This is a genomic window from Gandjariella thermophila, assembly GCF_005405885.1.
Taxonomy (GTDB): Bacteria; Actinomycetota; Actinomycetes; order Mycobacteriales; family Pseudonocardiaceae; genus Gandjariella; species Gandjariella thermophila.
Genome location: NZ_BJFL01000003.1, coordinates 225,787 through 281,706 on the forward strand (window position 1 = coordinate 225,787; position 55,920 = coordinate 281,706).

Sequence of the window (55,920 nt, forward strand, 5' to 3'; positions counted from 1 at the left end):
GAGCCCGTACCCGGCCGACGAGGTCGACGTCGACTGCGGGCTGGTGGCCGTGGCCGGCGGGAGCACGCCGTCATTGGTGCTGCGCGCGGCCGGCGGCGCCTTGGAACCGTCCTTGACCGGACCGTCCGGCGGGTACTGCGGGAACGGCTCGGGCCGCGGGCTGATGTCGTAGCAGCGTGGCCCGCGCTTGTCGGCGTACTGCGGCTCGTCCTGGTTCGGCACGTACTTGCCGCGGTCCTTGGTGATCTCCAGGGTGACGTGCAGGCCGGGCTGGTTGGTGCCCTTGCCCCAGATCTGGTCCATCAGCGGCACCGACTGCGCCATCTGCTTGAGGAAGCAGGGGTACGCCGGGGCGTACTTGGCCAGCACGTTCAGCGTCGGCTGGCTGGTGTCCGCGAGCTGGATCAGGTTGTTCTTGTTGGCCCGCAGGAAGCCGGTCAGGTCCTGCGAGGTGGTGGTCAGGGTGCTGTACAGGTTGGCCAGGTTGTTCTGCTGCTCGACCAGCGTCTTGCTGGTGGTCGCCATGTCGGACAGCGCCCGCACCAGGTTGGGGGCGGCCTGGCTGTAGGTGTCGGTGAAGGTGGCCAGTTGCTTGAGGTCCGCCTCCAAGTTGGGCAGTTGCTGGTTGAACTGGCCCAGGTACTGGTTGAGCTGCACCATGGTCTGGCCGAGCGGTTGGCCGCGGTTGGCCAGCGCCTGGGACAGCGCGGTCAGCGTGGTGGACAGCTTCTGCGGCTGCACCGCCTGCAGCAGCGGCATCAGGTTGGACAGCACGCGCTCCAGCTCGATGGCCGCGCCGGAACGGTCCTGGCCGATGACGTCGCCCTTCTTGAGGTGCGCCGACGACGGGCTCTTCGGCGGCTCCAGGTCCACATACCGCTCGCCGAACAGCGTCTTGGGCAGCAGCTGGGCGGTGACGTTGGCCGGGATCATGTTCACCTTGTCCGGCTGCAGGGCCAACTCCACCACGGCCCCGTCGCCCTTCGAGGTGACCTTGCGAACCTCGCCGACGATCAGGCCGCGCACCTTGACGTCGGATGCCTCCTGAAGCTGGTTGCCGACGTGGTCGGTCTGCAGGGTGACCGGGACGACGCTGGTGAAGGCCTGCTTGTAGACCGCGACGGTCAGGCCGATCAGCGACACGATCACCACGATGAACAGCACGCCGAGCAGTCGGCGCCGCACCGTGGACAGGGTCGAGTGGGTGCTCATCCGGCGATCCTCACCGTGGTCGTGGTGCCCCAGATGGCCAGGCTGAGGAAGAAGTCCAGCAGGTTGACGGCGACCAGCGTGGTGCGCACCGCGTGCCCGACGGCCACACCGACTCCGGCCGGACCGCCCTTGGCGCGGTAGCCGTAGTAGCAGTGCACCAGGATCACCACCACGCTGAAGCCGAGCACCTTGGCGAACGAGTAGAGGACGTCCTCCGGGGGCAGGAACAGGTTGAAGTAGTGGTCGTAGGTGCCCGCCGACTGCCCGTAGAAGTCCACGGTGATGGTGCGGGCGGCGACGTAGGAGGTGAGCAGGCCGATCACGTACAGCGGGATGACCGCGACGAAACCGGCGATCATGCGGGTGGTCACCAGGAAGGGCAGGCTCGGCACCCCCATCACCTCGAGCGCGTCGATCTCCTCGGAGATCCGCATCGCGCCGAGCTGCGCGGTGAAGCCGGAACCGACCGTCGCGGACAGTGCCAGCCCGGCGACCAGCGGCGCGATCTCGCGGGTGTTGAAGTACGCCGAGACGAAGCCGGCGAACGCCGAGGTACCGATCTGGTTCAGCGCGGTGTAGCCCTGCAGGCCGACGACCGTGCCGGTGAACACGGTCAGGCCGATCATCACGCCGATGGTGCCGCCGATCACGGCGAGCGCACCGCTGCCGAAGCTCACCTCGGCGAGCAGGCGGAGGATCTCCTTCATGTAGCGGCGCAGCGCCCTGGGCGTCCAGGCCAGCGCCCGCAGGTAGAACGAGAGCTGGTCGCCGTAGGCGTCGAGAGTCTCCAGCGGCCGGTTCGCCACGCGCCGCACGCGGTCACTGACGGTGGTCATCGGTCACATCCCCTTCGGCGGCACGAGCTGCAGGTAGAGCGCGGTGAGGACGAAGTTCACCGCGAACAGCAGCAGGAAGGTGATGACCACGGACTGGTTCACCGCGTCGCCGACGCCCTTCGGCCCGCCCGCGGGGTTGAGCCCGCGGTAGGCGGCCACGATGGCCGCGATGAAGCCGAAGATGAGCGCCTTGAACTCGCTGATCCACAGGTCCGGGAGCTGGGCGAGGGCGGCGAAGCTGGCCAGGTAGGCGCCCGGCGTACCGCCCTGCATGATCACGTTGAAGAAGTAGCCGCCAAGCACGCCGACCACGCTGACCATGCCGTTCAGCAGCACCGCGACCAGCATCGCGGCGAGCACCCTCGGCACCACCAGGCGCTGGATCGGCGAAACGCCGAGCACCTCCATCGCCGCGATCTCCTCGCGGATGGTGCGGGCGCCGAGGTCGGCGCAGATGGCCGAGCCGCCGGCGCCGGCCACCATCAGCGCGGTGACGATCGGGCTGGCCTGCTGGATGACCGCCAGAACGGACGCGGCGCCGGTGAACGACTGGGCGCCGAGCTGCCGGGTCAGCGAGCCGAGCTGGAGCGCGATCACCGCGCCGAACGGGATGGAGACCAGCGCGGTCGGCAGGATCGTCACGCTCGCGATGAACCAGCACTGCTGGACGAACTCGCGGACCTGGAACGGCCGGCGGAACGACTGGGCGGCGACGTCCAGGCCGAGCGCGAAGAGCTTGCCGGTCTCTCGCAACCCACCGGCGCCCGGGAAGCTGGCCCTGGTGGTGGGAGTGCTCACGAACGCCCTCCCCGACGGAACCACTGACCGGGGTCCTGGGGACGCCGCTGGCTCTGGCCACCCTGGCCCTGGCCGGGCAGCTCACCGCTACGCGAGCCCCACTCGCCGCCCTCCGGAAGCTGGGCCACCGGCGGCGGTTGCGGTGGCTGCGGCCCGGGGCGGGGCGGCTGGCCGCCGCGCGGCGCCGGGCTCGGCGGCCGGCCGGGCGGTGGCCCCTGCGGCCGGGGCGGGGACCCGGCCTGGCCGCGGCCGACCCCGGCGCCGGCGAACACGCCGTACCGGGCCCGCTCCGCCTCGGTGAGGCTGGCGATGATGGCGTCCTGCGCGGCCGGCGGCAGGGTGTGCAGGATCTGCATGACCCGGTCCTTGCGGCGCTGCACCGCCTTGCGCTCCGGCAGCCCGGGCGACGGCTCGATCTGCGGCACGATGCCGGTGCCGCCACCGCCCTTGGGACCGCCCGGGTCCTGCAGGCCGCCGGCCTGCATCTCGGCCAGCTCGGCGGCGACCTGCGCGGAGTCCTTCTCCTCGCTCATCCCGATCGGGCCCTGGCGGCGGCCGTTGAGGAACTGCTCCACCACCGGCTCGGTGGAGGTCAGCAGCACCTCCCGCGGCCCGAACATGACGAGTTGGCGGCGGAACAGCATGCCGATGTTGTCCGGCACGGTACGCGCGGTGCCGATGTCGTGCGTGACGATCAGGAACGTGGCGTCGATCTGCGCGTTGAGATCGACGATGAGCTGGTTGAGGTACGCGGTACGAACCGGGTCGAGACCCGAGTCCGGCTCGTCGAACAGAATGATCTCCGGGTCCAGCACCAGCGCCCTGGCCAGGCCGGCCCGCTTGCGCATACCACCGGAGATCTCACCGGGCAGCTTCTTCTCGGCCCCGAGGAGGCCGACCATCTCCATCTTCTCCAGGACGATGCGCCGGATCTCCGCCTCGCTCTTCTTTGTGTGTTCGCGTAGCGGGAAGGCAATGTTGTCGTAAAGATCCATCGAGCCGAACAACGCACCGTCCTGGAACAACACGCCAAACCGACGGCGCACCTCGTAGAGCGTGTGCTCCGAACACCGGCAGATGTCCGTGCCGCTGATGACGATCTTCCCGCGCTCCGGCTTGAGCAGGCCGACCAGAGACTTCAGGAACACCGACTTGCCCGTACCCGACGGGCCGAGCAGCACGCTGATCTCGCCGGGGGGCAACGTTAGCGTGACGTCCTGCCAGATGGTCTGCCTGCCGAAGGACTTGGAGAGGTCCTCGACGACCACCTCGACGCCCATCAAACCCCTCCCAGGAACTCCACTGTGGACCGGAACGGGGAGCAGCACGTCTCGGCGCTGCACCGCACGACGACACGACACCGCCATTCACGCGGTGTCACTCAGGTGCAACGAGCGTGGTCCGCATGGGTTACTTCGATCGACGATTCAGCGGTCACGAATCGATAACCAAATCGTCGCCGTGATCTCGCACGCCGTGACCATCCCCTTAGCGGGAGTAACGAACGAACGGACGGATGAGTAGCGCGACGACACCAAAAAGTTCGGGGCGGGCACCCCATTGGGATGCCCGCCCCGAGAACAGACGGTCAGCGCGAGATCACTTGAGGGTGACCTTGGCGCCGGCGCCCTCCAGCTTCTCCTTGGCGGCGTCGGCCTGCTCCTTGGCGACCTTCTCCAGGATCGGCTTGGGCGCGCCCTCGACCAGCTCCTTGGCCTCCTTCAGGCCCAGGCCGGAGACGACCTCGCGGACCACCTTGATGACCTGGATCTTCTTGTCACCGGCGGACTCGAGGACGACGTCGAACTCGTCCTGCTCCTCGGCGGCCTCGGCCGGGGCGGCGCCGGCGGCCGGCGCGGCACCGGCCACGGCGACCGGAGCGGCCGCGGTCACGTCGAAGGTCTCCTCGAACTGCTTCACGAACTCCGACAGCTCCAGGAGGGTCATCTCCTTGAACGCGTCGAGCAGCTCCTCTGTGCTCAGCTTCGCCATGGTGGCGCTTCCTTCCTCACTATCAGCGCCCGGGCGGGTTGACCGCCAGGCGGGTGCACGGTTCTCGGGGGGGGGATCGATCAGCTCTCGGCGGACTCGCCGCTCCGCTTCTCCTGCAGGGCGGCGGCCAGGCGGGCGACCTGGGACGCCGGCGCCTGGAACAGGCCCGCGGCCTTGGACAGGTTGCCCTTCATCGCACCCGCCAGCTTGGCCAGCAGCACCTCGCGGGACTCGAGGTCGGCGATCCGGTTGACCTCGTCCTGGGAGATGGGGCGGCCCTCCATGTAGCCGCCCTTGATGACCAGGGCCCTGTTGTCCTTCGCGAAGTCACGCAGCGCCTTGGCCGCTTCCACCGGCTCGCCGGTGATGAACGCGATCGCCGTCGGGCCGGAGAACAGCTCCTCCAAGCCCTGCACGCCCGCGTCCTCCGCGGCCCGCTTGACCAGCGTGTTCTTCGCGATGCGGTAGGTCGTGCCAGCGCCGAGAGCGCGACGCAGCGTGATCAGCTGCGACATGGACAGCCCGCGGTACTCGGTGATGACGGCGGCCGAGCTGTTGCGGAACTTGTCCGCGATCTCGGCGACCGCGGCCACCTTGTCGGGCCTTGCCATGGTCGCCTCCTCTCTGGCTTCTCGCCCGGGACCGGTCGGCCGGTCACGGGCTTCGAGATGGAAGGCTGGTCGACCCCGGAAACGACGAACGCCCCGGCGCAGCAGGCACGGGGCGTGGAAAGGATGCGCGCGCACGCATGGCGCGCGGCACTGGCTGCCTCGTCCCTCCTGCGCGGGCCGCCCGCTTCGCGGGACCTTCGCCTGTGCCCGGTTTCCCGGGCAGCAGGGACCAGCGGTCTCTGGTGGAACCGGGTCCAGAGTACGGGACACCGGCCCGGCATTCCAAACCGGCGCCCGCGGCCACCTGGCCGCACGGCATGATGGGGCACCGGACGATCTCGCCGGGAGGGGACGCATGACGCAGCAGGACAGGGCCGCCCGCCGCCGTCCGGTCTGGCGCCGCTACGCCTGGCTTCCGCCGATCCTCGCCGCGGCGGTGCTGTGGCCGCTCGCCGGCTTCCCGGTGATCCCGGTGGCGGTGGCGGTCGCGGTGCTGCTGGTTGCCCGCATCCTGCTCGGCTTCCTGCCCGGCTTCCTCCGCCGGCGGCGCACCCTGGTGCTCTCCGCCGTGCTGCTCGCCCTGGACCTCTACCTGGTCACCCTGGTCTCGGTGTGGGCGTGGCTGATCGTCGCGGGCGTCGCGCTCATCGCCGGCGGCATCGCCGCCTACCCGCGGCTGCCGGTGGCGGTGCCGCTCGGGGCAGCCGGCCTGGCCGCGATCGTCACCGCGACGGTGGCCCTGTCCATCGAACATCACCAGGCGGCGGTGGCCGAGCAGCAGCAGTCCCGGCAGGAGCAGCAGGAGCACCAGGCCGCGCTGCTGCCGGCCAACCCGAGCGAGACGCTGACCGCCCTGGCCACCTACATCGCCAGGGGCAACGCGACCGCGGCGTGCCTGCTGTTCTCCGCGAACCCGCAGCAGGACGCCCGGCCGGAGTTCGTGCACGCCGTCGCCGGGGCCACCTCCTGCCCGGACGCGGTGGCCCGGCTCCACCAGCAGGTCACCGACCAGAACGAGTACCCGGAGATGCGGCCGCCCGCGGAGTCGACGGGCGGGTCGACGCCCGTGATCGACGGGTGCCAGGCGTCCTGGGACGACCCGACCTCCGGTGCGGCCGTCCCGGCCCCCGGCCCGAAGCTGGGCCGGCTCACCGTGCAGAAGCAGGGCGGTGGCGGGTACCAGATCGTCCACTACGAGCCCTGCGCCGCCGGCCAGTGAGCGTCCGGAACGGGCACACGAGAAACGCCGGAGAGCGCGGGTGCGCTCTCCGGCGTTCGGCGTGGTTCCAGTGTCAGGAAGCGGCCTCGTCAACCAGCAGGTTCCTGGTGCGGTTCGGGTCGACCGGGATGCCGGGGCCCATCGTGGTGCTGAAAGTGACCTTCTTCAGGTACCGGCCCTTCGCCGCCGACGGCTTGGCCCGCAGGATCTCGTCCAGCGCGGCGGCGTAGTTCTCCACCAGCTTCTCAGTGCCGAACGAGGTCTTGCCGATGATCAGGTGCAGGTTCGCCTGCTTGTCCACCCGGAAGCTGATCTTGCCGCCCTTGATGTCGGCGACGGCCTTGGTCACGTCCGGGGTGACGGTGCCGGTCTTCGGGTTGGGCATCAGACCGCGCGGGCCGAGGATCCGGGCGATCCGCCCGACCTTGGCCATCTGGTCCGGCGTGGCGATCGCGGCGTCGAACTCGAGCCAGCCACCCTGGATGCGCTCGATGAGGTCGTCCGAGCCGACCGCGTCCGCGCCGGCGGCCTCGGCCTCGCTGGCCTTCTCGCCGGTGGCGAACACGATGACGCGAACGGTCTTGCCGGTGCCGTGTGGCAGGTTCACGGTGCCGCGGACCATCTGGTCGGCCTTGCGGGGGTCGACGCCCAGCCGAATGGCCACCTCGACGGTGGCGTCCATCTTGGTGGGGCTGGTCTCCTTGGCGAGCGCGGCCGCCTCGAGCGGCGTGTACAGCCGCGTACGGTCGACCTGCTCGGCGGCCTTGCGGTAGGCCTTGCTGCGCTTCATGTTCTGAGTTCCTCGTGGATCAGTCGTGGTGGCGGGCCAGCGCCTGGCCCTCCCACTCGGGAGTACGTTCAGCCTTCGACGCGGATGCCCATCGAGCGGGCGGTGCCGGCGATGATCTTGGCGGCCTGGTCCACGTCGTTGGCGTTCAGGTCGGTCATCTTCTGCTCGGCGATCTCCCGGACCTGGGCCATGGTGACCTTGCCGACCTTGTTGCGGTGCGGCTCGCCGCTGCCCTTCTCCACACCGGCGGCCTTCAGCAGCAGCTTCGCCGCGGGCGGGGTCTTGAGCTTGAAGTCGAAGGACCGGTCCTCGTAGATGGAGATCTCGACCGGCACCACGTTGCCGCGCTGCTGCTCGGTGGCGGCGTTGTAGGCCTTGCAGAACTCCATGATGTTCACGCCGTGCTGGCCCAGCGCGGGGCCGACCGGCGGGGCCGGGTTGGCCTGCCCGGCCGCGATCTGCAGCTTGACGATCGCTGCGAGCTTCTTCCTCTTGGGTGGCATGTCCGTGCGTCCCGTTTTCCGTGTCGATGTCCGGGCCGGTACGGGCCCGAACGGTCCTTCCGCGCCGCGGCCCTGCCCGCCGCGGTACGGCTACCTCTCCGTGACGGAGGGTTAGATCTTGGAGACCTGGTTGAACGACAGCTCGACCGGCGTCTCCCGGCCGAAGATCGACACCAGGACCTTCAGCTTCTGCGCGTCCGCGTTGACCTCGCTGATCGTCGCGGGGAGCGTGGCGAACGGTCCATCCATGACCGTCACCGACTCGCCGACCTCGAAGTCCACCTCGACGGTCGGCTTGGCCGCCGCCGCGGCCGGCTTGCCCGGCTCCGGCTTAGCCTTCTTCTCCACCTCCGGGGCGAGGAACTTCAGCACCTCGTCCAGGCTCAGCGGGGACGGCTTGGACGTCGCCCCGACGAACCCGGTCACGCCCGGGGTGTTGCGCACCGCGCTCCACGAGGCGTCGTTGAGTTCCATCCGGACCAGGATGTAGCCGGGCAGCACCTTGCGCTGCACCTGCTTGCGCTGGCCGTTCTTGATCTCGGTGACTTCCTCGGTGGGCACCTCGACCTGGAAGATGTAGTCCTCCATGTCGAGGGTCTGGATCCGGGTCTCCAGGTTCGTCTTGACCTTGTTCTCGTAACCGGCGTAGGAGTGCACCACGTACCACTCGCCGGGCGCGTTGCGTAGCGCCTCGCGCAGCTCCGCCACCGGGTCGGGTTCGCCTTCCTCGGCGCCCCCCTCCTCGGTCGCGGGCTCTTCGGACGTCTCGCCGGCCGGCGTCTCGGCCGCCTGCTCCTGCGTGCCCTCCGGCTCCGTGTCTTCGGCTGCCCCGCCAACCGGCTCGACGTGCCCGGTGTCGGCCGCGTCCTGCGTGGCGGCCAGCACCTCGTCGTCGGAAAGGCCGGTCAGCTCACGACCGCCGTCGTGGGAGGTCACAGTTGGTCTCGCTTCCTCTCGTGCATCGCGTGTTCGAACCTCCGGTCGACGACCAGCACGGTCGGCTCAGCCGAACAGCCAGAACACGCCCTTGCCGAAGGCGAGGTCCAGCCCCGCCACCAGCGCCACCATGAAGGCCACGAAGACCAGCACGACCGTGGTGTAGGTCACCAGCTGCCTGCGCGTCGGCCAGATGACCTTGCGCAGCTCGGCGACCACCTCGCGGAGGAACCGGAGCAGCCGCCTGAACGGCCCCGGTCGCTTCTCCCTGCGGGCCCGCGACGGTGTCGGCCGGCCCTTCTTGGGCGTGGTGGTCGTCGCGGCAGCCGTCCTTGCCCGGGTCGTTCCGCCCGTGGCCGGCTCGGTGGCTCGGCCACCGCGTTCGGCGTCGGCGGCCGAACGCGCGGAGGCGCGGCGCTCCCGCCGAGCTGCGGCGGTGACCGGTCGGGGGGCGCTTCCGCGCGCTCCCGCCCGCTCCTGCTCGCGGTCCTCGCTCACGCGACCTCCTCGCTGGCGCTCGTCGGACAACGTGTCCGTGCCTGCGCGCTCCGTGGTGGGCTCGCACGCCGACCCACGTCATCCTCCGCTCACCGTCTGCATCGACGCAGGGGCGACAGGACTTGAACCTGCAACCTGCGGTTTTGGAGACCGCTGCTCTGCCAGTTGAGCTACGCCCCTCCGGGTGCTCCGAACTTTCGTTACACCCCGAGAAAGACGCCCTGCACCCTCCCCACCGGATTGTGGGGCTGACGCTCAGACGTTCCAAGTTTGGAAGTGTACGGCAACGGCGGCACCGACCTCCAACCGCACCGGCCAGGGCGCCGGCCGGGCCCCGATCGGCATGCCGGCGCAGCGGGCGAAGCGGCAGGTCGGGTGCGGTCGCCTGGGCCGGTCAGGCCAGCCGGACCACGGCGGCGGCGCGGCCGAGCACGGTCTGGCCCGCGCTCCGGGCGGTGATGTCTATCCGGAAGGTGCCGTCCTCGCGCTGCTCGGCGACCTTGCCGGTGAACTCCACCAGCGCGCCCTCGTCGTCGTCCGGCACCACGACGGGGCGGGTGAAGCGCACGCCGTACTCGACGACCGCGCCCGGGTCCCCGGCCCAGTCCGTGACCAGCCGGCCACCGAGGGCCATGGTCAGCATGCCGTGCGCGATCACGTCCGGCAGGCCGACCTGCCTGGCGAACCGCTCGTTCCAGTGGATCGGGTTGAAGTCCAGCGAGGCGCCGGCGTAGCGGACCAGGTCCGCGCGGGTGATCCGGACCGACAGCGGGGGCAGTTCGTCGCCCACGCTCACCTCGGCGGCGCCACGGCGGCCGGCGGCGGTGTCCGTGCTGCTCACTGGGAAGCTCCCTTCGCGGCGTCGGCGGTGCCCCGGGCGACCAGGGTGGCCCTGGCGGTGGTGACCGGCTCGCCGTTCTCGGTGCCCAACTCGGCGCGCACCGAGAGGAAGTCGTTGCCCGCCCTGCTCATCACGCTGTCCACGTGCGCGACCGCGACCAGCCGGTCGCCGGCGCGGATCGGGCGGTGGTGCACGAAGGACTGGTCGCCGTGCACCACGCGGCAGTAGTCCAGGCCGAGATCGGGGTCGCTGATGATCACGTCGTTGGCCTTCATGGAGATGATCACGGCGAAGGTGGGCGGGGCGATCACGTCCGGGTAGCCGGCGGCTCTGGCCGCCGCCACGTCCCGGTAGAGCGGGCTCGGGTCGCCGATCGCGTCGGCGAACTCGCGGATTTTCTCCCGGCTGACCTCGAAGGTCGACGACGGCGGGTACACGCGTCCGGTGAACGACTCGTCCAGTGCCACCAGCGCAGATTACCCAGCCGGCGCCGGCCGCGACGCGACCGGCGCCGGAGACACGCGAGGCCGCCCCGCCGAAGCGGGACGGCCTTCGTTGCTCTGGCGCCGGTCCCCTTGGCCGGCGCGTCGCGGGCTCGGTGACCTCAGCGGGTCTCGCGGTGCGCGCGGTGCGTGCCGCAGTTGGGGCAGAACTTCTTCAGCTCCAACCGGTCAGGGTCGTTGCGCCGGTTCTTCCTGGTGATGTAGTTCCGGTGCTTGCACTCCTCGCACGCCAGCGTGATCTTGGGACGAACGTCGGTGGCAGCCACGGGAGGTGCCTTTCTCTCGGCTTTCGGATCTCGTCGGATGGCGGGGTCGGGCCCTCCCCCGCAGGCTGGTAGCGGTGGCCGGACTCGAACCGGCGACACAGCGATTATGAGCCGCTTGCTCTACCGACTGAGCTACACCGCCCCACATGAGTTGGCCGCGATGCCCGCTGCGAGAGCACCGCGGCCAACTGTCGAGCCCCAATACGGAATCGAACCGTAGACCTTCTCCTTACCATGGAGACGCTCTGCCGACTGAGCTATTGGGGCGTTGCTCTGCTCTCGCGGAGCATCTAAGACTGTACACAACGCCCATGGCGGACCGGAAATCGGGGCTCCCCAACATCCAGGATCAGTGCACCAACGTGAGCACCGTCTCATCGCGGGCACCGCGGGCGCGCACCGTCCTGGCCGCCAGCCACGCCTCGAACCGCTCCTCGGACAGCGGCCGCGAGATCAGGTAGCCCTGGGCCACGTCGCAGCCCATGGCCACCAACTGATCGCGGGCGGCGTCCTCCTCCACTCCCTCGGCCACCACGCTCAGCCCCAGCGAGTGCCCCAGCTCGACGATCGACCGCACCACGGCCATGTCACCCAGGTCGGTGCCCATGCCGAGGACGAAGCTCTTGTCGATCTTGACCTCGTCCACCGGAAGCTGGCGCAGGTAGGCCAGCGACGAGTAGCCGGTGCCGAAATCATCCACGGCGAGCACCACGCCCAGGGCGTGCAGCCGCCGCAGCACCGGCAGCGCGCGGGCCGGGTCGGCCATCACGCCCGACTCGGTGAGTTCGAAGGTGAGCAGCTCGGCCGGCACGTCGAAGCGGCGCAGCGCGTCCGCGACCCGGTCCGGGAAGTCCTCGTCCGCGAGGTTGCGCACGGACAGGTTGACCGCGGCAGACATGCGCAGGCCGCGGTCCAGCCACTCGCGGACCCGGCCGAGCGCCTGCTCCAGCACGAAGGACGTGAGCGCGTCAACCAGCCCGGTGGCCTCGACGGCGGGCACGAACTCGTCCGGGTCCAACCGGCCGAACTCCGGGTGCCGCCAGCGGACCAGGGCCTCGGCGCCGAGGACCTGCCGGCTGGGCAGGGCCACCTTCGGCTGGTAGTGCACCCGCACCTGGCCGCTCTCCAGGGCCTGCCGGAACTGGGTGACCAGCTGGAAGCGACGCATGAAGATCTGGCCCATGCTGGGCGCGTATGCCCGCACGGCGTCACCGCCGGAGCGGGTGGCGCGCACCGCCACGTCCGCGCGCTGCAGCAGCGTGTCGATGTCCGGCGGCCCGTCGGCGGGCTCGACGTCCGCGGCCACGTAGCCGACCACCGCGCTGGCCTCCACGGTGAGCCGGTCCACCGGGTAGGGCACGGAGAGCCCCACCCGCAGCCGCTCGGCGATCTCGTGCGCCTGCTCCGGTGTCCTGTCGACCAGCAACGCGGCGAACGAGCCGCCTTCCAGCCGGGCCAGCGGCACGCCGGGGCCGAGCGCCTCGCGCAGCCGCCGGCCGGCGGCGACCACCATCCGGTCGCCCCAGGCGTGCCCGAGCGCGTCGCTGACCGTGGACAGCACGTCCAGGTCGACACGCAGTACCACGGCGTCCGGGTGGGTGCGCACCGGCTCGGCGGCCGCCTCGCGGAACCCCGGCCGGTTGAGCAGGCCGGTCAACGGGTCGTGGTACGCGTCGTGCCGCAGCCTGGCCAGCAGCCTGCGGTTGTCCACCGCGGTGGCCAGGTGGCTGGCCAGGGTGCGGAGCAGCTGGATGTCGGCCTTGCCGAAGCCACGCCAGCGGGAGAGCCGGTCGTGCGCCTCGACCGCGCCGAGCAGTTGGGTGGCCCCACGGAGGGGCACCACCAGCGCCTCGTGCGCGCCACGGCGCAGCAGCGCCTCGCGCACCTCGTCGGTGGCGTCCAGCGCCCGGAAGTACCGGACGTGGCTGCCGGGTAGCTGCAGCATCGGGTCCTCGCGCATGGTGCGCGGATCGTCGGAGGGCGCGGCCTCCGGCAGCGGCTCGCCGGCCACCAGCACGGTCACCCCGGCCTGCGGGTCGGGGCGCATGCGCAGCACCACCCGGTTGGCGTTGAGTTGTTCCCGGATCCGCTCGGCGATCAGCTGCCACTCGGTGCCGTCCGCTTCGGTCGCGTCCGGCCGGCCGCCGGGGCGGGACGTGTGGTGCTGGCCCGACCTGGCCACCGTCAGGCTGACGTCGCTGAGCGCCTCCAGGTCGCGCTGCTCGCGCATCAGCCCGGAGTAGGCCCGGTACATCGCGATCAGCCCGGTCATCAGCAGCACCACCAGCGCCCAGCCGCCGGACGTGGTGACCACGATCTCGTAGCAGACCAGCCCCACCGAGGCGTTGAGCAGCCCCACCACGCCCACCCGCAGCACCAGCCGCATCGCCCCACCGAGCCGCATCTCCCGGCCGAGCACGTGCAGCCCGAGGAGCGCGATCAGGGTGCTGACCAGCGGTACGGACAGGGCGCCGAGCAGCGCACCCAGCCACGGCGCCCACCCCCGGCCAGGACCGTGGTCGATGCCCTTGGCCAGCGCGTAGGCGGTGGACACCTCGATCAGGAAGATGCCCGCGTTGTACAGCGCCTTGTCGAGCACCTTGCGGCCGAGCATGGTGCCCACCCCGGCCACCACGTGCGCCACCAGCAGCACCGGGAACGGGGCGGCGAGCAGGCCAACGACAAGCGGGATCTCGGTGAACGAAATGGTCCACGCCACCCCGCCGCGCACGTCCACGTTGATCGCGAGCTGCTCGGCGAGCAGGAAGCCGATCGCCAGCAGCGGGCCGAGCCACAGCATCTCCTGGCTCAGCCGCGCGGGTAACAACCAGGCGACGATGCCGGCCTCGATGACACCGGCGACCAGCACCCCGACGGCCAGCGCGGTGAACCCGCGGCCGCTCGCAGCTACCTGCGCCGCACGCCGGGAGGAGCGCTGTGGGGCTGGGTCTTCCGCACGGCCACGGTCGGACATCCACCCTCCTCGTCGGGCTGCGCTGCGGCCCGCTGCCACCGGGCCGATCGTGGCCGACACGCGGCGGCTTGGCCAGAGGCCGGCTGGCCGTCCCCGTCCGGCGCCGGGGAGCGTCCCCGCGCTTCCGGACCGATCAGCGACCGACCGTCCTCCGCCGCGCTAATTTACCTCTATCGGGGGACATTCAGGCCGACCGTGGGCCACAGAACAACTCCCGGTAACAAGCATTTCCCGGCAAATCGGTCAATGAAGCCGATCGGCCCCAGGATCACCGACACGGCGCCGCCCGCGGCAACCTCCCGGCTACCAGTGGTGATCCTCACGCCGCCGAACCGCCGCCGAGGCGGTGACCATCCGCCCCCGGAGCGGCCCGGCATGTCGCAGTCCGGAACACGGGAGGTATCGAACGTGTGTTCGAGATGTGCTATGGTGGAGGAGAAGGCCGGCACGCCAGGGAGAGGAAGCTCTGGCGCGTCGGCCTTCTCGTCGCCGGCCTCGCTACCGCCGGCCGACTCGAGGCGAACGGGGGCGAGGAGTGCGAGAGATCGCGGTGTTCAGCGGCAGCGCGCACCCCGACCTGGCCGCCGAGATCTGCGCCCACCTCGGGGTGGCGCTGCAACCGGTACGGCTACAGCGGTTCGCCAATGACTGCCTCGAGGTGCAGCTCGCGGCGAACTGCCGGGAGCGGGACGTGTTCCTGATCCAGCCGCTGGTGCGGCCGGTGCAGGAGCACCTGGTCGAGTTGCTGCTCATGCTGGACGCCGCCCGGGGTGCCTCGGCCGCGCGCACCACCGTGGTGATGCCGCACTACGCGTACGCCCGCTCGGACAAGAAGGACGCGCCGCGGATCTCCATCGGCGGCCGGCTGGTGGCTGACCTGCTGGTCACCGCGGGCGCCAGCCGGGTGCTCGCGATGACCCTGCACTCGCCACAGGTGCACGGCTTCTTCAGCGTCCCGGTGGACCACCTGCACGCGCTGCGCGAGCTGGCCGGCCACTTCCGCCAGTACGACCTGTCCAACACCACGGTGGTGGCACCCGATCTCGGCTACGCCAAGCCGGCCGCGGCCTTCGCCCGGCTGCTCGGCGTTCCGGTGGCCGCCGGCGCCAAGCAGCGCTTTCCGGACGACCGGGTGGAGATCAGCTCCGTGATCGGCGACGTGGCCGACCGCGACGTGATCATCATTGACGACGAGATCGCCAGGGGCAGCACCGTGATCGAACTGCTGGCCCGGCTGCGCGAGTCCGGCGTCCGTTCCGCCCGGGTGGCCTGCACCCACGGGCTGTTCGCCGGCGGGGCGCTGCGGCGGATCAGCGACCAGCCGGAGGTGCTGGAGATCGTCTGCACCAACACGGTGCCCATTCCGCCCGAGGAGCGCGTGCCCGAACTGCACGTGCTGTCCATCGCCCCCGCGCTCGCCGAGGCGGTCCGGCGGATCCACTACGGCGAGTCGGTCAGCGCCCTCTTCGACACCGTGTGACCTGGCACCCGGAAGGCCACACAATGGCCCGGTGAGCTACCGGGAGCGCGCCATCGCCGTGCCCGGTGCCGTGCTGTGGGAACGGTTCGTCGGGCCGGCGCCCGCGCGGACCCGGATCCTGCCCGACGGTTGCCTGGATCTGCTGTGGGACGGCCGCCGGCTGTTCGTCGCGGGCCCGGACTCGGCGGCCCGCTGGCATGGCAGCCCGGCGGGCGCGCGCTATGTCGGGTTGCGGTTCTCCGGCGGGCTGGGACCGGCGCTGCTGGGCGTGCCGGCGGACGAGGTGCGCGACCAGAGTCCGGACCTCGACGCGCTCTGGCCGGCCGGCGCGGTCCGCGGGCTGACCGAGCGGGTCGCCGAGGATCCGGTCGGCGCACTGCGGGCGTGGGCCGTCGAGAGCCTCGAGTCCCGCCGCGGCCGGATGCCCGAAACGCGGTCGACCCGCCGCTGATCGACATAGGCTTCTGCCATGGAGTTTCGGGACGGTCGGTACCGCCTGCTTGCCGGGGAACCGGCCAGGGACGGCCACGGGGTGTGGGCCACCGTCGCGGGCGAGGCGGCCTCCGCGCCGTACAGCGGCGCGCAGCAGGAGGCGTACGAGCGCTCCGCGGCGACGGCCTTCCTGACCGCACCGTTCGTGCGGCTGATCGGCGAGCGCGGCCGGCGGCGGATCGTCGTCGGCCAGGTCTACGTCGCCGTGGGGGCCGGGGAAGAAACCGCGGTCAGCCTGGCGTTGCCAGCGGCCTGGTCGGAAATCGGTGGCTGGCACCAGGAGCCCGATCCGCCCGGTCATGCCGACGACGCTCTGCTCGCCACCCTCTCCGAACCCGCCCACCCCGTCCCCGAGGACGCCCGGTCCGCGGCCGCGACCATCGCGAAGGCCCTCGCCGAGGCGTCGCACAACGAGGTGTACCGGCTCCGCGGGCTCCGCTACGAGATGGAGCGGCAGATCGCCGATCTGCTCGCCCACCGGCGGAACACCGCACTCCGCCCGCTGCTCGCGGAACTCGTCGAGCTGTCGATTGCCATCGGACGGGCCCGCGACCAGGCACGCGAGGCCATCCGGGAAGGTCTGTGGGTCTGGCTATGGGACCCCGACACCTACCACCGCAACCGCACCGAGCCGCGCCCCTCGCCGGATGCCCCGACGTGGGCGTCGCAACACCGCGCAGCCGTGCGGCACTGCGAGGCTCTGGACGAGCAACTGGCCGAGGAGGCGGCGCGACTGCACGACCTTCTGAGCAGCATGTCCACCTTCGCCGTGGCGCAGGACGGCGAGGCGCAGCAACGGTTCAACCTGATCGCCGCCGTCGCCGCGGCGGGGCTCGGGCTTCCCGCGCTGATCCTCTCCCTGTATGGGGCGGACTCCGTGCTTCCCCTCGACTCGTTCGACCACGCCTGGCGGGCGCTGCTGCCCATCGCGGTCGCCACGCTGGTCGCCGCCGTGGTGGCGCTGCGCCGGATGCCGGGCCGGGCGGCGCGCCCACGCCACTACGCGCTGGCCGGCATGCTGGTCGCGGCCCTGGTCACGATGCTGCTCCTCGCCGGAGCGCTCGCCCCGGGGCGGTAGCCGCTCAGCGCAGGTTGATCAGGACCATGCCGGCGACCATGGGAAACCCGCCGCTCCAAACACTGCGCGCCGTAAGCGCATGACGTTGCGAAACGCTCTGGACTTCGCGGTCGAGAAGGACACCCGTAGCCACCCGGGGACGGCCGGACATCACCGGACACAACAAGATCGGCCCCTGGCCTGTTGTCCCAGGTCAGGGGCCGGCTCATACTGGTGGCAGGTGTTGGATTCGAACCAACGTAGGCAAAGCCGACGGTTTTACAGACCGCTCCCTTTGGCCGCTCGGGCAACCTGCCGGTAGCGCCCCTCAACGAGGCGCACCGAAAGGATACATAACCGCGTCACGGCGGCCGCAACGGGATACCCGGGTAGCATTCGTGGGTCTTCCGAACAGTGAAGGTGGAGGTGCGAGGCGTGGCGGACGCGTCGTTCGACGTCGTGAGCAAGGTCGACCGGCAAGAGGTGGACAACGCGGTCAACCAGGCGGCCAAGGAGCTGTCCACCCGCTTCGACTTCCGCGGCACCGGCGCCAAGGTGAGCTGGTCGGGTCAGGAGACCGTGACCATCGAGGCGGAGACCGAGGAGCGCTGCAAGGCGGCGATCGAGGTCTTCAAGGAGAAGCTGATCCGGCGCGGCATCTCGCTGAAGGCCCTGGAGGTCGGCGAGCCCGCGGCCTCCGGCAAGATCTACAAGGTCACCAGCCGCATCCTGCAGGGCATCGAGTCGGACAAGGCCAAGCAGATCGCCAAGACCATCCGAGACGAGGGCCCCAAGGGCGTGCAGGCCCAGGTGCAGGGCGACCAGCTCCGGGTCACCGGCAAGAAGAAGGACGACCTGCAACGGGTCATCGCCCTGCTGAAGGAGAAGGACTTCGGCATCGCCCTCCAGTACACCAACTACCGCTGACGCCACGCCACACGTTGCGCCGCGCGCACACGTCGCGATGTCAGCCGTGCGAGCCAGATCACCACGGGCGGTGATCCCCTCGGCACTCTGCCGCTCGCTGCGTCGGTTGCCGGATGCGCGGCGGCCGACCGGTGGCATGTCGCTCACCAGCGGCTTCACGGCCCGACCTCGGCCGGCGGCGCAGTCTGTACGCTGCCGGCGTTTACGTTCGACCACCGCATCAGGGGGAGCGGGATGAAGGGGATCGTCCTCGCCGGAGGCAGCGGCACGCGGCTGCACCCGATCACGCAGGCCGTGTCCAAGCAGCTACTGCCGGTGTACGACAAGCCGATGGTGTACTACCCGCTCTCGGTGCTCATGCTCGCCGGCATCCGGGAGATCCTGGTCATCTCCACCCCGAGCGACCTGCCGATCTTCCGCCGGCTGCTGGGCGACGGCTCGCACCTCGGGCTGCGCATCGACTATGCGGAACAGGCGCAGCCCAACGGCCTGGCCGAGGCGTTCCTCATCGGCGCCGACTTCATCGCGGACGACAACGTGGCCCTGGTGCTGGGCGACAACATCTTCTACGGCCAGGGCTTCTCCCGGCTGCTGCAGCAGCAGGTGGCCACGCTGGACGGGTGCGTGCTGTTCGGCTACCCGGTGAAGGACCCCCAGCGGTACGGGGTCGGCGAGGTGGATGACGAGGGCCGGCTACTGTCGATCGAGGAGAAGCCCCAGCACCCGCGGTCCAACCGGGCGATCACCGGGCTGTACTTCTACGACAACGAGGTGGTCCGGATCGCGCGCGGGTTGACGCCCTCACCGCGCGGCGAGTTGGAGATCACCGACGTGAACCTGGCCTACCTGCGGCAGGGTCGGGCCCGGCTGGTCGACCTCGGCCGCGGATTCGCCTGGCTGGACACCGGTACCCACGACTCGCTGCTGGAAGCGGCTCAGTTCGTGCAGGTGCTGGAGCACCGCCAGGGGGTGCGCATCGCCTGCCTCGAGGAGATCGCACTGCGAATGGGGTTCATCGACGCGGAGGCCTGCTACGCGCTCGGCGCGAAGCTCGAGAAGTCCGGGTACGGCCAGTACGTCATGGACGTCGCCCGGTCCGCCGGCGCCAGCGGCTGAGCGCGGCCGAGCGTGGCGGCCGGCTCACCAGGGCCGGCCGGCCAGCTGCTCGAGCCGCCTGATCCGGTCGGCGATCGGCGGGTGGGTGGAGAACAGCCGGGAGAGCTGCTCACCGGGCCGGAACGGGTTGGCGATCATCAGGTGCGCCTGGGAGACCAGCGCCGGTTCCGGGGCCAGCGGCGCGGCCCGGGTGCCCGCCTCCAGCTTGCGCAGCGCCGAGGCGAGCGCCAGCGGGTCGTTGGTCAGCCGGGCGCCGGACTCGTCGGCCTGGTACTCGCGGGACCGGCTGACCGCCATCTGGATGATGCCGGCGGCGATCGGGCCGACGATCGCGATCAGCAGCAGGGCGAGCGGGTTCGGCCGCTCGTCGTCGCCACCGCCGAAGAACAGCCCGGCGAACATCGCCAGGTTCGCCAGCATGGTGACCACGCTGGCCAGCGCGCCGGCCACGCAGGAGGTGAGGATGTCCCGGTTGTATACGTGGGACAGCTCGTGGCCCAGCACGGCGCGCAACTCGCGCTCGTTGAGCAGCTCCAGGATGCCGGTGGTGCAGCACACCGCGGCGTTGCGCGGGTTGCGGCCGGTGGCGAACGCGTTGGGCGCCTGGGTGGGGCTGACGTACAGCCGCGGCATGGGTTGCCGCGCCGAGGTGGCCAGCTCCTGCACGATCCGGTACATGGCCGGCTGCTCGGCCTGTGACACCGGCCGCGCGTGCATCGCGCGAAGCGCCAGCTTGTCCGAGTTGTAGTAGGTGTACACGTTGATCCCCAGCGCCACGGCCAGCCCGATGAACAGCGCGCCCCGCCCGAAGAAGGAGCTGATCACCAGGATCAGGGCGCTCATCGCGCCGAGCAGCAACGCGGTCTTCAGCCCGTTGTAGTGCCTGTGCACCGTAGTCAGCCTCCGGCTCGTCGCTCCCCATCGGGAAACGCTCCTGGCCGGCGCGAGGTTCCGGCGCCGCGCCCGGGTGGGCGACCCGGCCGGGCGCCGCCGCCCAGCTCGGGCGCGGGCTCCGCGGCCGGATCCAGTGGTGGCGGCGGCGGCACGTCGTCGACCCACTCGCCGAGCCGGCCCCGCTCGTGCACCAGTTCGGCCACGGCCCCGTTCCCCGAGGGACTACCCGTTCCGGGATAACCGAACTCGGGCGCCCAGTGCAACGCGTCGAACGGGCACACCTCGATGCAGATCCCGCAGTACAGGCACTGCCCGTAGTCGATCGCGAAGCGGTCCAGCACGTTGCGCTGCCTCGGTCGCCCGCCGCCGCTGTCGTCGGTCTCGGTGTGCGAGGTGATGTGGATGCACCAGTCGGGGCACTCGCGGGCGCACAGCATGCAGACCGTGCAGTTCGCCTCCAGAAGCGCGATGACGCCGCGTGACCGGGGCGGCGGGGCGGTCATGATGCCGCCTCCGCGGGAAAGATCACGTCGGCGGTCATGATTCCTCCCGGCGTGGGCCCCAGGACGGGTCGGGGACGCCCGGCGGGGTGAGCCGGCGGCGGCCGGGCGGCGCGGCGGAGTCCTCGCCCGGTTCCAGCCGGCCCGGCCAGGGCCGCACCACCCGGGAGGCCAGCACGAAGTCCTTGCGCAGCGGGTGGCCGGTGAACGAGGCCGGCAGCAGCAGCCGCTCCGGCCCGGGATGGCCGGCCAGCGCGATGCCGAGCATCTCCGCGGCCTCCCGCTCGTGCCACGCCGCCCCCGCCCACACCGAGGCCACGCTGGGCAGCGCCTCGTCCTCGGCCACTTCGGTGCGTAGCAGCAGCCCGAGGTGCCGGTCCGGGTTCACCACGTGCAGGGACACCGCGTGGCGCGCGCCGCTGGCACCCGGTCGGCCGGCGTCCTCCGCGCCCAGCCAGTCGAACAGCGCGCAGCCCAGCGCGTCCCGGGCGGCGAGCGCTGCGGTCCGCCACGCCGCCAGCGGCAGCTCCGTCCAGGACTGCCCGAAAGCCGTGCGGATCCGCGCCTCGGGCACCCGTTCGGCCAGCGCGGCGGCCAGTTCCGCGGACGCCGCGGTCATCCGCGCTCCTGCCCGGTCACCAGCCGGTGCAGCGCCACCAGGCCCTCCAGCAGGGCCTCCGGCCGCGGCGGGCAGCCGGGCACCGCGACGTGCACCGGCAGCACCTGGTCGACGCCCTTGGTGACGCTGTAGGAGTCCCAGTACGGCCCGCCGGTGTTGCTGCACGCGCCGACCGAGAGCACGTAGCGAGGCTCGGGCATCCGCTGGTAGGTGGCGATCACGGCGGGCAGCATGACGTCGGTCACCGTGCCCGAGACGACCAGCACGTGCGCCTCGTCCGGGCCGCCGGCCGGGGTCACGCCAAGCGCCTCCAGGTCGGGGCGCGGGTCCTGCAGGGCGGCCATCACCTCGACCCCGCAGCAGGCCAGGCCGAGGTCGAACACGGTGACCTGGTACGTGGTGCCCCAGTCGAGTCGCAGGGTCCGCCCGCCGATCGCGGATGCCGTCACGTCAGGCCAGGGTAATCCCCGCGATGCCGGTCAGCCGCGCAACTCCAGGGTGCAGCACTTCGGGCCGCCGCCGGACTTGCGCAGCTCGGAGATGTCGACCATGACCGGCTGGTAGCCGCGGTCGGCAAGCTGCCGGGCCAGCCCGGTGGCCTCGACGGGGAGCACCACGTTGCGGCCGTCGGAGACGCCGTTGAGGCCGAGGCAGGCGGCGTCCTCCGGGGAGGCCAGCACGGCGTCCGGGAACAGCCGCCGCAGCACCTCCCGGGAGCCGGGCGAAAACGCCTCCGGGTAGTAGGCGATCTCCTGCCGCCCCGGCCGGTCGTCCAGCACGAACAGCGCGGTGTCCAGGTGGTAGTAGCGCGGGTCGACCAGCCGCAGCGACACCACCGGCACGCCGAGCACCTCCTGCGCCTCGGCGTGCGCATCCGGATCGGTGCGGAACCCGCTGCCGGCCAGCAGCACCCGGCCGGTCCAGGCGAAGTCGCCCTCCCCCTCGTTGATCTTGGTCGGCATCACCACGTCGCGGAAGGAGTGCTCCAGAAACCAGCGGCGGTAGTGGTCGGCCTCGGCGGCCCGCTCGGCGGCACGGAACCGGGCGCCGAGCACCCGCCCGTCCACGACCGTGCCGGAGTTGGCCGCGAACACCATGTCCGGCAGGCCGGCCTGCGGCTCGATGACCTCCACGGTGTGGCCGAGCCGCTGGTAGGCCTCCTTCAGCGCGGTCCACTGGGCGACCGCGAGCGCCTGGTCCACCGGCCTGCTCGGGTCCATCCACGGGTTGATCGCGTACACCACCGCGAAGTGGCGCGGCGGGCACATCAGGTAGCGACGCCGGGTGGGCGTCCGGGGCGCAGCGGCCTGCTCGGCGGCGGGCCGGGCGATCGGCGCGTCGAGGGTGGACGACATGGATCGAAATGTAAAGGTGGACGAGACTGCCGATCAACGCCACTGCATTGCGTCTCTTGATGCAGAATGTTGCGCGTGGATGCCATCGACCACCAAATCATTTCGTGCCTGGTTGCCGACGCTCGAGCGAGTTACGCGGAGATCGGCAACACCGTCGGGTTGTCCGCGCCCGCGGTGAAGCGGCGGGTGGACAAGTTGCTGGACTCCGGGGTGCTGCGCGGGTTCACCGCGGTGGTCGACCCCGAGGCGCTCGGCTGGGGCACCGAGGCGTTCGTCGAGGTGCACTTCGGGGGCAACGTGACGCCGGCGGAGATCCGGTCCAGCCTCGAACCGCTTGCCGAGGTGGTCGCCGCCTACACGGTGTCCGGGGCGGCGGACGCGATCGTGCACCTGCGCGCGGCCAGCATCCACCACCTGGAGACCGCCCTGGAACGGCTGCGCGCGGTGGACATGGTGGACCGGACGGTGTCCACCGTGGTGCTGTCCACGCTGCTGGAGCGCCCGCCGGCGCCGGGCGGGGAGGGCTGACCCGCCGGCACGGCACCGGGCCGGTGGTCCGGCCCGCGCGGGCGGACACCCGGACGCGTGACGCCCGGCGCGGTGCGTGAAAGGCATCGGTGAGCGGCTTTCAGCAGCGCCGTGGCCTCGGCCACGTCGGGTGACGTCCGGGTGACGAAGGCGTCCGGCAACGCTTAGTGTGCGGCGGCATGGGTTCTGGGGCAGGGGTCGTTGTCGATCAGCGGGAGTCCGTCGCCGTGGTCACGGTGACCGACCCGGAACGCCGCAACGCGCTCTCCACGGAGCTGTCCGCACAGCTCGCCGAGGCGGTGACCGCGTGCGAGCGGAACGGCCGGGTGCACGCCGTGGTGATCACCGGTGCGCCACCGGCCTTCTGCGCCGGCGCCGACCTGAGCGCGCTCGGGGAGGCCGGGGAGGAGGGGCTGCGCCGGATCTACGCCGGGTTCCTCGCGGTGGCCGACTGCCGGCTGCCCACCGTTGCCGCGGTGGGCGGCGCCGCCGTCGGCGCGGGGCTCAACCTGGCGCTGGCCTGTGACGTGCGGCTGGCCGGGCCACGGGCCCGGTTCGACGCCCGGTTCCTGCGGCTAGGCCTGCACCCCGGCGGCGGGATGAGCTGGATGCTGCAGCGCCTGGTCGGCCCGCAGGCGGCGGCCGCCATGACGCTGTTCGGGGATGTGCTGGACGCCGCGGAGGCGCAGCGCGTTGGCCTGGTGCACCGGGTCGTCGACGGCGAGCACGAGGACGTGGTGGAGGCCGCGGTGCGGTTCGCGGGAGCCGCCGCGGCCGCCCCGCGCGAACTCGTGGTGGCCACCAAGCGGACCATGCGGACCACCGCCACCCTGGACGAGCACACCGCCGCGGTGGAAACGGAACTGGTGCCCCAGCTGGCCTCCATGGAGTCTCCAGCGTTCGCGGAGAGGCTGGCCGCCATGAGGAAACGAATCAGCGGAGGCTGAGCCGCCGGATTATCCATGCTCCACCCAGACACGTCGCGGTGACACCGCCGACCGCTGGTGTGATGTGCGCCGCCTTTGACGGCTGGGGAATTACCGGGTGCCTACCGTGGTACGGATGGCACGGTGCGACGCCCGTTTGGCCAGTGCATACCCCCGTCCGTCCCAGATCGCTGGACACCGGCAGGCCGCCTGGCAGCCAGTTGACCACGCCGGACTACTCTCGTCTGGGTACGCGTTCGCATGCACTGGGGGGCAACGCGCCGCCTGCCGGGTGCACGAGCAGCCACCGGGCGGCACGGGCCCGGTTCAACGTTCGAAGAGAGGTATCGGCGCCGATGAGCGTGACTGCGGGCAGCGACACGCCGGCACGAGAGACCGACGTCCACAAGCTTGATCGAGTCGTGATCCGGTTCGCCGGGGACTCGGGCGACGGAATGCAGCTCACCGGCGACCGGTTCACCTCGGAGGCCGCCGCGTTCGGCAACGACCTGGCCACCCTGCCGAACTTCCCGGCGGAGATCCGCGCCCCGCAGGGCACCCTGCCCGGCGTGTCCAGCTTCCAGCTGCACTTCGCCGACTACGACATCCTCACCCCGGGCGACCGCCCGGACGTGCTGGTCGCCATGAACCCCGCGGCGCTGAAGTCGAACATCGGCGACCTGCCGCACGGCGGCATCCTGATCGTCAACACCGACGAGTTCACCAAGCGGAACCTGGCCAAGGTCGGGTACGAGGCCAACCCGCTGGAGGACGGCTCGCTGGCGCCGTACCAGGTGCACCAGGTGGCGATGGCCACGCTGACCAAGGGCGCGCTGGAGGAGACCGGGCTGTCGAAGAAGGACGCGGAGCGGGCGAAGAACATGTTCGCCCTGGGCCTGCTGTCCTGGATGTACCACCGGCCCACCGAGGGCACCGAGCGGTTCCTTCGGGAGAAGTTCGGCAAGAAGCCGGACATCGCCGAGGCCAACATCCTGGCCTTCCGCGCCGGCTGGAACTACGGCGAGACCACCGAGTCGTTCGCGGTCACCTACGAGGTGGCCCCGGCCAAGCTGCCGCCGGGCACCTATCGGCAGATCACCGGTAACACCGCGCTGGCGTACGGGATCGTGGCCGCCGGGCAGCGGGCGCAGCTGCCGGTGTTGGTCGGTACCTACCCGATCACCCCGGCCTCGGACATCCTGCACGAGCTGGCCAAGCACAAGAACTTCGGCGTGACCACGTTCCAGGCCGAGGACGAGATCGCCGGCATCGGCGCGGCGCTGGGCGCCTCGTTCGGCGGCGCGCTCGGCGTCACCTCCACCTCCGGGCCCGGCGTGGCCCTGAAGTCGGAGACGATCGGCCTGGCGGTGATGACCGAGCTGCCGCTGATCGTGATCGACGTGCAGCGCGGCGGCCCGTCCACCGGCCTGCCCACCAAGACCGAGCAGGCCGACCTGCTGCAGGCGATGTTCGGCCGCAACGGCGAGGCGCCGGTGCCGATCGTGGCGCCGTGCTCCCCGGGCGACGCCTTCGACATCGCGCTGGAGGCCGTGCGGATCGCGCTGACCTATCGCACGCCGGTGCTGCTGCTCTCCGACGGTTCGATCGCCAACGGCTCGGAGCCGTGGCTGATCCCGGACGTGGCGACGCTGCCCGACCTCAAGCCGACCTTCGCCAGCGAGCCGAACGCGCCGGACGGCTCCGGCGAGTTCTGGCCGTACCTGCGCGACCCGGAGACGCTCGCCCGGCCGTGGGCGGTGCCCGGCACGCCCGGCCTGCAGCACCGCATCGGCGGGCTGGAGAAGGCCGAGGGCAAGGGCAACATCTCCTACGACCCGGACAACCACGACCGGATGGTGCGGCTGCGCCAGGCCAAGATCGACGGCATCAGGGTGCCGGACGTCGTGGTGGACGACCCGACTGCCGACGCGCGGGTGCTGGTGGTCGGCTGGGGCTCGACGTTCGGCGCGATCGGCGCCGCCTGCCGGCGGGTGCGGGCACAGGGTATGAGGATCGCCCACGCGCACCTGCGCCACCTCAACCCGTTCCCGCGCAACCTGGGCTCCGTGCTGCGCTCCTACGACCGGGTGCTTGTTCCGGAGCTGAACCTCGGCCAGTTGGCCATGCTGCTGCGGTCGAAGTATCTGGTCGACGCGGTGTCCTACACCAAGGTCGCCGGGCTGCCATTCAAGGCCGAGGAACTCCAGAGCGTGTTCACCGACTTCCTGAAGGGGGCCGACGCGCAGTGAGGCCCACCCACCCGCGCCACGGCGTGACCTGGGCACGCCGTGGTGTGATCGATACCTTTGTCACGGAGGGCGATTCATGACGGCCGTGGACCTGGGCCTGCCGACCCTCGGGGGGCTGGACGGCGTCCCCACCACCGAGGAGAGGCAGACCGCCAAGGACTACACCTCGGACCAGGAAGTCCGCTGGTGCCCCGGGTGCGGCGACTACGCGGTGCTGGCCGCGGTCCGCTCGTTCCTGCCCGCGCTGGGACTGCGCCGGGAGAACATCGTGTTCATCTCCGGTATCGGCTGCTCGTCCCGCTTCCCGTACTACATGAACACCTACGGGATGCACTCCATCCACGGCCGCGCCCCGGCCATCGCCACCGGCCTGGCCACCACCCGTCCCGACCTGTCGGTGTGGGTGGTTACCGGCGACGGCGACGCGCTGTCCATCGGCGGCAACCACCTGATGCACGCGCTGCGGCGCAACGTCAACCTGAAGATCCTGCTGTTCAACAACCGGATCTACGGGCTGACCAAGGGCCAGTACTCGCCCACCTCGGAGACCGGCAAGATCACCAAGTCCACCCCGATGGGGTCGCTGGACTTCCCGTTCAACCCGGTTTCGCTGGCCCTGGGTGCGGAGGCCACCTTCGTCGCCCGCGCGCTGGACTCGGACCGCAAGCAGCTCACCGAGGTGCTGCGGGCCGCGGCCGAGCACCGGGGCACCGCGCTGGTGGAGATCTACCAGAACTGCCCGATCTTCAACGACGGTGCGTTCGACGTGCTCAAGGAGCCGGGTGAGCGGGAACGCCGGATCATCCCGCTGCGCCACGGTGAGCCGGTCCGCTTTGGCCCGGACGGCGAGTACGGCGTGGTCCGCGACGGCGACACCGGCGGGCTGCGGGTGGCCAAGGTCGCCGAGGTCGGCGAGGACGCGGTGATCGTGCACGACGCCAACGCCGAGGACCCCTCGCTGGCCTTCGCACTGTCCCGGCTGGGTGCCCAGGACCTGGACCCCACGGTCACCGGCGTGTTCCGGTCCGTCTCCCGGCCCACCTACGACGACCTGGCCCGCGCGCAGGTGCAGCAGGCCGTCGAGGCCAGGCCGGGCGACCTGCAGGCGCTGCTGCGCGGCAGCGATACCTGGACCGTCGCCGGCTGAGCCGGCGTGCCCCTCCGCATTCAGCGGGCTGAACGGGAGTTCGGGGCGTTCACGAGCCCCCGTTTGGCCCGCTGAATGCGTCTGTGCGGGCGTCTTATGCCGGCGGGGTGACGGCGACGAAGCCGGCGCGCTGGGCGTCGGTGGCGGTGCGGAACCAGACCTGCGCCCGGGTGCGCTCGAAGTCCGGTGAGTCGGCGGTCAGGTAGCGGCGTCCGGCCAGGAACGCCTTCACCCGGAACTCCGGCGACGGCGGCGAGCCGTCCGGTTGCGGCAGCGCCGAACCCGGTCCGAACGGTGCCCGCCCGGCCGGTGGCGATGATCCCTCGGCGGTCTGGCTCGGGCCGGGCGCCGGGCGGGCCCGGCGGCGCGCCTGCTCCGGATCGACCACCGGCTCGAACAGCGAGCGAGGCCGCTCCGCCTCCGCGGACGGCGGTTCGGCGGCGCCGGCCGGCGGGCGGGAGGTGGGCGCTTCCTCGTCCTCGGCGACGTCCTCGACGTCGTCGTGCTCGGCGTTGGACTCCGGCCAGCCGTGGCCGTCGGTCACCTCGGGCGGGGCGAGGACCTGGTCGCCCGGGTCGAACGCGCCGCTGATCCGGGACGGGGGTGCCTCCATCTCGGTGGTCCGGGGCGGGCGCCCGGCGGCGGCCACGTTCGGCTCCGGCGGGGCGGTGGGCCGCTGGGTGCGCCGATCCGGCTCGGCGGTCCGCACCGGCACACCGGTCGGCGCGCCGGGCGTGTCCTCCACCGGCAGTTCGGGTTCCTCGTCCGCACCGGCGCCCGGCCGGCCCAACTGGGCGGTGGTCTCGGTCGGGCGCGTGTCGTGCGGCGGCAGCACCCCGCCGAACACCCGCGGCGGCTGGTCCGGCTCGGGCGCCGGCCGGCCGGGCCGCTGCGCCGGGGCGCCGGCGGCGGGCGGCGGCACCCGCGTCGGCGGTGCCTGTCCGGGCAGTGCCTGCGTGGATGCGGCCTGCGCCGGGTGCCCCGCGGCAGCCGGTGGCTGGCCCGGCCCGGGGAACCCGGCCGCCGGTGCCCGGCCGGCGGCCGCCCGGCCGGCGGCCGCCCGGGTGGCCGGGCCGCTCGACGCGGCGGGCTGACCGCCCGCGTCCCACCGTGTCGGCTGCTCACCGCGCGGCCCGGGCACGCCGGGTGGCGGCACGGCCGGCGCCGGGGCACCACCCCGCGCCGCGGCGGACGAGCGGGCCTCCTCGAGTTGCCACTCCAGGTCCTGGACCTGCCTGCGCAGCGGCCGGGCCAGCCAGAGCCAGCTGAGCACGGCCCCGATGGCGAAGGCCAGCACGCTCCACAGCCAGACCTGCCCGAAAACCGCCATTACCGGACGTCCCTCCTCGAGTGCTCGTCCCGGGGCGCACCGCGATCGCACCGCCGGGCTTCGGCGTGCGCCGCCGGCCGGAACGCCCCGGCAGGTCGGGCCGGCGCCGGATACCGGCCGAAGTGTCCCGGCCTGCCCAGTTTCACCCCGCACGGCGCGAGGCGCACCAGGTCGGAAGGCCCGGGCCGGCCCCGGTCGGCCGGCCCGGTGGCGACGTACCGCGACCCCGGCCGGGCCAGGCCCGACCGGCGCGCGATCCGCCCGCTCCGGCCAACGAGGATGCCGTTCAGCGGGTGCGGTCCACCACGTAGTCGGTCAGCGACTCCAGCGCCTCCCGCGCCGGGCAGGACGGCAGCCTGGCGAGCTCGGCCCGCGCCCGGTCGGCGTACTCGCCCAGCGCCTGCCGGGCCCTGCGCATCCCGCTCGACTCGCGCAGCCTCCCCAGCGCCTCGGCGACCAGGGCGTCGTCGGTCAGCGGCCCACCGAGCAGTTCCCGCAGCCGGTTCTCCGCCGGGGCATCGCCGGCCAGCACGTACAGCATCGGCAGGGTGCGCACGCCCTCGCGGAGGTCGGTGCCCGGCGTCTTGCCGGACTCCGTCGCCGGCGAGGCGATGTCGATCACGTCGTCGGAGATCTGGAACGCGGTGCCGATCAGCTCGCCGAACGCGCGCAGCGCGGTCACGTGCTCGGCCGCCGCCCGGGAGTACATCCCGCCGAAGCGCCCGGCGGTGGCGATCAGCGAGCCGGTCTTCTCGGCGACCACGGTGAGGTAGTGCTCCACCGGGTCGTCGCCCTCCTCGGGGCCGATGGTCTCCCGCATCTGCCCGGTGACCAGTTCGGTGAAGGTCTCGGCGATGATCCGGGTGGCGTCCGTGCCCAGGTCGGCGACCAGCCGGGAGGCGTGGGAGAACAGGAAATCGCCGGTGAGGATGGCGATGGTGTTGTCCCAGCGGGCGTTGGCGCTGGCCGCCCCGCGCCGCATGGTCGCCTCGTCCATCACGTCGTCGTGGTAGAGCGTGGCGAGATGCACCAGTTCCACCGCGGCCGCGGACCGGACCACGTCGTCCCCGATGCCGTCCCCGAACTGGGCGGCGAGCAGGGTGAACAGCGGGCGGAACCGCTTGCCCCCGGCCTGGACCAGGTGCAGCGAGGTCTCGGTGAGGAAGCGCAGGCTGCTGCGCACCACACTGCGCAGCAGTTCCTCCACCCGGACCAAACCGTCCTGCACGGCCTCGGCCAGCTGTGGGTCGGCGAGTTCCAGGCTGGGGCCCGGATGTGTGCTGGTATGTGTTGGTTCGTTCGTCGTCACGTTCTCTCCGGCTCGCGGCTGGTCAGAGCGCGAAGCCGCCCGATCCCGCCCAGTCGAGCGCGAACGCGGGCCACACGCCCAGCAGGAGCGTAACGAGAACGCCGAGGGTGATCGCTGCGGCGGTGAACACACCGGGGACGGTGACCGTCGGACCGTCCGCGGCCGGCTCGCTGAAGTACATCAGCACGATCACCCGGAGATAGAAGAACGCCGCCACGGCGCTCATCACCAGCGCGATCACCACCAGGGGCGCCATCCCGTCCGCCAGCGCGGCCGAGAACACCACGAACTTGCCGACGAATCCGCTGGTCAGCGGGATGCCGGCGAGGGAGAGCAGGAGGAAGGTGAACACCCCAGCGAGCAGCGGGGAACGCTTGGCCAGGCCCGCCCACTGGGACAGGTGGGTGGCCTCCCCCTCGCCGGTGCGCACCAGCCCGACCACGGCGAACGCGGCCAGTGTGGTGAACCCGTAGGCGAGCAGGTAGAACATCGTGCCGGACAGCCCCTGCTCGGTCAGCGCGATCGCGCCGATCAGCAGGAACCCGGCGTGCGCCACCGACGAGTAGGCGATCATCCGCTTGACGTCGCGCTGGGTGAGGCCAAGCACCGCGCCGATCACCATGGAGATGATCGCCACGGCCCACAGCACGCCGCGCCACTCCCAACTCGTCGCCTTGAACGCGACGGTCAGCACGCGGAGCAGGCCGCCGAACGCGGCCACCTTGGTGCAGGCCGCCATGAACGCGGTGACCGGGGTCGGCGCGCCCTGGTAGACGTCCGGGGTCCAGGTGTGGAACGGCCCGACGGAACCCTTGAACAGCAGGCCGACGGCGAGCAGCCCCAGGCCGGCGAACAGCAGCGTGTCCGACCGGTTGGTGCCGCCCGCGGCGGCGGCGATGTCGGCCAGCTTGACCGAGCCCGCGTACCCGTACAGCAGCGCCAGCCCGTAGAGGAAGAAAGCCGAGGCGAACGCGCCGAGCAGGAAGTACTTGACCGCCGACTCCTGGGAGAGCAACCGGCGCCGCCGGGCCAGCCCGCACAGCAGGTACAGCGGCAGGCTGAGCACCTCCAGCGCGACGAACATGGTCAGCAGGTCGTTGGCGGCGCAGAAGACCATCATCCCGCCGAGGGCGAACAGCGCGAGCGGGAACACCTCGGTGTGCATGTTCGCGCCAGCCGCCTGGGCGCGGTCCTGTTGGGTGCCGGGCCGGATCGCGGCCTGGGCGACGAAGTAGCCGCCGGGCTCCACCGAGCGGTCCGCGATGAGCAGCACCGCGCCCAGGCCGAGCACCAGCAGGGTGCCCCAGAGGAACAGCGCCGGGCGGTCGATGGAGAGCGTGCCGGCGAAGGTCTTCACGCCCTGCGCGGGCGCGTCACCGAGGTAGGCGTAGAGCGCGACGCCGGCCGCGAGCAGCGCGGCCACGGTCAGCGCGACCTGCCACAGCCACCGCCGCGGCCGGGGCAGGAACGCCTCGAACAGCACGCCGACGCAGGCAGCGCCGAGCACCACCAGCACCGGCAGCACCGCGCGGTAGTCCATCTGCGGCACCTGGGCCAGGCCGGCCGCGAGGACGGACACCGCCGGGTCAGCCGCGGTTGGAAGCACCATCGTCGACACTCACTTGCCTCCCTGCGAGGTGACCGGGTCGGAGAAGCCAGCCTCGGTCATCGTCGCCCCGACCGACGGGGTGATCACGTCCAGCAGCGGCTTCGGGAAGAACCCGAGCCCGATGACCAGCAGCACCAGCGGCGCCAGCACCGCGATCTCGCGGCGGGACAGGTCCCCGACCATCCGGCGGGCGGAGCGGGTACCCGTCTCCGAGTCGGGGTCCACCGCGGCACCCGGCCCGCCGGCCAGGCCCACCAGCGCGTCGCCGCGCGCCGGGCCCTGCATCACCCGCTGGTACAGCCACAGCACGTACATCGCGGCCAGCACCATGCCGATCGTGGCCAGGACGGTGAACACCGGCTCCCGCGGGAACGAGCCCAGCAGCACCAGGAACTCGCTGACGAACGAGTTGGTGCCCGGCAGCGACAGCGTGGACAGGCCGGCCAGCAGCAGCATCCCGGCCAGCAGCGGGGTCAGCTTGGCCATCCCGCCGTAGTCGTCGATGACCGTGGACCCGCCTCGGGCGATCACCATGCCGAGCACCAGCAGCAGCATCCCGGTGGCCACGCTGTGGTTGACCATGTAGGACACCGCGCCGACCTGGGCCTGCGAGCTGAACGCGAAGATGCCCAGCGCGATGAACCCGAAGTGGGCGATGGACACGTACGCGATGAACCGTTTCATGTCCCGCTGCCCGGTGGCCAGCACCGAGCCGTAGAGCACCCCGGCCACCGCGAGCACCAGCAGCAGCGGGGCCAGTTCCCGGCTGGCTGCCGGGAACATCGGCAGGCAGTAGCGCAGGAACCCGAACGTGCCGACCTTGTCCAGCACGCCGACCAGGATCACGCCCACACCGATCGGGGCCTCCGCGGTGGCGTCCGGCAGCCACGTGTGCAGCGGCACCAGCGGCGCCTTGATCGCGAACGCGGCGAAGAACCCGAGGAACAGCCACACCTGCAGCGACGGTGGGGCGTTCCGGGTGATCTGCGCCAGGGTCGCCCAGTCGAAGGTGCCATGCCCGGTCTGCGCCGCCGCGTAGGCGTACGCGCCGATCGCCGAGGCCAGCATGAGCAGCCCGCCGAGGAAGGAGTAGAGGAAGAACTTCACCGCCGCGTACTGCCGCCGGGCGCCGCCGTAGCCCCCGATCAGGAAGTACATCGGGATCAGCATGATCTCGAACAGCACGTAGAACAGGAAGACGTCGGTCGCGGCGAACACGCCGACCATCAACGACTCCTGCACCAGGATCAGCGCCAGGAACCCGCCGGCGCTACGCCCCGCCGGCAGCTTCTCCGCCCAGCCCGCGCCGATGACCACCGGCACCAGCAGGCCGATCACCGCGATCATCACCAGCGCGATGCCGTCCACGCCGAAGGACAGATGCACGCCGACCGTGGCGATCCAGTCCGCCGAACTGACCATCTGCAGCCGCGCCCCGGTCGGCCGGTAGCCGACGCACAGCGCGAGGGTCAGCACGAACTCGACCAGGGACACGCCCAGCGCGGTGAGCTTGGCCACCCGGTCGTTGGACCGCAGGAAGGTCACCGCGAGGCTGCCGGCCAGCGGCAGCAGCAGCACCAGGAGCAGCAGGCCGGCGCCCGCACCCGCCGAGGTGGTCATCCCGTTCATCCGTACCTCACCGCGAGCAGCGCAGCGATCACGAGGATCGAACCTCCCAGCATGCTGAGCGCGTAGGAGCGCACGAAACCGGTCTGCAGCCGGCGCATCCGGCCGGAGCTACCGCCGAGCAGCGCCGCGGTGCCGTTCACCATCCCGTCGACGCCCTTGTTGTCCACGTACACCAGCGCGCGGGCCAGCCACACGCCCGGCCGGGCGACCAGCGCCTCGTTGATCGCGTTGGCGTACAGGTCCTTGCGGGCCGCGGTGACCACCGCGGACACCCGGGCCGGCCGGACCACCGGCACCGGCCGGCGGCCGACCAGCAGCCAGGCCAGTGCCACGCCGACCACCATGAAGACGATGCTGAGCACGCTGACCCCGGCGGCGTTCAGCGGGCCCTGCTCGCTGACCTCCAGCGTGCCCAGCGAGGGGGCCAGCCAGCGGGCCAGCCGCTCGCCGACCGCGAAGAACGCGCCGGCGGCGACCGAGCCGACCGCGAGGATGATCATGGGTACGGTCATCACCGGCCCGGACTCATGCGGGTGGTAGGCGCGGCCGTCCTCGGTGGTGAGGTTCTCCCACCGCTTCTCGCCGAAGAAGGTGAGCAGGAACAGCCGGGTCATGTAGAACGCGGTCAGCCCGACACCGACCAGCGCCAGCCCGCCGAACACCCAGCCGTGCCAGCCGGGCTGGCCGAACGCGGCCTCCACGATCGCGTCCTTGGACCAGTACCCGGACAACCCGGGGAACCCGATGATCGCCAGGTAGGCCAGGCCGAACGTGGCCGTGGTGATCGGCATGTACCGGGCCAGGCCGCCCATCCGGCGCATGTCGACCTCGTCGTGCATGCCGTGCATGACGGATCCGGCGCCGAGGAACAGGCCGGCCTTGAAGAAGCCGTGGGTGAGCAGGTGCATGATGCCCAGCGCGTAACCGAACGGGCCGAGGCCGACGGCCAGGATCATGTAGCCGATCTGGCTGACCGTCGAGTACGCGAGCACCTTCTTGATGTCGTCGTAGGCGCAGCCGATGATGCACCCGATCATCAGAGTGACCACGCCGATGACCATCACCAGTAGCCGGCCGTCCGCGCTGAGGTTGTAGATCGGGTTGGCCCTGGCGATCAGGTACACCCCGGCGGTCACCATGGTCGCCGCGTGGATCAGCGCGGACACCGGGGTGGGGCCCTCCATCGCGTCCGGCAACCACGCCTGCAGCGGGAACTGGCCGGACTTGCCGCATGCGCCGAGCAGCAACAGCAGCGTGATCGCCAGCAGCGCGCCGCTGGGCAGCTCGCCGGCCCGGGCGAAGACCTCCGTGTACTGGGTGGTGCCCAGGTAGCGGAACATCAGGAAGATGGCCAGCGCTAGGCCGACGTCGCCGACCCGGTTCATCAGGAACGCCTTCTTCGCCGCGGTCGCCGCGGACGGACGGTTCTGGTACCAGCCGATCAGCAGGTACGAGGCCAGGCCGACGCCCTCCCAGCCGAGGTAGAGCGTCACGAACCCGTTGCCGAGCACCAGCAGCAGCATGGAGGCGACGAAGAGGTTCAGGTAGCCGAAGAACCGCCGCCGGTCCCGGTCGGTGTCCATGTACCCGATCGAGTAGACGTGGATCAGCGCACCAACGCCCGTGATCAGCAGCACGAAGGTCAGCGAGAGCGGGTCGATCCGCAGCCCGAAGTCGACCTGCAACGCGTTGACCGGCAGCCAGGAGTACAGGTGGAGATCCTGGACGCGGCTCTCCGGCGGTAGGCCGGTGGTGGAGAGGAACAGCGCCAGGCCATAGCAGAACGCGGCGATCACCGTGGCGCAGCCGAGCAGGTGCCCCCATGCGTCCGTGCGCCGGCCGCCGACCAGCAGCACCAGCGCGCCGAGCGAGGGCAGGGCGAGCAGCACCCAGGCGTAGCCGGCGATTCCGGTGGCAGCCGGCACGGAGGCGGTGGCCGCCGAGCTGAGCATGTATCCCGTCACCACTCGAGCCCCTAGTACTTCAGCAGGTTGGAGTCGTCGACCGAGGCCGAGCGACGCGTGCGGAAGATGGACATGATGATCGCCAGGCCGACGACCACCTCGCAGGCGGCGACCACCATCACGAAGAACGCCATCACCTGCCCGTCCAGCGACCCGTTGATCCGGGCGAAGGTGACCAGCGACAGGTTCACCGCGTTGAGCATCAGCTCGACGCACATGAACACCACGATGGCGTTGCGGCGCACCAGCACGCCCACCGCGCCCATGGTGAACAGCAGCGCGGACAGCAGCAGGTAGTACGTGGGCGTCACGACGAACCCTCCTCACTCTCCGCGGCCTTGCGCGCCCCCGCGACCGGGTCGGCGGGACTCCGCCCCGCCACCCCGGTCGCGGGCCTGACGGCCGGGCGCGCGCCGTGATCGCTCCGGGTGCCGCGGCTTGCGCCGGTCATGGAGCCTCCTCGCCGCCGGGCGCCGAGCCGCTGGTTCCCGTGCTGGCCGGGAGGCCGGGACGGGCGGAGCCGTTGCGGTGCCCGGTGCCGTTGGCGCCGCCGAGCGCGTGCGCGTCCGGCGCGGGCACGTTGCCGGAGACCTCGGCGATGTCCTCGGAAAGCCGCTTGGTCGAGGTGGCCTCGATGATCTCGGACAGTGACTCCGGGGCCACCGAGCCGTCCGGCAGCAGCGCGGGCGTGGCCACCGAGTCGGCGGTGGCGAACACGCCGGGGCCGGGCAGCGGGGACGGCCGGGCGTACTCGCCGCGGAACCGGGCGATGACCAGCTCGCGCTGGGTCTTCTTGCCGCCCGGGGCGTGCCGGTCGGTGTAGGCCAGCACCATCGCGCCGATCGCCGCGGTGATCAGTAGCGCCGAGGTCAGCTCGAACGGGAACAGGTAGTCGGTGAAGATCGACTGGCCGAGGTTGGCGACGTTGCCGCCGTTCGCGTTCGGCCCGGCCAGCCCGATCGGGGTGACCAGGGAGAGCGCCCTGGCCAGCGCGCTGACCAGCAGCACGGCGAAGCCGATACCGAGCACCGTGGCGGCCAGCCGCTGCCCGCGCAGCACCTCGACCACCGAGTCCGAGCTGTCCCTGCCGACCAGCATCAGCACGAACAGGAACAGCATCATGATCGCGCCGGTGTACACGATGATCTGCACGAAGCCCAGGAAGGGCGCCTGCTGGATCATGTAGAGCACGCCGAGGCTGAGCATGGTCACCGCGAGCCACAGCGCCGAGTGCACCGCGTTGCGGGCGAACAGCATGCCGAGCCCGCCGAGCACCGCGAGCGGGCCGAGGATCCAGAAAGCCACCGCCTCCCCGGTGGACACGGCCCCGGCCGCGTTCGCCGCGTCGGCCGCGAGTACCAGCCCGGTGGTCACCGCCGTGCCTCCTTCGTTCCGCGGCTCCGCACGCGGGTCATCGCCGCGCCTCCTCGCGCCCGGTCTCCACGGTCTCGCCGGCCGGCACGCCGCGTTCGCGGGCCAGTTCCGGGCCGCGCGCGTAGTAGTCCTGCTCGTCGTCGCCCAGCCGCATCGGGTGCGGCGGCGCCTCCATGCCGGGCAGCAGCGGGGCGAGCAGTTGCTCCTTGGTCCAGATCAGCCGCTGCCGGTCGTCGTCGGCCAGCTCGTACTCGTTGATCATGGTGAGTGAGCGGGTCGGGCACGCCTCCACGCACAGGCCGCACCCGATGCAACGCAGGTAGTTGATCTGGTAGTCCTTGCCGTACCGCTCGCCAGGGGAGTAGCGCTCCTCCTCGGTGTTGTCGCCGCCTTCCACGAAGATGGCGTCCGCCGGGCAGGCCCACGCACACAGCTCGCAGCCAACGCACTTCTCCAGCCCGTCGGGATGCCGGTTGAGCTGATGCCTTCCGTGGTAGCGCGGGGCCGTGGGACGGAAGTCCTCCGGGTACTGCTCGGTCACCACCTTCTTGAACATCGTGGAGAAGGTGACGCCGAAGCCCTTGACGGGATCAAACACTCCCATCGCTGGCCTCCTTGCTGGACGCGGTGGATGCGCTGGAGTCCTCGCCGGCGGTGACCCCGGCCGGTTGCCGCTGCGTGCCAGGCACACCGGTGCGGCGCCGGCGCGGCGGCGTCTGGGGAACCTTGAGGTCGATCGGGGGCACCGGGTAGCCGCCGCCGGTCAGCTCGATGCGGCCATCCTCCGGCTCCGGCCGGGTGGGCAGCAGGAAGGTCACCGCGAGGATCAGCGCGACCACCACGCCGACCGCGATGAGCACCTGCTGCGGGCTGACGTTGGGCGAGTTCTTGAACGCACGGATGCCGACGATCAGCACGATCCACACCAGGCTGATCGGCACCAGCACCTTCCAGCCCAGCCGCATGAACTGGTCGTAGCGATACCGGGGCAGCGTGCCGCGCAGCCAGATGTAGACGAACAGGAAGATCAGCATCTTGACGACGAACCACAGCAGCGGCCACCAACCGGTGTTGAGCACGCCGCCGCCGACCGCGGACAGCGGCCACGGGGCGCGCCACCCGCCGAGGAACATCGTGGTGGCCAGCGCCGAGACGGTCACCATGTTGATGTACTCGGACAGGAAGAACAGCGCGAACTTCAGCGAGCTGTACTCCGTGTGGAAGCCGCCGACCAGTTCGGACTCCGCCTCCGGCAGGTCGAATGGGGCCCGGTTGGTCTCGCCGACCATGGAGATCGTGTACACGGCGAAGCTGGGGAACAGCAGCCAGACGAACCAGCCGGACTGCTGCGCGGTGACGATGTCCGAAGTGGACAGCGAGTGCGAGTACAGCACCACCGCCACGATGGACATGCCCATGGCGATCTCGTAGGAGATCACCTGCGCGGCCGAGCGCAGCGCGCCGAGCAGCGGGTACGGCGATCCGGACGACCAGCCGGACAGCACGATCCCGTACACGCCCAGCGAGGAGCAGGCCAGCACCACCAGCACGCCCACCGGCAGGTCGGCCAGTTGCAGCGCGGTGTGGTGCCCGAAGATGGACACCTCGCCGCCCAGCGGGATCACCGAGAACGCGGTGAACGCCGGGATCGTGGAGATCACCGGGGCCAGGAAGTACACCCACCGGTCGGCCAGGACGGGGCGGATGTCCTCCTTGAACGCCAGCTTCAAGCCGTCGGCCAGGGACTGCAGCAGGCCGAACGGGCCGACCCGGTTCGGGCCGGGGCGGTGCTGCATCCTGGCCACCACCCGGCGCTCCCACCAGATCATGAACAGGGTCATCACCACGAGGAACGCGAAGATCGCGATGACCTTGACGATGGTGAGCCACACCGGGTCGTTGGCCAGCAGCTGCGCGGTGCTCATCGGGCCACCTCCGACTCCGTGGTCGCGCGGCGGAGGGTGACCACCGCGCCGTGACCGGCGCCGAGGCTGCGGCGCACCGTGGACGGCCCCGAGTTGCCCGGCAGCCACACCACGCCGTCCGGCAGGTCGGCGATCGCCACCGGCAGGGTGATGCTGCCGTGGTCGGTGGCCACCGTGACCGGGTCGCCGTCGGCCACGCCGAGCCGGCCCGCGGTGGCCGGGGACAGCCGGGCGAGCACGGCCCGCTGGGTGCCGGCCAGGTGCGGCTCGGGATGCTGCAGCGCGCCGTTGTCCAGCAGGTGCCGCCAGGTGGCCAGCAATGCCTGCCCGGCGCCGGGTTGCGGCGGGGACGGCGCCGGCACCGGCTCCGGCCGGACGTCCCGGCGGGCGCCCCGGCCCAGCCGGGCGTACTCGCCCGCGGCGGCGGCCGGGGTCTGGGTGAACAGGTCGGCGTCCATCTCCACGGCGAGCGCGTCCAGCACCCGGCAGTCGGACACCGCGCCGGTGCCCTCCAGGACGGTGCGGAACCCCCGCCGGCGGCCCTCCCAATTGAGGTAGCTGCCGGCCTTCTCCACCGCCGGGGCGACCGGAAGCACCACGTCGGCGTGCGCGGTGACCGCGCTGTGCCGCAGCTCCAGGCTGACCACGAAGCGGGCCTCGGCCAGCGCCCGCCCGGCCAGCTCCGGGTCGGGCAGGTCGTCCGGGTCGACGCCGCCGAGGACCAGCGCGTCGAGCTGGCCGGCCGCGGCGGCGCGCAGCATGCCGTTGGTGTCCCGCCCGCGCACCGCGGACAGCGTGCCCGGTTCCAGCCCCCAGGCCCGCTCCACCTCGGCGCGGGCGGCGGCGTCGCTCACCGCGCGGCCGCCGGGCAGCAGGGTGGGCGCGGCACCGGCGTCCAGCGCACCACGCTCACCCGCCCGGCGCGGCACCCAGGCCACCCGGGCACCAGTGCGCTCGGCCAGCCGGAGCACCGCGGAGTACAGGCCGGGCACCTCGGCGGCCCGCTCGCCGACCAGGATCACCCCGCCGCCGGCGAGCGCGGCGTCCAGCTCGGCGGCGTGCTCGTCGAGCGCGGCCGGCTCGGCACCCGGGACGCAGGCAAGCAGCGTGCCGACCGTCTTGCGCACCGCCGGGGTGGTCCACTGGCCGAGGTGGAAGACCTTGAGGCCGTTCTTGCGCACCGCCTTGCGCAGCCGGAGGAAGACGATCGGCGACTCCTCCTCCGGTTCGAACGCCACACACAGCACGGCCGGCGCGGACTCCAGGTCGGTGTAGCTGACCCCGCCATCCTCTGGCGACCGGCCGACCACCGCCGCGGCGAGGAAGTCCAGCTCCTCGGCGGAGTGCGGCCGGGCGCGGAAGTCGACGTCGTTGGTGGCCAGCGCGACCCGGGCGAACTTGGCGTAGGCGTAGGCGTCCTCGACGGTGAGCCGGCCGCCGGTGAGCACCCCGGCGCCCTTGCCGGCCCGGGCGGCGGAGAGGCCGTCCGCAGCCAGCCGCAGCGCCTCGGTCCAGGACGCCTCGCGCAGCTCACCGGAGCCCCTGTCGCGCACCAGCGGCCGGCGGATGCGGTCGTCCGCGGTGGCGTAGGTGAACGCGAACCGGCCCTTGTCGCAGTTCCACTCCTCGTTGACCTCGGGGTCCTCGCCGGCCAGCCGGCGCATCACCCGGCCGCGCCGCCAGTCGGTGCGCTGGGCGCAGCCGGAGGCACAGTGCTCGCACACGCCCGGGGTGGACACCAGGTCGAACGGCCGGGAGCGGAACCGGTATGCGGCGCTGGTCAGCGCGCCGACCGGGCAGATCTGGATGGTGTTGCCGGAGAAGTAGCTCTGCTGGGCGTGCTCCGGATGGCCCTCGATCTCCGCGGTGGCCGCGGTGCCGATCTGCTGCTCGGCGCCGCGTTCCAGCAGGTCGAGGAAGTCGTCGCCGGCGATCTGCGAGGAGAACCGGGTGCATCGCTGGCAGAGCACGCAGCGCTCCCGGTCCAGCAGGATCTGGCTGGACACCGCGATCGGCTTGGGGAAGGTCCGCTTGGTCTCGGTGAACCGGGAGTCCGCGCGGCCGTGCTTGAGCGCCTGGTTCTGCAGCGGGCACTCGCCGCCCTTGTCGCAGATCGGGCAGTCCAGCGGGTGGTTGATCAGCAGCATCTCCATCATGCCCTGCTGGGCCTTGTCGGCCACCGGCGACGTGTGCTGCGTGCGGACCACCATGCCGTCGGCCACGGTGAGCGTGCAGGACGCCTGCGGCTTGGGCATCGGCCGGCCGCCCAGTTCCACCTCGACCAGGCACTGCCGGCAGGCGCCGGCCGGGTCGAGCAGCGGGTGGTCGCAGAACCGCGGGATGACGATGCCCATCCGCTCCGCAGTGCGGATCACCAACTCACCCTTGGGCGCGACCACCTCGATGCCGTCGATGGTCAGCTTGACGTGACCCTCCGGCACCGCGATCTCGGTGGTTGGCTCGGTGGTTGCCGTCATCCTTGCGCTCCTGCCAGTGCGGGTGCCGGGACGCCGCCCGAGTTCTTCTCGCACAGTTCGAGGAACTCGTGCCGGAAGTACTTGATGGCGCTGGTGATCGGGCTGGTCGCGCCGTCACCGAGGGCGCAGAACGAGCGGCCGAGGATGTTGTCGCAGACGTCCAGCATGGTCTCGACGTCCTCCGGGGTGCCCTCGCCGCGCAGCATCCGGTGCAGGATCTGCTCCAGCCAGTAGGTGCCCTCCCGGCACGGCGTGCACTTGCCGCACGATTCGTGCTTGTAGAACTCGGTCCACTTCATCACCGCCCACGGCACGGACACCGTCTCGTTGAAGATCATCAAGGCGGTGGTGCCGAGCATCGAGCCCTCGGCGGCGGCGCCCTCGAAGTCCAGCGGCACGTCCAGGTGGTCGGCGGTGAACAGCGGGGTGGACGAGCCGCCCGGCGTCCAGAACTTCAGCGGGATGCCGTCCTTCATGCCGCCGGCCATGTCCAGCAGCTCGCGCAGGGTGATGCCGAGCGGCGCCTCGTACTGGCCGGGCTTCTCCACGTGCCCGGACAGCGAGTAGATCTTCGGGCCGGGCGACTTCTCGGTGCCCATCGAGCGGAACCAGTCCGATCCGCCGTTGACGATGTAGGGCACGGTGGCGATGGTCTCGACGTTGTTGACCACGGTTGGCGCCGCGTACAGCCCGGCGGTGGCCGGGAACGGCGGCTTGAGTCGCGGCTGTCCGCGCCGGCCCTCCAGCGAGTCCAGCAGCGCGGTCTCCTCGCCACAGATGTAGGCGCCCGCCCCGGCGTGTACCACGACCTCCAGGTCGAAGCCCGAGCCGAGGATGTTGCGGCCCAGGTAGCCGGCCCGGTACGCCTCCCGCACCGCCGCGTGCAGCCGGCGGATGCAGTGGATCACCTCGCCGCGCACGTAGATCGCGGCGTAGTTGGCCCGGATCGCGTACGCGGTGATGACGATGCCCTCGATCAGCGAGTGCGGGTCGGCCATCATCAGCGGCACGTCCTTGCAGGTGCCCGGCTCGCCCTCGTCCGCATTGATCACCAGGTAGTGCGGCTTGCTGTCGTTCTGCGGGATGAAGCCCCACTTCATGCCGGCTGGGAAGCCGGCGCCGCCGCGGCCGCGCAGCCCGGAGTCCTTGATGAGCTGGATGAGCTGGTCCGGGTGGGCGGCGAGCGCCTTGCGCAGCGCGGTGTAACCCTCCAGCTGCTCGTAGGTGGCCAGCGTCCAGGAGTTCGGCGACAACCAGCGCTTGGTCAGCACCGGGGTCAGGTGCCGCTGCTCGGTCACATTCGCCCCCTCACTCACTTCTTCTCCGGCACCGGTGGTAGCGGCGCGTCGTCCGGCATGGCCGGGGCGGTCCAGCCGCGCTCCGCGGCGAGCTGGGCGCCGCGCAGCGTCTCCTCGGCCGCGGAGGGGCCGGCCACGTCCGCATCGCGGCCCTCGAAGAACCCGGCGAGCTGCAGCTCCGCGGTCCTGAAGTTGGTCAGCGGGGCACCCCGGGTCGGGTTGGGCCGCTCGCCGCGGCGCAGCGCCCGGACCAGTTCCACCGCGGAATCCGGCGTCTGCCTGTCGAAGAACTCGTAGTTCACCTGGAGAACCGGGGCGAGGTCGCAGGCAGCCAGGCACTCGGCGTGCTCCAGGGTCACCGACCCGGGACTGCCGGCCTCGCCGGCGGTCTCCTCGTGGCCGACGCCGAGTTCCTCCTTCAGTGCCGCGTAGATGTCGTCCCCGCCGAGCGCCGCGCACAGCGTGTTGGTGCACACGCTGACCAGGTGCTCGCCACACGGCCGGCGCTTGTACATGGTGTAGAAGGTGACCACCGCGCTGACCTCGGCGATGCCCAGGTCGAGCTGCTCGGCGCAGAACTGGATGCCGGCCTGGCTGACGTGGCCCTCCACCGACTGCACCAGGTGCAGCAGCGGCAGCAGCGCGGACCGCGACTGCGGGTACCGGGCGATGATCTCCTTCGCCTTCGCCCGCACGTCCTCGCCGAACACCTGCCCGGAGGACCCGTTGGACCGCGGGGTCCCGAGGTCCGCCCTGGCCGCCGCGTCGGCGGGAAAGCGTGCCTCGTCGGTGCCCTTCGCCGCCTCGGCGGGAAAACGTGCCTCGTCGGTGCCCTTCGCCGCCTCGGCGGGAAAACGTGCCTCGTCGGTCATCGGTCACACCCCCCCATCACCGGGTCGATGGAGGCGACCGCGGCGATCACGTCGGCCACCATGCCTCCCTCGCACATCGCGGGCAGCGCCTGCAGGTTCACGAAACTGGGGTCGCGCAGGTGCACCCGCAGCGGCCGGGTGCCGCCGTCGGAGACCAGGTGCGCGCCCAGCTCGCCGCGCGGCGCCTCGACCGGCACGTACGCCTGCCCCGGCGGCACGTCGAAGCCCTCGGTGACCAGCTTGAAGTGATGGATGAGGGACTCCATCGACTGGCTCATGATCTTGCGGACGTGCTCCAGCGAGTTGCCCAGCCCGTCCGGGCCGATGGTCAGCTTGGCCGGCCAGGCGATCTTGGGGTTGTCCACCATGACCGGCCCCGGCTCCAGCTTGTCCAGCGTCTGCCGGATGATCTTCAACGACTGGTGGATCTCCTCCAGCCGGATCAGGTACCGGGCGTAGCAGTCCGCCGCGGTTTCGGTCGGCACCTCGAAGTCGTACTCCTCGTAGCCGAGGTATGGCTCGACCTTGCGCAGGTCCCAGGCCAGCCCGGCGGAACGCAGGATGGGGCCGGTGACGCCGAGCGCGAGGCAGGCGTCCAGCGGCAGGTAGCCGACGTTCTGCAGGCGCTTCTTCCAGATCGGCTGGCCGGTGAGCAGCTTGTCGTAGTCCGGCAGCCGCCTGTCCATCACCGTGATGAACTCGCGGATCTTCTGGTCGTAGTCCTCGGGCAGGTCCTGGGCGATCCCGCCGGGCCGGATGAAGGCGTGGTTCATCCGCAGGCCGGTCAGGTACTCAAGCAGGTGCAGGACCTCCTCGCGCTCCCGGAACCCGGCGGTCATCCCGGTCAGCGCGCCCAGTTCCATGCCGCCGGTGGCCAGCGCGACCAGGTGCGAGCCGATCCGGTTGATCTCCATCAGCATGACCCGGATGACCTCGGCGCGCCGCGGCGGCGTGATGCCGAGCAGCTTCTCCACGGCCATGCAGTAGGCGGTCTCGTTGAAGAGGGGCGAGAGGTAGTCCGCCCGGGTGACGAAGGTGACGCCCTGGGTCCAGGTGCGGTACTCGCAGTTCTTCTCGATCCCGGTGTGCAGGTACCCGATCACGGAGCGGGCCTGGGTGACGGTCTCACCCTCCAGTTCCAGCACGATCCGGAGCACGCCGTGCGTGGACGGGTGCTGCGGACCGAGGTTCATCACGATCCGCTCGTCGTGCCTGGCGTCCTCGAGAACCTCGTCCCAGTCGCCGCCGGTGAGCGTGTAGACCCGGCCCTCGGTGGTCTCCCGGGCGCTGGCGTACGGGTCGGTGTCGTAGTCGGTGCTCACGAGTACGCCCTCCGCTCGTCGGGCGGCGGGATCTCGGCGCCCTTGTACTCCACCGGAATCCCGCCCAGCGGGTAGTCCTTGCGCTGCGGGTGGCCGTCCCAGTCGTCCGGCATGAGGATCCGGGTCAGCGCGGGGTGACCGTCGTAGACGATGCCGAACATGTCGTAGGCCTCGCGCTCGTGCCAGTCGGCCGTCGGGTAGACGTCGACGATGCTCGGCACGTGCGGGGAGTCGACGTCCACCGCGCACTCCAGCCGCAGCCGGCGCCGGTACGTCATCGATGTCAGGTGGTAGACGGAGTGCAACCGCTGCGGCACCTCGGGACCGTAGTCCACCCCGGAGACCGAGCTGCACAGCTCGAAGCGCAGCGCCGGGTCGTCCCGGAGGATGCGGCAGATCTGCGGGAGGAACCCGGGCTCGACGTAGAAGGTCAGCTCGCCGCGGTCCACGGTGACCTGCTGGATCGCCTCGGCCGGCAGGCCGGCGTCCGGCATCGCGGCCAGCAGCGCGTCGGCCACCTCGTCGAACCAGCCGCCGTAGGGCCGCTCGGCCGGCGGCGGCGAGTAGGCGGGCAGCCGCAGGCCGCCGTAGCCGGAGGTGTCGCCGCTGCCGCGGACGCCGAACATGCCCTTCCGCGCCCGGCCGGCGACCAGCGGCGTCTTGTGCTCGGCCGGCTCGGCCCCGTTGCGCCGCGGCTCCAGGCCCTTCTTCCCGCGCTCCGCGCTGGAGTGCTCCTCGCCCGGGGCTGGCGTGGTGGCCTTCTCCGGCTGGTCACTACCGCTTGCCATGGTGCTCACTTCTTCTTCGCGTAGCGGACCGAGGACGGGATCAGTTCGGTGCGCTTGCCACTCGCGGCGCGCAGCGCGGCCCGGGTCGGCCCCAGCGGCTCGTCCATGATCTTGGCGTGCAGCTTGAGGATCGCGTCCATGAGCATTTCCGGGCGCGGCGGGCAGCCCGGCAGGTACATGTCTACCGGGACGATATGGTCGACGCCCTGGACGACGGCGTAGTTGTTGAACATGCCGCCGGAGGAGGCGCACACGCCCATCGCCAGCACCCAGCGCGGCTCGGGCATCTGGTCGTAGATCTGCCGGAGGACGGGCGCCATCTTGTTGGTCACCCGGCCGGCCACGATCATCAGGTCGGCCTGCCGGGGCGAGGCGCGGAACACCTCCATGCCGAACCGGGCGAGGTCGTAGCGCGGCCCTCCGGTGGTCATCATCTCGATCGCGCAGCAGGCGAGCCCGAAGGTGGCCGGCCACAGCGACGACTTCCTGGTCCAGTTGACCAGCTTCTCCACCGTGGTCAACAGGATGCCGTTGGGAAGTTTCTCCTCCAGACCCATGACACGCCCCTGGTTCTTGTCAGTTCCAGTCCAGGCCGCCGCGCCGCCAGACGTAGGCGTACGCGAACCCGACCGTGGCGATGAACAGCGCGATCTCCACCAGGCCGAACAGGCCGAGGGCGTCCGCGGAGACCGCGAACGGGTAGAGGAAGACCATCTCGATGTCGAACAGGATGAACAGCATCGCCGTCAGGTAGTAGGCGACCGGCATTCGGCCGCCCCCGACGACGGGCTGCGGCGACGGCTCGATGCCGCACTCGTAGGCATCCAGCTTCGCCTTGTTGTAGCGACGGGGGCCGACGTACGGCGCGATCGTCACCGAGAACAGGGCGAACAACGCGGCAAGCACGAACAGCAACAGGATGGGGACGTAGCTCTGGAGCACCGGTCCGCCGTCCTTTCCTCGTCCTCGCGACCAAGTGGCCGCCACTCGTCCCGAACCCTAGACGTGACGAACCCCTCGCCGTCACTGAGGCGTACCTAACACCCGTACGCCCGTACGGCGAGACGCAGGTCACGCGCCATGCGGACCAGCTTGTGAACTGCTTCACAAACTAGCGCGTGACAAGTGTATGCCCGTGGAGCGATGTTGTGGACCTCGGGTCCCCCCAAATGCCGCTGGCCAGCCACCGTCAGCGGCCGGCTACCAGCACCTTTAGGCCATCCGAGTGACACCGGCAGATCATCTTCGCGGCCCGCGGTGACCGCTCCTTAGCCGGAGAACAAGCCGCCAACCCGCCGTCAACTCGGGCATCCATCCCATTTCGGTCGGGGTGTCGCGCGCCAGCGACCTTCGAACCGGGCCGCGACCGTCGCGGGGTCCGCGATGCTGCCCGGCATGAAGCCTCGTTCCGGCCGCCGGCGGGCGCCGTGGGTCAGGGTGGCGCGGCTCGGCCTCGCGCACTGGTTCTTCGGGAACGCGTACGAGGCCGTGGTGGACGTGCCGCGCCTGCTCGCGGACGCCCAGCCGCGCCGCGCACCGCGACTTCTCGCCGCCGGCAGCCCGGTCCGCTACTACGCACCCGTCGCACCGGTGACCCTCGCGGCGACCGCGGCCACCCTGGCAGACGGCTGGCGCTTCGGTGACCGCCGCCGGGTCGCCACCGCGGGGGCCGCCGTTGTCTCGGCCGTGGGGCTGACCGGCTACCTGGTGCTGACCACCAACCGGCGGCTGCTGCAGAGCCCCGAGCCGCTGGCCGAGGCAGAGCGCCGCGTCCTGGTCGCCCGCTGGCACCGGGTCAACCTGGTCCGCCTGGCGGCCCTCACCGTCGCCGCGGCGGCCCTCCGCCAAGCGACGACACCCGGCCGCGCGACGTAGTGGCTCGGACATCGCTGTCCCCGAAGTTTCGAGGTCAGGCGCTGTGATCGTGGTCCGCCAGCACCTCGTTGATCACATGACGTTGGCTGGCGTGTTCCGCATCGCTGCCGACGGCGTCGGCCAGGCAGATGAGCGCCTTCCAGAGTGCCCAGCCACGGGCGCGTGCCCAGGTACCGGGGTCCTGGCCAACCGCGTCGCGGAAGGCTTCCCGGCTGGCGCCCGCGAACATCGTCCAGGTGATGACCAGATCGCAGGCCGGATCGCCGACACCCGACGTGCCGAAGTCGATGACGGCGGCCAACCTTCCGTCCTTGACTAGCAGGTTGCCAGCGGACATGTCGCCGTGGAACCAGACTGGCGGACCGTGCCAGGCCGCGTCGAGGGCGGCCTGCCACACGGCCGCCGCCCTCCCGGTGTCGATGTCGCCGTCCAGCAGGTCTAGGGCATGGCGGGTCTCGGCGTCGTAGTGGGCCAGCGACGCGCCCCAGTAGAAGCTGTGCGCACCCGCCGTCGGCCCGTCGGCCGCGTCGATGCGCTGCAGGGCAACGATGAAGTCGGCGACCGAGGCCGCGAAGTCGGACATGTCGTGGACACGGTCGGCGCTCGCGGTCTCGCCGTCCAGCCAGCGGCGAACCGACCAGTCGAAGGGGTATCCCTCGGCCGGCGTTCCCTTCGCCAGCGGCACGGGAATCGGGACCGGCAAAGACGACGCGAGAACCGGCAGCCACCGATGTTCCTTGCCGACCGCCGCGGCGTACCGCTCCGCGGTCGGCAGCCGCACGCTCATCGTGTCACCGAGGCGGTACGTCCGGTTGTCCCACCCGTCGACCTCGACGGGCGTCACCGCAAGATCCCTCCACTGTGGAACTAGTCCGCAATCAGGCGCCTGACCAGTGCCGCGTCAATCCCCGTGCGCCCGTCCACGGGTCGGTTTCCCGACGAGCCGGCCAAGGATCAGGCCGGGTCGAGATCGCCAGAGCGGACCTTCACCACCTCGGCGACGTACGCCACCTCGACGCAGTTCCCACCGCCGTTGGCTCCGCCGGTGCGGCTGCTCCTCCGCCACCTGGCGCGAGCCAGATTCGGAGTGCTCATCTCGCGCCTCCTCACCATCGGTCACTGGTAGTCATGTAGCACAGCCTTGATCACTTCAAGGGATGCACTGACTCCGAGCGCCGTGCTCGTCAGGATGCCGAACCTCAGCGTACAGCGGCGAACATGCTCCTGTTCCTCCAAGTAGATGGCGCCCTCGATGCCCTCCACATAGCCCTTGTCTCCGTATGGCTCCGGGAGCGTGAGGATCGTGAAGCCGTTCTCCAGACCGGGATGTGCGCCGGCCTCGAGGGGCACCACCCGGTGGGCAGCCGCCGTCCCGGAGCGGCTGGGGTCACAGGCTGGGCGTGATCCTCGTCGCAAGCGTGATGGCGCGGTCCACGAAGTCCCCGTTGCGCTGGTCGTACAGGCCGGCGAGCAGCTTGAGCAGGGCCCGCATGACCGGGGCCTTGTTCATGCCGATCTGCGCGCCGCCACGCATGATCTTCGGGTTGCCGATCAGCCTGCTGAAGTAGGTGCCCAGCCGGTAGTAGCTGCCGAGCTGGGACTTCAGCGCCGCCGGGTAGCGGGAGAACGCGTGCTCCCGGGACGGACCGGTCTTGCGGGCCAGTCCCTGCACCACGCACTCGGCGGCCAGCTTGGCGGACTCCATGGCGAAGCCGATGCCCTCGCCGTTGAACGGGTTCACCACGCCGCCGGCGTCGCCGAGCAGCATCAGGCCGTCGCGGTAGTGCGGGGTGCGGTTGAAGCCCATCGGCAGCGCCGCGCCGCCGATCCGGCCGGTGGCGTTCTCCTCGCGCAGGCCCCACTCCTCGGGCGTGCCGTCCAACCAGGCCCGCATCATGGCCCGATAGTCGGTGCCCTTGAAGGCCTCCGATGTGGACAGTGTGCCGAGGCCGACGTTGGCGGTGCCGTCGCCCATGCCGAAGATCCAGCCGTAGCCGGGCAGCAGCTTGGGGTTGGCCGGATCGGAGCGGTCCCACAGCTCCAGGTGCGACTCGAGGTAGTCGTCCTTGCTGCGCGGGCTGGTGTAGTAGCGGCGGATGGCGACGCCGATCGGGCGGTCGTCGCGCTTCTGGATGCCGACCGACAGGGCGAGCCGGGCGGACACGCCGTCGCAGGCCAGCACGATCGGCGCCCGGTAGCTGACCGGGACCTTCTCCGGGCCGGCCTTGGCCTGCACGCCGACCACCCGCCCGGTGCGCTCGTCGGTGATGGCACCGCTGACGTTGGTGTTCTCCGCCAGCCGGGCGCCGGCGCGCTGCGCGTGGTGGGCCAGCATCTCGTCGAAGTCCCGGCGCGGCCGCACCACGCCGTAGGGCGGGTAGTCGGACAGCTCCGGCCAGTCCAGCTCCAGCACGGTGCCGCCGCCGATCACCCGCAGCCCCCGGTTGTGCAGCCAGCCGGCCTCCTCGCGGGTGTCGATGCCCAGGTCGATGAGCTGCTTCACGCCGCGCGGGGTGAGCCCGTCGCCGCACACCTTGTCCCGGGGGAAGGTGCTCTTCTCCAGCAGCAGCACGTCGAGCCCGGCGCGGGCGAGGTACGTGGCGGCGGTCGATCCGGCCGGCCCGGCGCCGACCACGATCACGTCGGCGTCGTCACCCGGCTGGCGTCGGCTGGCGGTGCTCATGCTGTGTCCTCCGCGGGTCTGCGCGCGGCCGCGATCGTGTCGCCAGGGCGCGGCCGAAGTGCCTTGAGACGTTCCCCCGGAGGGCGCCCCGCCGCCCCGATCGCGGGGCCTGGCGGCCCGTGCGCGCGTGGATGGTTCGTTCGGGTGGCGCAGCTGTCGAGGGATCAATCGTCCCACTCCCTGCTCCACGAATCGCTGCGCGGCCACGGTCAAGACTATTCGGCGGGCATGGCCGGCCGGGTCGCCCGGTGCACGGCGACGATTCCCCCGGTCAGGTTGCGCCAGGCCACGTCGGTCCACCCCGAGTCGTTGATGATCTCCGCCAGCCGGTGCTGGTCCGGCCAGGCGCGGATGGACTCGGCCAGGTACACGTACGCCTCCGGGTTGGCGGAGACCCGGTGCGCGATCCACGGCAGCGCACGCATCAGGTAGTTCAGGTACACCGCGCGGAACGGCCCCCAGACCGGCCGGGAGAACTCGCACACCGCGAGCCGCCCGCCGGGCCGCGCCACCCTGGCCATCTCGCGCAGCGCCCCGGCGGTGTCCGCCATGTTGCGCAGGCCGAACAGCACGGCGACCGCGTCGAAGCTGGCGTCGGCGAACGGCAGCCGCAGCGCGTCCGCGGCCACCATGGGGACCCCGCGGTGCCGGCCGTGCCGCAGCATGCCCAGCGAGAAGTCGGCCGCCACGCACCACGCCCCCGACCGCGCGAACTCCACTGTGGACACCGCGGTGCCCGCGGCGAGGTCGAGGACCCGCTCGCCGGGCCGCGGGTCCAGCGCGCGGCGGGTGACGTCGCGCCAGTGCGCGTCCAGGCCGAAGGACAGCACCGAGTTGGTCACGTCGTAGCGGCGCGCCACGCCGTCGAACATCTCGGCGACCGCGCGCGGGTCCTTGTCCAAACCTGCTCGGGGCATGGTCAGCAGGGTACGCGCAGCGCGGTGAGCATCCCGTCCACCGCCGCCGGCCAGGGGAACTGTTCCGCCCTGGCGCGGGCCGCGGCCCTGCGGTCCGGCTCGGGGCCGGCCATGATCTGGGTCACCGCGTCGGCGAACGCGGGCGCGTGGTCGGGCACGGCCGCGCCGTAGCCGGGGCCGACGATCTCGCGCAGCGCCGACGACGCGGACACCACCACCGGCGTGCCCGAGGCCAGCGCCTCCAGCGCGGCCAGCCCGAACGTCTCGTGCGGCCCCGGCGCCAGCGACACGTCCGCCGAGGCGAGCAGGGTGGCCACGTCGGAGCGGGAGTTGACGAAGCCCAGGAAGGTGACCGGCAGGCCGCGGGCCCGGCGTTCCAGCATCTCCCGGCTGGGCCCGTCACCGGCCACCACCAGCCGCACCCGCTCGCCAGAGTCACGCAGCGCCGCCGCGGTGTCCACGCTGCGCTCCACGTGCTTCTCCGGAGACAGCCGGCCGCAGTGCACCAGCAGCGTGCTCGCGCCGCCGGCCAGGTCGGAGCGGAGCCCGGGATCGCGCCGGACCGGGGTGAACGTCTCCAGGTCGACGCCGAGCGGCACCCGCCGGACGTTCGGCGCGGAGACCCGGGCGAACTCCTCGCGGGCGAACTCGGTGGTGCACACCACGGTGTCGTAGCTGGCCGCCATCCGCGCGTTGGCCCAGTCGGCGACCCGGCGGGCGGCCGGGCCGGGCATGAGGAACTGCTCCAGCAGCCGGTCCAGCCGCTCGTGCGAGATCACCACGCTGTTCACCCCGTGCCGCGCCGCCCAGCGGCCCATGCCGCGCAGGGTGAGCCGGTCGGAGACCTCCAGCCGCTCCGGGCGCAGCCGTTCCAGCAGGGCCCGCACCCGCCACGGGTCGACCGCGCGGTAGCCGCCGGTCTTGGGGATGCGGGGCGCCGGCAGGGTGATCCGCCGCACCCCGGTGGGCAGCATCTCGTCGGCCGGCGCCGATCCGGGCACCACCAGCACGACCTCATGGCCGCGCAGCACGTAGCCCGCGCCGAGGTGGTGCAGGGCGGTGCGCAGGCCGCCGGAGCGGGGTCCGTAGAAGTTCGCCAGCTGGATGATGCGCATCCCACTCAGGCGGCGCGCCGCCGGGTTTCGCCCACCACCGCAGCGTAATGGCCGAGCAGCTCGTCACACAGCGCCGGCCAGCTCCGGCCGAGCACCGACTTCCGGGCCGCCGTGCCGAACGCGGTACGCAGGTCGTCGTCGCCCAGCGCGCCCACCGCGGCGCGCAGCCCGGTGCCGAACGCCTCGTCGTCGTGCGCGGGCAAGAGGTAGCCGGTGCGGCCGGGACGGACCAGGTCGCGCGGGCCGCCGGCGTCCGGGGCGATCACCGGCACGCCGCTGGCCATCGCCTCCTGCACGGCCTGGCAGAAGGTCTCGTGCGGGCCGGTGTGCACGAACACGTCCAGGCTGGCGTACGCGGCGGCCAGCGGCTCGCCGGTGCGGAAGCCGAGGAACGCCGCGCCGGGCAGCCGCTCGCGCAGCGCTGGCAGGTCGGGGCCGTCGCCGACGACGACCACCCGGACGCCGGGCATGCCCTGCAGGGCAGCGAGCCGGGTGACCTGCTTCTCCGGGGCCAGCCGGCCGACGTAGCCGACCAGCAGCTCGCCGTTCGGGGCCAGCTCGGCGCGCAGCCGGTCGTCCCGCCGGGAGGGTCGGAACAGGTTCGTATCGACGCCGCGCGCCCAGCGGAACACCCGGGGCACGCCGTGCTCGCGCAGCGCGTCCACCGCCCAGCCGGACGGGGCCAGGGTGCGGCTGGCCAGGGTGTGCAGCCGCCGGGTCCACCGCCACGCCGCCCGCGCGGTCAGGCCGAGCCCGTAACTGCCGGCGAACCCGGCCACGTCGGTCTGGTAGACGGCGACGGTCGGCACGCCGAGCCGGCGCGCCGCGGACAGCCCGCGCGCGCCCAGCACGAACGGCGAGGCCAGGTGCACCACGTCCGGGGCGAACCCGGCGAGCGCGGTCAGCACCTTCCTGGTCGGCACGCCGATGGGCAGCGAGGACACCACCGGCAGGTCCACCGCGGGGACCCGGACCACCGGGGTGTCCTCGTGGTGGTCCGGCCCGTTGCCGGGCGCGACGACCAGCGCCGGCAGGCCGTGTCGCCGCAGGTGCTCCAGCACCCGCAGGACCGAGTTGGTCACCCCGTTCACCTGCGGAAGGAAGCTCTCGGTGACGATCGCGACGCGCACCCGGACACATTCGCGTGTTTCGGCGGCCGGCGAGTGAACGATGGTGTAACACCCTGGCGAACTGTGGCGGAAATCCTCATCGTTGGCCTTCCGCCCGCCGGGTCCGACCTCCAGACTTGGCCTGGCGATCTATCTCCTGTCACCTCTGTGTCGCACCACGGTCACCCGGCGCGATCACGCTAGACCGGCGTGACCCTCTTGTCCTCACGCCCGGCGCATCCCGTCGATCCCGGCCTGCTCTCCCGCGCCCTCGAGGTGGCGGGGCGGCTCGCGAACGACGCATCGGACGTCATCACCGCGACAGCGGGCCGAGGTGCGCGGCCGGAGGCCAAGGAGTCGCCGTTCGACTGGGTGACCGACACCGACCGGACGCTGGAGCGGCACACCCGCCGGGTGCTGGCCGCCGAGTTCCCGGGCATCCCGGTGATCGGCGAGGAGTTCGGCAGCGACGCCAGCGCCGAGGGGGCGAAGTACCGCTGGGTGGTCGACCCGGTGGACGGCACCGCCAACTACGTGGCCGGGGTGCCGTGGTGCGCCTACAGCCTCGCCCTGGTGGACGGTTCGGGCCCGGTGGTGGGCGTGGTGGCCGACCCGTACCGGGCGCAGATCTACGCGGCGGCGCGGGGCCGGGGCATGCGGGCCAACGGCATGCCCGTGCGGCTGGCCGACCGGACGTCCACGGCGGGCGCGATCGTATGCACCGAACTGGCCCGCAACGGCCCGTGGCCGGGGATGACCGGGTTCGTGGCGCACGCCGCCGAGGCGCACGCCGGGGTGCGGGTGCTCGGCTCGGCGGCACTGGCCGTGGCGCAGGTGGCGCTCGGCCACGCGGCGGCCGCCGTGCTGCACAGCTACCACGAGTGGGATGTGGCCGGAGCGATCGCGCTGGCCCTGGAGGCCGGGGCGCACGTGCTGGACCGGCACGGCGAGGACACCCCGCTGCCGGTGGACGGCCTGCTGGTCGCCGCTCCGGGCGTGGCCGACGAGGTGCTGTCCTGGTGGCAGAAGGCCGCCGAGTGAACCAGGCATCGCCATCCACGCCTGCCGCGGCCCGGCTTGTCAGGCGTCGTAGTCGACGGTGACGTGCTCGGTGACCGGCAAGGACTGACAGGTGAGCACGAAACCGGCGTCCAGTTCGTGCTGCTCCAGCGCGTAGTTGCGGCGCATGCGCACCTCGCCGTCGACCAGCCGGGCGCGGCAGGTGCCGCACACCCCGCCCTTGCAGGCGAACGGCAGGTCGGCGCGGACCCGCTGAGCCCCGTCCAGGATCGGGGTGTCCGCGGGTAGCGGCACGGTGGTGCGCCGGCCGTCCAGCAGCACCGTGACCTCGGCGACCGCCCGCTCGGCGTGTTCCACCCGGCGCGGCGGTGGCGGCGGAGCGTCCACATAGAACAGTTCGCGGTGTACCCGGTCGGCCGGCACGCCGCGCTCGGCGAGCACCGCCTGCGCGTCGGTGACCATGCCGTACGGCCCACACAGCCACCAGTGGTCCACGTCGCCGGTGGGAATCACCGTCTCGGCGAGCCGGCGCAGCCGGTCGGCGTCGAGCCGGCCGGAGAACAGCTCCACGTCCCGTGGTTCCCGGGACAGCACGTGCACCAGCTGCAGGCGGGACGGGTAGCGATCCTTCAGGTCGGCCAGCTCGTCGGCGAACATCACGGTGTCCGAGCGGCGGTTGCCGTAGACCAGGGTGACCCTGGTGTCCGGGTGCGCCGGCAGCACACTGGCCACAATGGACAGTACCGGGGTGATCCCGGACCCGGCGGCCAGGAAGGCGTGGTGCGCCGGGCCGTCCGGCGGGGTGAACGAACCCTGCGGCGGCAGCACGTCGAGCACGTCGCCGGGCCTGGCGCGGTCGACCAGGTGAGCGGAGAACAGGCCGCCGTCGATCCGCCGTACCCCGATGCGGGGCGCGGCGCCGGCCGGGGCGCAGATCGAGTAGTTGCGGCGCTCCTCCCGGCCGGCCACGGTGCGGCGCACCGTGAGGTACTGGCCGGGGCGGAAGGCGAAGTCGCCGGCCAGCTCGGGCGGCACGTCGAAGGTGACCGCCACGGCATCCGCGCACAGCCGGTCCACCCGGGTGATGGCCAGCGGATGGAAGGTGGGCCGGCGGGTCGCGGTGCGCACCGGTGACGCCACGGCTAGATCTCCTTGACGTGCTCGAACGGCTCGGCGCAGGCCGTGCAGCGGCGCAGCGCCCTGCACGCTGTGGCGCCGAAGTGGGACAGCTCGACGGTGTCTGGCGAGCCGCAGCGCGGGCAGCGCACGGTGCGCGCCGGGGGGTCGAGCCGGAGTGGCACCGGGCCGGCGGGCCGCGGGCCGAGCCGGTCCGGCGGTGCGATGCCGGCCTCGGCGAGCTTGCGCCGCCCGGCGTCGCTGATCCAGTCGGTGGTCCAGGCAGGGTGCAGCGCGGTGCGCACCTCCACCTCGGGGAAGCCGGCCTCGCGCAGCCGGGCGCGCAGGTCGTCCCGGATGGCGTCCAGCGCGGGGCAGCCGGAGTAGGTGGGCGTCACGGTGACCACCGCCCGGTGGCCGGTGACCCGCACGTCGCGCAGCACGCCGAGGTCGGCGAGGGTGAGCACGGGCAGCTCCGGGTCGGGCACGCCCTCGGCGACCCGCCGGGCCAGCTCCACGCCGGGCATCCTCACCACACCGCCTCGGGCTGGCTGCGGGCCAGGTACTGCATCTCGGCGAGCAGGTAGCCCATGGCCTCGGTGTGCACGCCGTCCCGGCCGGCGCGGCCGCCCACCGGGGCCAGCGGCCGCACCTCGGGGCGGTCCAGCCCGGCCCGCGCGAGGACCTGGTCCAGCACCTCGTCCACTTCGGACTCCAGCGCCGACGGGTCCGCGGCGACGCCGGTCTCGGCCAGCCGCAGCTCCACCGGATGCGCGATGAACAGCTCGTCCAGCAGCGGCCACACCGTGGCCAGCCCGGCGACCATGCGTCGGTGCGACTCCTCGGTGCCGTCGCCGAGCCGCAGTGTCCACTGCGCGGCGTGGTCGCGGTGGTAGGCCAGTTCCTTGACGCCCTTTGC

At 71.7% G+C, this 55,920-nt stretch carries 57 protein-coding genes and 4 tRNA genes (2 of these 61 cut by a window edge); 12 read left to right on the forward strand and 49 right to left on the reverse strand.

What is annotated here, in order from left to right:
- The 6 genes from FFT21_RS04935 to rplJ form a co-directional block, all read right to left on the reverse strand.
- Positions 1-1,212, reverse strand: partial view of an MCE family protein gene (locus FFT21_RS04935; RefSeq protein ID WP_137812543.1) — the 5' portion only. 144 nt of this gene lie to the left of the window's left edge; 1,212 of the gene's 1,356 nt are visible here — the first part of the coding sequence; its start codon is at positions 1,210-1,212; the stop codon falls past the left edge of the window.
- Positions 1,209-2,048, reverse strand: coding sequence for an MlaE family ABC transporter permease (locus FFT21_RS04940; RefSeq protein ID WP_137812544.1), 840 nt, complete (start codon positions 2,046-2,048; stop codon positions 1,209-1,211). Before FFT21_RS04940 ends, FFT21_RS04935 begins: the two co-directional genes overlap by 4 nt.
- A gap of 3 nt (positions 2,049-2,051) precedes the next feature.
- Entirely contained in the window at positions 2,052-2,846 is a 795-nt protein-coding gene (locus tag FFT21_RS04945) for an MlaE family ABC transporter permease (protein ID WP_137812545.1), read from the reverse strand.
- A complete protein-coding gene (locus FFT21_RS04950) occupies positions 2,843-4,126 on the reverse strand; it encodes an ABC transporter ATP-binding protein (RefSeq protein WP_137812546.1) in 1,284 nt (427 codons plus the stop codon). Before FFT21_RS04950 ends, FFT21_RS04945 begins: the two co-directional genes overlap by 4 nt.
- Positions 4,127-4,445: 319 nt before the next feature.
- Positions 4,446-4,838 carry a 50S ribosomal protein L7/L12 gene (rplL, locus tag FFT21_RS04955; RefSeq protein WP_137812547.1) on the reverse strand — a complete coding sequence of 131 codons (393 nt, stop codon included), beginning with the start codon at positions 4,836-4,838 and terminating at the stop codon, positions 4,446-4,448.
- A gap of 80 nt (positions 4,839-4,918) precedes the next feature.
- On the reverse strand, positions 4,919-5,449 hold the full coding sequence (gene rplJ / locus FFT21_RS04960; protein WP_137812548.1) for a 50S ribosomal protein L10: 531 nt from the start codon (positions 5,447-5,449) through the stop codon (positions 4,919-4,921).
- Positions 5,450-5,804: 355 nt separating this feature from the next.
- On the opposite strand from rplJ, the gene FFT21_RS04965 reads away from it, so the two are divergent.
- A complete protein-coding gene (locus FFT21_RS04965; RefSeq protein WP_137812549.1) occupies positions 5,805-6,668 on the forward strand; it encodes a hypothetical protein in 864 nt (287 codons plus the stop codon).
- Between the two features lie 73 nt (positions 6,669-6,741).
- On the opposite strand, the gene rplA is transcribed toward FFT21_RS04965, so the two are convergent.
- The 11 genes from rplA to FFT21_RS05020 form a co-directional block, all read right to left on the reverse strand.
- Positions 6,742-7,458 (reverse strand): 50S ribosomal protein L1, encoded by a 717-nt coding sequence (gene rplA / locus FFT21_RS04970; RefSeq protein WP_137812550.1) that lies wholly within the window; start codon positions 7,456-7,458, stop codon positions 6,742-6,744.
- A gap of 68 nt (positions 7,459-7,526) precedes the next feature.
- Complete coding sequence (rplK, locus tag FFT21_RS04975) at positions 7,527-7,961, reverse strand: 50S ribosomal protein L11 (RefSeq protein WP_137812551.1); 435 nt, start codon at positions 7,959-7,961, stop codon at positions 7,527-7,529.
- A gap of 111 nt (positions 7,962-8,072) precedes the next feature.
- On the reverse strand, positions 8,073-8,897 hold the full coding sequence (nusG, locus tag FFT21_RS04980; protein WP_137812552.1) for a transcription termination/antitermination protein NusG: 825 nt from the start codon (positions 8,895-8,897) through the stop codon (positions 8,073-8,075).
- 66 nt (positions 8,898-8,963) lie between these two features.
- On the reverse strand, positions 8,964-9,395 hold the full coding sequence (secE, locus tag FFT21_RS04985) for a preprotein translocase subunit SecE (RefSeq protein ID WP_137812553.1): 432 nt from the start codon (positions 9,393-9,395) through the stop codon (positions 8,964-8,966).
- A gap of 107 nt (positions 9,396-9,502) precedes the next feature.
- Positions 9,503-9,575, reverse strand: a tRNA-Trp gene (locus FFT21_RS04990).
- Positions 9,576-9,789: 214 nt separating this feature from the next.
- Positions 9,790-10,236, reverse strand: coding sequence for a MaoC family dehydratase (locus FFT21_RS04995; RefSeq protein ID WP_137812554.1), 447 nt, complete (start codon positions 10,234-10,236; stop codon positions 9,790-9,792).
- Positions 10,233-10,703, reverse strand: coding sequence for a MaoC family dehydratase N-terminal domain-containing protein (locus FFT21_RS05000; protein WP_137812555.1), 471 nt, complete (start codon positions 10,701-10,703; stop codon positions 10,233-10,235). The genes FFT21_RS04995 and FFT21_RS05000 overlap by 4 nt, the downstream gene beginning before the upstream one ends.
- Positions 10,704-10,840: 137 nt before the next feature.
- Complete coding sequence (gene rpmG / locus FFT21_RS05005; RefSeq protein WP_137812556.1) at positions 10,841-11,005, reverse strand: 50S ribosomal protein L33; 165 nt, start codon at positions 11,003-11,005, stop codon at positions 10,841-10,843.
- 66 nt (positions 11,006-11,071) lie between these two features.
- Positions 11,072-11,147 (reverse strand) — tRNA-Met (locus tag FFT21_RS05010).
- A 52-nt stretch (positions 11,148-11,199) separates the two neighbouring features.
- Positions 11,200-11,272: transfer RNA gene (locus tag FFT21_RS05015), tRNA-Thr, on the reverse strand.
- A gap of 82 nt (positions 11,273-11,354) precedes the next feature.
- Positions 11,355-13,979, reverse strand: coding sequence for a putative bifunctional diguanylate cyclase/phosphodiesterase (locus FFT21_RS05020; RefSeq protein WP_137812557.1), 2,625 nt, complete (start codon positions 13,977-13,979; stop codon positions 11,355-11,357).
- 535 nt (positions 13,980-14,514) lie between these two features.
- Here FFT21_RS05020 and FFT21_RS05025 point away from each other — a divergent pair.
- Genes FFT21_RS05025 through FFT21_RS05035 form a run of 3 tightly spaced genes read left to right on the forward strand, consistent with a single transcriptional unit; the run spans position 14,515 to position 17,029 of the window.
- Positions 14,515-15,459 (forward strand): ribose-phosphate diphosphokinase, encoded by a 945-nt coding sequence (locus tag FFT21_RS05025; protein ID WP_137812558.1) that lies wholly within the window; start codon positions 14,515-14,517, stop codon positions 15,457-15,459.
- Between the two features lie 31 nt (positions 15,460-15,490).
- Positions 15,491-15,910 (forward strand): DUF6597 domain-containing transcriptional factor, encoded by a 420-nt coding sequence (locus FFT21_RS05030; protein ID WP_137812559.1) that lies wholly within the window; start codon positions 15,491-15,493, stop codon positions 15,908-15,910.
- An 18-nt stretch (positions 15,911-15,928) separates the two neighbouring features.
- A complete protein-coding gene (locus tag FFT21_RS05035) occupies positions 15,929-17,029 on the forward strand; it encodes a hypothetical protein (protein ID WP_192909388.1) in 1,101 nt (366 codons plus the stop codon).
- Positions 17,030-17,240: 211 nt separating this feature from the next.
- Here FFT21_RS05035 and FFT21_RS05040 read toward each other — a convergent pair.
- A tRNA-Tyr gene (locus FFT21_RS05040) sits at positions 17,241-17,325 on the reverse strand.
- Positions 17,326-17,443: 118 nt separating this feature from the next.
- Between FFT21_RS05040 and FFT21_RS05045 the strand changes: the two genes are divergently transcribed.
- Both FFT21_RS05045 and rfbA read left to right on the forward strand, forming a co-directional pair.
- Entirely contained in the window at positions 17,444-17,935 is a 492-nt protein-coding gene (locus tag FFT21_RS05045; RefSeq protein WP_137812560.1) for a YajQ family cyclic di-GMP-binding protein, read from the forward strand.
- A gap of 234 nt (positions 17,936-18,169) precedes the next feature.
- On the forward strand, positions 18,170-19,051 hold the full coding sequence (gene rfbA / locus FFT21_RS05050) for a glucose-1-phosphate thymidylyltransferase RfbA (protein ID WP_137812561.1): 882 nt from the start codon (positions 18,170-18,172) through the stop codon (positions 19,049-19,051).
- A gap of 24 nt (positions 19,052-19,075) precedes the next feature.
- Here the strand turns inward: rfbA and htpX are convergent, their stop codons facing one another.
- Genes htpX through ddaH form a run of 5 tightly spaced genes read right to left on the reverse strand, consistent with a single transcriptional unit; the run spans position 19,076 to position 22,419 of the window.
- The gene (gene htpX / locus FFT21_RS05055) at positions 19,076-19,942 is read right to left on the reverse strand and encodes a zinc metalloprotease HtpX (RefSeq protein ID WP_137812562.1); all 867 of its coding nucleotides are present in this window, start codon (positions 19,940-19,942) and stop codon (positions 19,076-19,078) included.
- A gap of 5 nt (positions 19,943-19,947) precedes the next feature.
- The gene (locus FFT21_RS05060; protein WP_137812563.1) at positions 19,948-20,448 is read right to left on the reverse strand and encodes a 4Fe-4S binding protein; all 501 of its coding nucleotides are present in this window, start codon (positions 20,446-20,448) and stop codon (positions 19,948-19,950) included.
- A 34-nt stretch (positions 20,449-20,482) separates the two neighbouring features.
- Positions 20,483-21,064 carry an NADH-quinone oxidoreductase subunit C gene (locus FFT21_RS05065; protein WP_137812564.1) on the reverse strand — a complete coding sequence of 194 codons (582 nt, stop codon included), beginning with the start codon at positions 21,062-21,064 and terminating at the stop codon, positions 20,483-20,485.
- The gene (locus FFT21_RS05070) at positions 21,061-21,513 is read right to left on the reverse strand and encodes an NADH-quinone oxidoreductase subunit B (protein ID WP_137812565.1); all 453 of its coding nucleotides are present in this window, start codon (positions 21,511-21,513) and stop codon (positions 21,061-21,063) included. The genes FFT21_RS05065 and FFT21_RS05070 overlap by 4 nt, the downstream gene beginning before the upstream one ends.
- A gap of 30 nt (positions 21,514-21,543) precedes the next feature.
- Complete coding sequence (gene ddaH / locus FFT21_RS05075) at positions 21,544-22,419, reverse strand: dimethylargininase (RefSeq protein ID WP_137812566.1); 876 nt, start codon at positions 22,417-22,419, stop codon at positions 21,544-21,546.
- Between the two features lie 66 nt (positions 22,420-22,485).
- Between ddaH and FFT21_RS05080 the strand changes: the two genes are divergently transcribed.
- The 4 genes from FFT21_RS05080 (at position 22,486) to FFT21_RS05095 (ending at position 27,269) form a co-directional block, all read left to right on the forward strand.
- Positions 22,486-22,947 carry an Lrp/AsnC family transcriptional regulator gene (locus FFT21_RS05080; protein ID WP_371856714.1) on the forward strand — a complete coding sequence of 154 codons (462 nt, stop codon included), beginning with the start codon at positions 22,486-22,488 and terminating at the stop codon, positions 22,945-22,947.
- A 179-nt stretch (positions 22,948-23,126) separates the two neighbouring features.
- On the forward strand, positions 23,127-23,894 hold the full coding sequence (locus FFT21_RS05085; protein ID WP_137812568.1) for an enoyl-CoA hydratase: 768 nt from the start codon (positions 23,127-23,129) through the stop codon (positions 23,892-23,894).
- Positions 23,895-24,229: 335 nt separating this feature from the next.
- Positions 24,230-26,122, forward strand: coding sequence for a 2-oxoacid:acceptor oxidoreductase subunit alpha (locus tag FFT21_RS05090; RefSeq protein WP_137812569.1), 1,893 nt, complete (start codon positions 24,230-24,232; stop codon positions 26,120-26,122).
- Between the two features lie 76 nt (positions 26,123-26,198).
- Positions 26,199-27,269: a 2-oxoacid:ferredoxin oxidoreductase subunit beta gene (locus tag FFT21_RS05095; RefSeq protein WP_137812570.1), complete on the forward strand. Its 1,071-nt coding sequence runs from the start codon at positions 26,199-26,201 to the stop codon at positions 27,267-27,269.
- A gap of 94 nt (positions 27,270-27,363) precedes the next feature.
- Here FFT21_RS05095 and FFT21_RS05100 read toward each other — a convergent pair whose 3' ends face one another.
- From FFT21_RS05100 to FFT21_RS05175, 16 genes are all read right to left on the reverse strand, one after another.
- Complete coding sequence (locus FFT21_RS05100) at positions 27,364-28,599, reverse strand: sunset domain-containing protein (protein ID WP_137812571.1); 1,236 nt, start codon at positions 28,597-28,599, stop codon at positions 27,364-27,366.
- A gap of 286 nt (positions 28,600-28,885) precedes the next feature.
- Positions 28,886-29,908, reverse strand: a complete 1,023-nt coding sequence (locus FFT21_RS05105; RefSeq protein WP_137812572.1) for a polyprenyl synthetase family protein — start codon at positions 29,906-29,908, stop codon at positions 28,886-28,888.
- Between the two features lie 22 nt (positions 29,909-29,930).
- Positions 29,931-31,517, reverse strand: coding sequence for an NADH-quinone oxidoreductase subunit NuoN (nuoN, locus tag FFT21_RS05110; RefSeq protein WP_137812573.1), 1,587 nt, complete (start codon positions 31,515-31,517; stop codon positions 29,931-29,933).
- A 9-nt stretch (positions 31,518-31,526) separates the two neighbouring features.
- Positions 31,527-33,137: an NADH-quinone oxidoreductase subunit M gene (locus FFT21_RS05115; protein ID WP_137812574.1), complete on the reverse strand. Its 1,611-nt coding sequence runs from the start codon at positions 33,135-33,137 to the stop codon at positions 31,527-31,529.
- A 5-nt stretch (positions 33,138-33,142) separates the two neighbouring features.
- On the reverse strand, positions 33,143-35,098 hold the full coding sequence (nuoL, locus tag FFT21_RS05120; RefSeq protein WP_192909401.1) for an NADH-quinone oxidoreductase subunit L: 1,956 nt from the start codon (positions 35,096-35,098) through the stop codon (positions 33,143-33,145).
- Positions 35,099-35,121: 23 nt separating this feature from the next.
- Positions 35,122-35,421, reverse strand: a complete 300-nt coding sequence (nuoK, locus tag FFT21_RS05125) for an NADH-quinone oxidoreductase subunit NuoK (protein WP_137812575.1) — start codon at positions 35,419-35,421, stop codon at positions 35,122-35,124.
- 136 nt (positions 35,422-35,557) lie between these two features.
- Entirely contained in the window at positions 35,558-36,484 is a 927-nt protein-coding gene (locus FFT21_RS05130; protein WP_137812576.1) for an NADH-quinone oxidoreductase subunit J, read from the reverse strand.
- A gap of 37 nt (positions 36,485-36,521) precedes the next feature.
- Positions 36,522-37,088, reverse strand: a complete 567-nt coding sequence (gene nuoI / locus FFT21_RS05135; RefSeq protein WP_137812577.1) for an NADH-quinone oxidoreductase subunit NuoI — start codon at positions 37,086-37,088, stop codon at positions 36,522-36,524.
- Positions 37,075-38,409 (reverse strand): NADH-quinone oxidoreductase subunit NuoH, encoded by a 1,335-nt coding sequence (gene nuoH, locus FFT21_RS05140; protein ID WP_137812578.1) that lies wholly within the window; start codon positions 38,407-38,409, stop codon positions 37,075-37,077. Before nuoH ends, nuoI begins: the two co-directional genes overlap by 14 nt.
- Positions 38,406-40,886 carry an NADH-quinone oxidoreductase subunit G gene (locus FFT21_RS05145; protein ID WP_137812579.1) on the reverse strand — a complete coding sequence of 827 codons (2,481 nt, stop codon included), beginning with the start codon at positions 40,884-40,886 and terminating at the stop codon, positions 38,406-38,408. Before FFT21_RS05145 ends, nuoH begins: the two co-directional genes overlap by 4 nt.
- Complete coding sequence (gene nuoF, locus FFT21_RS05150; protein ID WP_137812706.1) at positions 40,883-42,166, reverse strand: NADH-quinone oxidoreductase subunit NuoF; 1,284 nt, start codon at positions 42,164-42,166, stop codon at positions 40,883-40,885. Before nuoF ends, FFT21_RS05145 begins: the two co-directional genes overlap by 4 nt.
- 32 nt (positions 42,167-42,198) lie before the next feature.
- Positions 42,199-43,056 carry an NADH-quinone oxidoreductase subunit NuoE gene (gene nuoE / locus FFT21_RS05155; RefSeq protein ID WP_137812580.1) on the reverse strand — a complete coding sequence of 286 codons (858 nt, stop codon included), beginning with the start codon at positions 43,054-43,056 and terminating at the stop codon, positions 42,199-42,201.
- Positions 43,053-44,378, reverse strand: a complete 1,326-nt coding sequence (locus FFT21_RS05160; RefSeq protein WP_137812581.1) for an NADH-quinone oxidoreductase subunit D — start codon at positions 44,376-44,378, stop codon at positions 43,053-43,055. The genes nuoE and FFT21_RS05160 overlap by 4 nt, the downstream gene beginning before the upstream one ends.
- The gene (locus FFT21_RS05165; RefSeq protein WP_137812582.1) at positions 44,375-45,166 is read right to left on the reverse strand and encodes an NADH-quinone oxidoreductase subunit C; all 792 of its coding nucleotides are present in this window, start codon (positions 45,164-45,166) and stop codon (positions 44,375-44,377) included. Before FFT21_RS05165 ends, FFT21_RS05160 begins: the two co-directional genes overlap by 4 nt.
- A gap of 5 nt (positions 45,167-45,171) precedes the next feature.
- Positions 45,172-45,723: a NuoB/complex I 20 kDa subunit family protein gene (locus FFT21_RS05170; RefSeq protein ID WP_137812583.1), complete on the reverse strand. Its 552-nt coding sequence runs from the start codon at positions 45,721-45,723 to the stop codon at positions 45,172-45,174.
- Positions 45,724-45,742: 19 nt separating this feature from the next.
- On the reverse strand, positions 45,743-46,108 hold the full coding sequence (locus FFT21_RS05175) for an NADH-quinone oxidoreductase subunit A (RefSeq protein ID WP_137812584.1): 366 nt from the start codon (positions 46,106-46,108) through the stop codon (positions 45,743-45,745).
- Between the two features lie 453 nt (positions 46,109-46,561).
- Between FFT21_RS05175 and FFT21_RS05180 the strand changes: the two genes are divergently transcribed.
- On the forward strand, positions 46,562-47,041 hold the full coding sequence (locus FFT21_RS05180) for an anthrone oxygenase family protein (protein WP_137812585.1): 480 nt from the start codon (positions 46,562-46,564) through the stop codon (positions 47,039-47,041).
- A gap of 34 nt (positions 47,042-47,075) precedes the next feature.
- Here the strand turns inward: FFT21_RS05180 and FFT21_RS05185 are convergent, their stop codons facing one another.
- The 7 genes from FFT21_RS05185 to FFT21_RS05215 form a co-directional block, all read right to left on the reverse strand.
- Entirely contained in the window at positions 47,076-47,885 is an 810-nt protein-coding gene (locus tag FFT21_RS05185; RefSeq protein WP_225978097.1) for an aminoglycoside phosphotransferase family protein, read from the reverse strand.
- Between the two features lie 110 nt (positions 47,886-47,995).
- Positions 47,996-48,136, reverse strand: coding sequence for a DUF397 domain-containing protein (locus FFT21_RS05190; RefSeq protein ID WP_137812586.1), 141 nt, complete (start codon positions 48,134-48,136; stop codon positions 47,996-47,998).
- A 21-nt stretch (positions 48,137-48,157) separates the two neighbouring features.
- Positions 48,158-48,391, reverse strand: a complete 234-nt coding sequence (locus FFT21_RS05195) for a Scr1 family TA system antitoxin-like transcriptional regulator (RefSeq protein WP_137812587.1) — start codon at positions 48,389-48,391, stop codon at positions 48,158-48,160.
- 37 nt (positions 48,392-48,428) lie between these two features.
- Positions 48,429-49,724, reverse strand: a complete 1,296-nt coding sequence (locus FFT21_RS05200; RefSeq protein WP_137812588.1) for a geranylgeranyl reductase family protein — start codon at positions 49,722-49,724, stop codon at positions 48,429-48,431.
- A gap of 215 nt (positions 49,725-49,939) precedes the next feature.
- Positions 49,940-50,641: a demethylmenaquinone methyltransferase gene (locus FFT21_RS05205; RefSeq protein ID WP_137812589.1), complete on the reverse strand. Its 702-nt coding sequence runs from the start codon at positions 50,639-50,641 to the stop codon at positions 49,940-49,942.
- A 2-nt stretch (positions 50,642-50,643) separates the two neighbouring features.
- Positions 50,644-51,756, reverse strand: coding sequence for a glycosyltransferase (locus tag FFT21_RS05210; protein ID WP_137812590.1), 1,113 nt, complete (start codon positions 51,754-51,756; stop codon positions 50,644-50,646).
- 5 nt (positions 51,757-51,761) lie between these two features.
- Positions 51,762-52,886 (reverse strand): glycosyltransferase family 4 protein, encoded by a 1,125-nt coding sequence (locus FFT21_RS05215; RefSeq protein ID WP_192909390.1) that lies wholly within the window; start codon positions 52,884-52,886, stop codon positions 51,762-51,764.
- A gap of 189 nt (positions 52,887-53,075) precedes the next feature.
- Between FFT21_RS05215 and FFT21_RS05220 the strand changes: the two genes are divergently transcribed.
- Entirely contained in the window at positions 53,076-53,906 is an 831-nt protein-coding gene (locus FFT21_RS05220; protein ID WP_137812591.1) for an inositol monophosphatase family protein, read from the forward strand.
- A 39-nt stretch (positions 53,907-53,945) separates the two neighbouring features.
- Here the strand turns inward: FFT21_RS05220 and paaE are convergent, their stop codons facing one another.
- The 3 genes in view from paaE to paaC are tightly spaced (at most 2 nt apart) and all read right to left on the reverse strand, a layout consistent with a single transcriptional unit that may run on beyond the window.
- Positions 53,946-55,025 (reverse strand): 1,2-phenylacetyl-CoA epoxidase subunit PaaE, encoded by a 1,080-nt coding sequence (gene paaE / locus FFT21_RS05225; RefSeq protein ID WP_192909391.1) that lies wholly within the window; start codon positions 55,023-55,025, stop codon positions 53,946-53,948.
- A 2-nt stretch (positions 55,026-55,027) separates the two neighbouring features.
- Positions 55,028-55,528 (reverse strand): 1,2-phenylacetyl-CoA epoxidase subunit PaaD, encoded by a 501-nt coding sequence (gene paaD / locus FFT21_RS05230; protein WP_137812592.1) that lies wholly within the window; start codon positions 55,526-55,528, stop codon positions 55,028-55,030.
- 2 nt (positions 55,529-55,530) lie between these two features.
- Positions 55,531-55,920 carry the 3' end of a 1,2-phenylacetyl-CoA epoxidase subunit PaaC gene (gene paaC / locus FFT21_RS05235; protein ID WP_137812593.1) on the reverse strand. The gene runs 540 nt beyond the window's last position, so 390 of the gene's 930 nt are visible here — the last part of the coding sequence; its start codon lies beyond the right edge, outside the window — the gene reads right to left on this strand; the stop codon is at positions 55,531-55,533.

Bases quoted from the DNA above. Each gene is read 5' to 3' on its own strand.
- FFT21_RS04940 (WP_137812544.1), bottom strand. From the start codon at position 2,048: ATGACCACCGTCAGTGACCGCGTGCGGCGCGTGGCGAACCGGCCGCTG.
- FFT21_RS04950 (WP_137812546.1), bottom strand. From the start codon at position 4,126: ATGGGCGTCGAGGTGGTCGTCGAGGACCTCTCCAAGTCCTTCGGCAGG.
- rplL (WP_137812547.1), bottom strand. From the start codon at position 4,838: ATGGCGAAGCTGAGCACAGAGGAGCTGCTCGACGCGTTCAAGGAGATG.
- rplJ (WP_137812548.1), bottom strand. From the start codon at position 5,449: ATGGCAAGGCCCGACAAGGTGGCCGCGGTCGCCGAGATCGCGGACAAG.
- FFT21_RS04965 (WP_137812549.1), top strand. From the start codon at position 5,805: ATGACGCAGCAGGACAGGGCCGCCCGCCGCCGTCCGGTCTGGCGCCGC.
- rplA (WP_137812550.1), bottom strand. From the start codon at position 7,458: ATGAAGCGCAGCAAGGCCTACCGCAAGGCCGCCGAGCAGGTCGACCGT.
- rplK (WP_137812551.1), bottom strand. From the start codon at position 7,961: ATGCCACCCAAGAGGAAGAAGCTCGCAGCGATCGTCAAGCTGCAGATC.
- FFT21_RS05020 (WP_137812557.1), bottom strand. From the start codon at position 13,979: ATGTCCGACCGTGGCCGTGCGGAAGACCCAGCCCCACAGCGCTCCTCC.
- FFT21_RS05035 (WP_192909388.1), top strand. From the start codon at position 15,929: ATGGAGTTTCGGGACGGTCGGTACCGCCTGCTTGCCGGGGAACCGGCC.
- rfbA (WP_137812561.1), top strand. From the start codon at position 18,170: ATGAAGGGGATCGTCCTCGCCGGAGGCAGCGGCACGCGGCTGCACCCG.
- FFT21_RS05060 (WP_137812563.1), bottom strand. From the start codon at position 20,448: ATGACCGCCCCGCCGCCCCGGTCACGCGGCGTCATCGCGCTTCTGGAG.
- FFT21_RS05065 (WP_137812564.1), bottom strand. From the start codon at position 21,064: ATGACCGCGGCGTCCGCGGAACTGGCCGCCGCGCTGGCCGAACGGGTG.
- ddaH (WP_137812566.1), bottom strand. From the start codon at position 22,419: ATGTCGTCCACCCTCGACGCGCCGATCGCCCGGCCCGCCGCCGAGCAG.
- FFT21_RS05080 (WP_371856714.1), top strand. From the start codon at position 22,486: ATGTTGCGCGTGGATGCCATCGACCACCAAATCATTTCGTGCCTGGTT.
- FFT21_RS05085 (WP_137812568.1), top strand. From the start codon at position 23,127: ATGGGTTCTGGGGCAGGGGTCGTTGTCGATCAGCGGGAGTCCGTCGCC.
- FFT21_RS05090 (WP_137812569.1), top strand. From the start codon at position 24,230: ATGAGCGTGACTGCGGGCAGCGACACGCCGGCACGAGAGACCGACGTC.
- FFT21_RS05095 (WP_137812570.1), top strand. From the start codon at position 26,199: ATGACGGCCGTGGACCTGGGCCTGCCGACCCTCGGGGGGCTGGACGGC.
- FFT21_RS05100 (WP_137812571.1), bottom strand. From the start codon at position 28,599: ATGGCGGTTTTCGGGCAGGTCTGGCTGTGGAGCGTGCTGGCCTTCGCC.
- nuoN (WP_137812573.1), bottom strand. From the start codon at position 31,517: ATGGTGCTTCCAACCGCGGCTGACCCGGCGGTGTCCGTCCTCGCGGCC.
- FFT21_RS05115 (WP_137812574.1), bottom strand. From the start codon at position 33,137: ATGACCACCTCGGCGGGTGCGGGCGCCGGCCTGCTGCTCCTGGTGCTG.
- nuoL (WP_192909401.1), bottom strand. From the start codon at position 35,098: ATGCTCAGCTCGGCGGCCACCGCCTCCGTGCCGGCTGCCACCGGAATC.
- nuoI (WP_137812577.1), bottom strand. From the start codon at position 37,088: ATGGGAGTGTTTGATCCCGTCAAGGGCTTCGGCGTCACCTTCTCCACG.
- nuoH (WP_137812578.1), bottom strand. From the start codon at position 38,409: ATGAGCACCGCGCAGCTGCTGGCCAACGACCCGGTGTGGCTCACCATC.
- FFT21_RS05145 (WP_137812579.1), bottom strand. From the start codon at position 40,886: ATGACGGCAACCACCGAGCCAACCACCGAGATCGCGGTGCCGGAGGGT.
- nuoE (WP_137812580.1), bottom strand. From the start codon at position 43,056: ATGACCGACGAGGCACGTTTTCCCGCCGAGGCGGCGAAGGGCACCGAC.
- FFT21_RS05165 (WP_137812582.1), bottom strand. From the start codon at position 45,166: ATGGCAAGCGGTAGTGACCAGCCGGAGAAGGCCACCACGCCAGCCCCG.
- FFT21_RS05170 (WP_137812583.1), bottom strand. From the start codon at position 45,723: ATGGGTCTGGAGGAGAAACTTCCCAACGGCATCCTGTTGACCACGGTG.
- FFT21_RS05180 (WP_137812585.1), top strand. From the start codon at position 46,562: ATGAAGCCTCGTTCCGGCCGCCGGCGGGCGCCGTGGGTCAGGGTGGCG.
- FFT21_RS05190 (WP_137812586.1), bottom strand. From the start codon at position 48,136: ATGAGCACTCCGAATCTGGCTCGCGCCAGGTGGCGGAGGAGCAGCCGC.
- FFT21_RS05200 (WP_137812588.1), bottom strand. From the start codon at position 49,724: ATGAGCACCGCCAGCCGACGCCAGCCGGGTGACGACGCCGACGTGATC.
- FFT21_RS05205 (WP_137812589.1), bottom strand. From the start codon at position 50,641: ATGCCCCGAGCAGGTTTGGACAAGGACCCGCGCGCGGTCGCCGAGATG.
- FFT21_RS05210 (WP_137812590.1), bottom strand. From the start codon at position 51,756: ATGCGCATCATCCAGCTGGCGAACTTCTACGGACCCCGCTCCGGCGGC.
- paaD (WP_137812592.1), bottom strand. From the start codon at position 55,528: ATGCCCGGCGTGGAGCTGGCCCGGCGGGTCGCCGAGGGCGTGCCCGAC.